This window comes from Nonomuraea turkmeniaca, assembly GCF_005889735.1.
GTDB classification, from domain to species: domain Bacteria; phylum Actinomycetota; class Actinomycetes; order Streptosporangiales; family Streptosporangiaceae; genus Nonomuraea; species Nonomuraea turkmeniaca.
In genome coordinates this window covers 1-44,584 of record NZ_VCKY01000066.1, presented here as the reverse complement: position 1 = coordinate 44,584, position 44,584 = coordinate 1, and the positions used below count along the sequence as shown (strand labels likewise).

General features: G+C 69.4%; 41 protein-coding genes. 8 read left to right on the top strand and 33 right to left on the bottom strand.

The genetic code is table 11. From position 1 onward, the window contains the following. The 8 genes from ETD86_RS20740 to ETD86_RS20705 all read right to left on the bottom strand — a co-directional run. Positions 1 to 374 (bottom strand): hypothetical protein (locus ETD86_RS20740; protein ID WP_211370197.1); only part of this gene is annotated, 374 nt, incomplete at its 3' end. Between the two features lie 3 nt (positions 375 to 377). Continuing rightward, a complete protein-coding gene (locus ETD86_RS20735) occupies positions 378 to 1,736 on the bottom strand; it encodes a GH1 family beta-glucosidase (protein ID WP_138667802.1) in 1,359 nt (452 codons plus the stop codon). Continuing rightward, positions 1,733 to 2,563, bottom strand: coding sequence for a carbohydrate ABC transporter permease (locus tag ETD86_RS20730; protein ID WP_170223179.1), 831 nt, complete (start codon positions 2,561 to 2,563; stop codon positions 1,733 to 1,735). Before ETD86_RS20730 ends, ETD86_RS20735 begins: the two co-directional genes overlap by 4 nt. Continuing rightward, positions 2,560 to 3,453 (bottom strand): carbohydrate ABC transporter permease, encoded by an 894-nt coding sequence (locus tag ETD86_RS20725; RefSeq protein ID WP_138667801.1) that lies wholly within the window; start codon positions 3,451 to 3,453, stop codon positions 2,560 to 2,562. Before ETD86_RS20725 ends, ETD86_RS20730 begins: the two co-directional genes overlap by 4 nt. A 40-nt stretch (positions 3,454 to 3,493) precedes the next feature. Then, positions 3,494 to 4,885 (bottom strand): ABC transporter substrate-binding protein, encoded by a 1,392-nt coding sequence (locus ETD86_RS20720; RefSeq protein ID WP_138667800.1) that lies wholly within the window; start codon positions 4,883 to 4,885, stop codon positions 3,494 to 3,496. 432 nt (positions 4,886 to 5,317) lie between these two features. Beyond that, positions 5,318 to 6,916, bottom strand: a complete 1,599-nt coding sequence (locus ETD86_RS20715; protein ID WP_138667808.1) for a solute symporter family protein — start codon at positions 6,914 to 6,916, stop codon at positions 5,318 to 5,320. Between the two features lie 17 nt (positions 6,917 to 6,933). Beyond that, complete coding sequence (locus ETD86_RS20710) at positions 6,934 to 7,263, bottom strand: DUF485 domain-containing protein (RefSeq protein WP_138667799.1); 330 nt, start codon at positions 7,261 to 7,263, stop codon at positions 6,934 to 6,936. Positions 7,264 to 7,445: 182 nt separating this feature from the next. After that, positions 7,446 to 10,286 (bottom strand): glycosyl hydrolase family 95 catalytic domain-containing protein, encoded by a 2,841-nt coding sequence (locus ETD86_RS20705; protein WP_138667798.1) that lies wholly within the window; start codon positions 10,284 to 10,286, stop codon positions 7,446 to 7,448. A gap of 227 nt (positions 10,287 to 10,513) precedes the next feature. Here ETD86_RS20705 and ETD86_RS20700 point away from each other — a divergent pair, with 227 nt between their 5' ends. Then, positions 10,514 to 11,155 carry a hypothetical protein gene (locus ETD86_RS20700; protein WP_211370195.1) on the top strand — a complete coding sequence of 214 codons (642 nt, stop codon included), beginning with the start codon at positions 10,514 to 10,516 and terminating at the stop codon, positions 11,153 to 11,155. Here the strand turns inward: ETD86_RS20700 and ETD86_RS20695 are convergent. The 4 genes from ETD86_RS20695 to ETD86_RS20680 are packed head-to-tail and all read right to left on the bottom strand — an operon-like array spanning position 11,145 to position 15,321. Continuing rightward, a complete protein-coding gene (locus ETD86_RS20695) occupies positions 11,145 to 11,969 on the bottom strand; it encodes a carbohydrate ABC transporter permease (RefSeq protein WP_138667797.1) in 825 nt (274 codons plus the stop codon). The two genes, ETD86_RS20700 and ETD86_RS20695, sit on opposite strands and share 11 nt — an antisense overlap. Then, entirely contained in the window at positions 11,966 to 12,850 is an 885-nt protein-coding gene (locus ETD86_RS20690) for a carbohydrate ABC transporter permease (RefSeq protein ID WP_138667796.1), read from the bottom strand. Before ETD86_RS20690 ends, ETD86_RS20695 begins: the two co-directional genes overlap by 4 nt. Next, positions 12,847 to 14,103 carry an ABC transporter substrate-binding protein gene (locus ETD86_RS20685; protein ID WP_138667795.1) on the bottom strand — a complete coding sequence of 419 codons (1,257 nt, stop codon included), beginning with the start codon at positions 14,101 to 14,103 and terminating at the stop codon, positions 12,847 to 12,849. Before ETD86_RS20685 ends, ETD86_RS20690 begins: the two co-directional genes overlap by 4 nt. Before the next feature lie 51 nt (positions 14,104 to 14,154). Beyond that, positions 14,155 to 15,321 carry a trans-sulfuration enzyme family protein gene (locus ETD86_RS20680; RefSeq protein ID WP_138667794.1) on the bottom strand — a complete coding sequence of 389 codons (1,167 nt, stop codon included), beginning with the start codon at positions 15,319 to 15,321 and terminating at the stop codon, positions 14,155 to 14,157. Positions 15,322 to 15,332: 11 nt separating this feature from the next. On the opposite strand from ETD86_RS20680, the gene ETD86_RS20675 reads away from it, so the two are divergent. After that, positions 15,333 to 16,340, top strand: a complete 1,008-nt coding sequence (locus ETD86_RS20675; protein ID WP_138667793.1) for a LacI family DNA-binding transcriptional regulator — start codon at positions 15,333 to 15,335, stop codon at positions 16,338 to 16,340. Between the two features lie 92 nt (positions 16,341 to 16,432). Further along, positions 16,433 to 18,673, top strand: a complete 2,241-nt coding sequence (locus ETD86_RS20670; RefSeq protein WP_138667792.1) for a helicase-associated domain-containing protein — start codon at positions 16,433 to 16,435, stop codon at positions 18,671 to 18,673. A 36-nt stretch (positions 18,674 to 18,709) separates the two neighbouring features. Here the strand turns inward: ETD86_RS20670 and ETD86_RS20665 are convergent, their stop codons facing one another. The 12 genes from ETD86_RS20665 to ETD86_RS20615 are packed head-to-tail and all read right to left on the bottom strand — an operon-like array spanning position 18,710 to position 27,088. Beyond that, on the bottom strand, positions 18,710 to 20,197 hold the full coding sequence (locus ETD86_RS20665; protein WP_138667791.1) for a sodium/solute symporter: 1,488 nt from the start codon (positions 20,195 to 20,197) through the stop codon (positions 18,710 to 18,712). A gap of 34 nt (positions 20,198 to 20,231) precedes the next feature. After that, complete coding sequence (locus ETD86_RS20660; protein ID WP_246148041.1) at positions 20,232 to 20,636, bottom strand: hypothetical protein; 405 nt, start codon at positions 20,634 to 20,636, stop codon at positions 20,232 to 20,234. Continuing rightward, the gene (locus tag ETD86_RS20655; protein ID WP_138667790.1) at positions 20,633 to 21,382 is read right to left on the bottom strand and encodes a LytR/AlgR family response regulator transcription factor; all 750 of its coding nucleotides are present in this window, start codon (positions 21,380 to 21,382) and stop codon (positions 20,633 to 20,635) included. The genes ETD86_RS20660 and ETD86_RS20655 overlap by 4 nt, the downstream gene beginning before the upstream one ends. Positions 21,383 to 21,415: 33 nt before the next feature. Further along, positions 21,416 to 22,594 (bottom strand): sensor histidine kinase, encoded by a 1,179-nt coding sequence (locus ETD86_RS20650; RefSeq protein ID WP_138667789.1) that lies wholly within the window; start codon positions 22,592 to 22,594, stop codon positions 21,416 to 21,418. A 16-nt stretch (positions 22,595 to 22,610) separates the two neighbouring features. Continuing rightward, positions 22,611 to 23,015, bottom strand: a complete 405-nt coding sequence (locus tag ETD86_RS20645; RefSeq protein ID WP_138667788.1) for an HIT family protein — start codon at positions 23,013 to 23,015, stop codon at positions 22,611 to 22,613. Further along, the gene (locus tag ETD86_RS20640; protein WP_138667787.1) at positions 23,012 to 23,719 is read right to left on the bottom strand and encodes a DUF1838 family protein; all 708 of its coding nucleotides are present in this window, start codon (positions 23,717 to 23,719) and stop codon (positions 23,012 to 23,014) included. Before ETD86_RS20640 ends, ETD86_RS20645 begins: the two co-directional genes overlap by 4 nt. A 10-nt stretch (positions 23,720 to 23,729) precedes the next feature. Next, positions 23,730 to 24,152: a protease inhibitor I42 family protein gene (locus ETD86_RS20635; protein WP_138667786.1), complete on the bottom strand. Its 423-nt coding sequence runs from the start codon at positions 24,150 to 24,152 to the stop codon at positions 23,730 to 23,732. After that, positions 24,149 to 25,093, bottom strand: coding sequence for a YihY/virulence factor BrkB family protein (locus ETD86_RS20630; protein ID WP_138667785.1), 945 nt, complete (start codon positions 25,091 to 25,093; stop codon positions 24,149 to 24,151). The genes ETD86_RS20635 and ETD86_RS20630 overlap by 4 nt, the downstream gene beginning before the upstream one ends. Before the next feature lie 4 nt (positions 25,094 to 25,097). Next, positions 25,098 to 25,721 carry a DUF3618 domain-containing protein gene (locus ETD86_RS20625; RefSeq protein ID WP_138667784.1) on the bottom strand — a complete coding sequence of 208 codons (624 nt, stop codon included), beginning with the start codon at positions 25,719 to 25,721 and terminating at the stop codon, positions 25,098 to 25,100. Beyond that, positions 25,718 to 26,098 (bottom strand): phage holin family protein, encoded by a 381-nt coding sequence (locus ETD86_RS20620; RefSeq protein WP_138667783.1) that lies wholly within the window; start codon positions 26,096 to 26,098, stop codon positions 25,718 to 25,720. Before ETD86_RS20620 ends, ETD86_RS20625 begins: the two co-directional genes overlap by 4 nt. Before the next feature lie 60 nt (positions 26,099 to 26,158). Further along, on the bottom strand, positions 26,159 to 26,326 hold the full coding sequence (locus ETD86_RS55275) for a hypothetical protein (protein WP_170223178.1): 168 nt from the start codon (positions 26,324 to 26,326) through the stop codon (positions 26,159 to 26,161). A gap of 9 nt (positions 26,327 to 26,335) precedes the next feature. Further along, entirely contained in the window at positions 26,336 to 27,088 is a 753-nt protein-coding gene (locus ETD86_RS20615; protein WP_211370194.1) for a class I SAM-dependent methyltransferase, read from the bottom strand. A gap of 49 nt (positions 27,089 to 27,137) precedes the next feature. Here ETD86_RS20615 and ETD86_RS20610 point away from each other — a divergent pair, with 49 nt between their 5' ends. After that, on the top strand, positions 27,138 to 30,101 hold the full coding sequence (locus ETD86_RS20610) for a DEAD/DEAH box helicase (protein WP_138667782.1): 2,964 nt from the start codon (positions 27,138 to 27,140) through the stop codon (positions 30,099 to 30,101). 2 nt (positions 30,102 to 30,103) lie between these two features. Next, positions 30,104 to 30,862, top strand: coding sequence for an SWIM zinc finger family protein (locus tag ETD86_RS20605; protein WP_138667781.1), 759 nt, complete (start codon positions 30,104 to 30,106; stop codon positions 30,860 to 30,862). Here the strand turns inward: ETD86_RS20605 and ETD86_RS20600 are convergent. The 8 genes from ETD86_RS20600 to ctaD form a co-directional block, all read right to left on the bottom strand. Beyond that, positions 30,859 to 31,797, bottom strand: coding sequence for a diacylglycerol/lipid kinase family protein (locus ETD86_RS20600; RefSeq protein ID WP_138667780.1), 939 nt, complete (start codon positions 31,795 to 31,797; stop codon positions 30,859 to 30,861). The genes ETD86_RS20605 and ETD86_RS20600 overlap by 4 nt on opposite strands. Positions 31,798 to 31,843: 46 nt before the next feature. Continuing rightward, positions 31,844 to 34,588, bottom strand: a complete 2,745-nt coding sequence (locus ETD86_RS20595; RefSeq protein ID WP_246148040.1) for an immune inhibitor A domain-containing protein — start codon at positions 34,586 to 34,588, stop codon at positions 31,844 to 31,846. 121 nt (positions 34,589 to 34,709) lie between these two features. Further along, positions 34,710 to 35,051 (bottom strand): fumarate reductase subunit FrdD, encoded by a 342-nt coding sequence (gene frdD, locus ETD86_RS20590; protein ID WP_138667778.1) that lies wholly within the window; start codon positions 35,049 to 35,051, stop codon positions 34,710 to 34,712. After that, positions 35,048 to 35,431: a succinate dehydrogenase/fumarate reductase transmembrane subunit gene (locus ETD86_RS20585; protein ID WP_138667777.1), complete on the bottom strand. Its 384-nt coding sequence runs from the start codon at positions 35,429 to 35,431 to the stop codon at positions 35,048 to 35,050. The genes frdD and ETD86_RS20585 overlap by 4 nt, the downstream gene beginning before the upstream one ends. Then, the gene (sdhB, locus tag ETD86_RS20580; protein ID WP_138667776.1) at positions 35,428 to 36,192 is read right to left on the bottom strand and encodes a succinate dehydrogenase iron-sulfur subunit; all 765 of its coding nucleotides are present in this window, start codon (positions 36,190 to 36,192) and stop codon (positions 35,428 to 35,430) included. The genes ETD86_RS20585 and sdhB overlap by 4 nt, the downstream gene beginning before the upstream one ends. Positions 36,193 to 36,268: 76 nt before the next feature. After that, complete coding sequence (gene frdA / locus ETD86_RS20575) at positions 36,269 to 38,002, bottom strand: fumarate reductase (quinol) flavoprotein subunit (protein WP_138667775.1); 1,734 nt, start codon at positions 38,000 to 38,002, stop codon at positions 36,269 to 36,271. Between the two features lie 7 nt (positions 38,003 to 38,009). Beyond that, on the bottom strand, positions 38,010 to 38,243 hold the full coding sequence (locus tag ETD86_RS20570) for a hypothetical protein (protein ID WP_138667774.1): 234 nt from the start codon (positions 38,241 to 38,243) through the stop codon (positions 38,010 to 38,012). Positions 38,244 to 38,309: 66 nt separating this feature from the next. After that, positions 38,310 to 40,040, bottom strand: a complete 1,731-nt coding sequence (ctaD, locus tag ETD86_RS20565) for an aa3-type cytochrome oxidase subunit I (protein ID WP_246148039.1) — start codon at positions 40,038 to 40,040, stop codon at positions 38,310 to 38,312. Positions 40,041 to 40,240: 200 nt separating this feature from the next. Between ctaD and ETD86_RS20560 the strand changes: the two genes are divergently transcribed. Continuing rightward, a complete protein-coding gene (locus ETD86_RS20560) occupies positions 40,241 to 41,446 on the top strand; it encodes an aspartate aminotransferase type Ic (protein WP_138667773.1) in 1,206 nt (401 codons plus the stop codon). Between the two features lie 4 nt (positions 41,447 to 41,450). On the opposite strand, the gene ETD86_RS20555 is transcribed toward ETD86_RS20560, so the two are convergent. Then, positions 41,451 to 42,002, bottom strand: coding sequence for a hypothetical protein (locus ETD86_RS20555; RefSeq protein ID WP_138667772.1), 552 nt, complete (start codon positions 42,000 to 42,002; stop codon positions 41,451 to 41,453). A gap of 70 nt (positions 42,003 to 42,072) precedes the next feature. Here ETD86_RS20555 and ETD86_RS20550 point away from each other — a divergent pair, with 70 nt between their 5' ends. Beyond that, on the top strand, positions 42,073 to 43,434 hold the full coding sequence (locus tag ETD86_RS20550) for an FAD-binding oxidoreductase (protein WP_246148038.1): 1,362 nt from the start codon (positions 42,073 to 42,075) through the stop codon (positions 43,432 to 43,434). A 169-nt stretch (positions 43,435 to 43,603) separates the two neighbouring features. Further along, a partial coding sequence (locus ETD86_RS20545) for a serine/threonine-protein kinase (RefSeq protein ID WP_246148037.1) occupies positions 43,604 to 44,584 on the top strand: 981 nt, incomplete at its 3' end.

The window sequence follows — 44,584 nt, the reverse complement described above, 5'->3', positions numbered from 1 at the left end:
CTGCGGAACATGCCCGCCGCGCGGCTGTTGAGCACGGCCCGCCCGCCCATCAGCGTCACGTCGCCGAGCACGCCGTCGCCCTCGACCCGCACCTCCAGCGCGATCGTCTCGGGCGTGCAGGTCAGCCGGACGGTCTTCGTCTCCCATTGGGTCGTGCGCTGGGGAAAGTCGAAGATCACCCCGTTGCCGTGCCCGGCGAGCACGGCGGGGAACGTCTCGTACGTCTCGTCCCGCCCGCTCGCGGTGCCGACCGACGCGATCAGGCTGAGCGTCATCCAGCCTTCCAGCTCGGCGCTGGGGTCGGTGCGGGAGACGGTCAGCCGGTAGTGCCCGCTGTCCAGGTGGTAGGCCTGGTCGGTGGTGGTGATGCGCATGTGTTAGCCGAAAGCCTCGATCCTGGGCAGGTCGGGGACGGTGCCGCCCCCCGCGATGAGCTGGGCGTAGTATCGCCCAGAATCCTTGATGGTGCGCACACCGGTCGCGTAGTCGACGTGCACGAGCCCGAACCGTGGCCGGTAGCCCAGCGCCCATTCGAAGTTGTCCATCAGCGACCAGTGCAGGTAGCCGCGCACGTCGGCGCCCGCGGCGAGGGCCGCGCGGACGGCCTCGACGTGGTCACGGAGGAAGGCGATCCGCCGGTTGTCGTGGATCAGGCCGTCGTGGGTGGGGGCGTCGCCGAAGACGCCGCCGTTCTCGGTGACCAGCAGCGGCGTGCCGGGGAAACGACGGCTGAGCCCGATCAGCAGGTCGCGCAGCGCGTCCGCGTTGATCTCCCAGCCCTCGTCGGTCCTGGCCACGTCGCCGCTGGGTCCGACCACCCGCCACGGGAACGGGTCGGGCGGCGCGGCGGCCATGACGCGCCGCGTGTAGTAGTTGATGCCCAGGAAGTCGCTGCGGCCCCCGATGGCGGCCTCGTCGCCGTCCCTGATGAAGTCCAGGCCCTGACCATCTCGCCGGCCGAGCGCCCGCTCCCAGTGCTCGTGCGTGTCGGCGGGGTAGCCGTCGCCGAGCAGCGGGTCGAGGTACCAGCGGTTGACGTAGCCGTCGGACCCCGCGGCGGCCGCCCAGTCGGCCTCGCTGTCCGTGGCCGGGTCGCACGGGAAGAGGCTGAGCGCGCAGCCCGCCTGCGCGCCGGGGAAGGTCCGCAGCACGTCCGCCGCCGCGCCGTGGCCGAGCAGCACGTGATGCCCGGCCCTGACGGCTGTGCCGAGGTCGGCCACGCCGGGTGCGTGCAGGCCAAGCTGATAGCCGAGCAGCGCGATGATCCAGGGCTCGTTCTGGGTGATCCACCAGGTGACGCGGTCGGCGAGCCGCCCGGCGACCGCTTCGGCGTAGGCGGCGAAGGCGTGCACGGTCGAGCGCTGCGCCCAGGTCAGTGCCGCGGGCATGTCCCAGTGGTTGAGCGTGAGCACCGGCTCGGTCCCGGCCTCCAGCAGCGCGTCCACGAAGCGTTCGTAGTGGTCGAGCGCCTTGGGGTCGGCGTGTACGCCGTCCGGCATGACCCGCGACCAGCCGGTCGAGAACCGGTAGGCGCCCAGCCCCAGCTCCTTGATCAGCTCGATGTCCTCCTGCCAGCGCAGGAAGGAGTCGCAGGCCCGGGAGCCGTCGCCACCGCCCTCGATCGCGCCGGGCCGCCGGCAGAACTCGTCCCACACGGACTCGCCGCGCCCGTGGTGGCCCTCGATCTGGTACGCGGACGTGCCCGCGCCCCACAGGAATCCGTCGGGAAAACTCATCCTTTGCTTCCTGTCGTCGCGATGCCTTTGACGAAGTGCTTCTGGCCGAGGAAGAACAGGATGATCATCGGGATCGTGGTGATGACGCTGGCCGTCATGACGATCTCCCAGTGCCACTCGCCGCCGAAGCCGAACTGGTCGAGCAGCGCCTTCAGCCCGCGCGGCACCGTGAAGGTGGAGGAGTCGCGCAGGTAGATCAGCGGCCGCATCAGGTCGGTCCACGCCGCCTGGAACTCGAACAGCAGCGTCACCACGACCGCCGGCTTGCACAGCGGCAACGCGATGCGCGTGAAGATCTTCCAGTTGTTCGCGCCGTCGATCTTGGCCGCCTCGAACGGCTCGCGCGGCAGTCCCATGAAGAACTGCCGTAGCAGGAAGATGTAGAAGGCGCTGCCGAACAGGTTCTGTGCCCAGAGCGGGGTGAGCGTGCCGACCATGCCGAGGGAGTTCCAGATGAGGAACACCGGGATCATGGTGACCGCGCCCGGCAACATCATCGTGGCCAGCACGACGCCGAACAACGCTCCCCTGCCGGGGAAGCGGAAGTAGGCGAAGCCCCAGGCCACCATGGCACTCGTGATCGTCACGGCGACCGCCGCCAGCACCGTCACCAGCAGTGTGTTGAACATCCACAACGCCAGCGGCGCCTCCTGCCACACCTTGATGTAGTTGTCGAAGGTGAAGGTCTCGGGCAGGATCCGGTGGTCGAACACCTCGCTACGCGGCTTGAAGGACGCGCTGAGCAGCCAGATGAACGGGTAGATGAACGCGAGGGCGAACGCGCTCAGCGCGGTCCACGTGAGGATCAGCCTGATCCGCCGTTTCACGGCTGCCCTCCCTCGTAGTGCACGAACCGCCGGGTCAGCAGGATCTGCACGACGGTGATCGCCATGATCACGATGAACAGCAGCCAGGCCAGCGCGGAAGCGTACCCCATGTGCAGGAACTCGAAGGCCTGCTGGAACAGGTAGATCGTGTAGAACAGCGCCGCGTCGTTGCTGTAGGTGGTGTTGCCGGAGCCGAAGAACGCGGTGTACGCCTCGGTGAACGACTGCAGCGCGTTGATGCTGTCCACGATGAAGAGGAAGAACAACGTCGGGCTGATCATCGGCACGGTGATGCGCAGCGTGCGCCGCCACCATCCGGCGCCGTCCACCAGCGCGGAGTCGTACAACTCCTGCGGGACGCCGCGGAGCGCGGCCAGGATGATGACCACCGAGGCGCCGACGGTCCACAGGCTCATGAGCACCAGTCCGGGTTTGACCCAGTCCGGGTCGGTGGTCCAGGCGGGCCCGTCGATGCCGAAGATCGCGAGGAAGCTGTTGATCAGGCCGTTCTGGCCGTTGAACAACATCAGCAGCAGGATGCCGATCGCGACCGGCGGCGTCATCTTCGGCAGGAAGAACGCGGTGCGGAAGAAGCCGGAGGCCCTGGTGGCGGCGTTGAGCAGCAACGCGAGCCCCAGCGAGACCACCAGCTGGGCCGGGACCGACATCACCGTGAAGATGAACGTGTTCCGCAGCGCCAGCCCGACCTTGGGGTCCTCGAAGAGCGTCACGTAGTTGTCGAACCCGATGAAGTTCGGGTCGTTGATGACGTCGTAGTCGGTCAGTGAGAGGTACGCGCTGTTGATGACCGGCCATGCGGTGAAGATGAAGAACCCGATGAGCCAGGGGCTGATGAACAGCAGCGCCGCCCGGGTCTCGGTGAACCGCATGGACCGCCACCGCGGGGCCTTGGACTGGGAACGGGACATGTCAGTTGGTGCGCTTCGTCCACCCGGCCCAGGCCTTGTCCAGCGCCTCCTGGGCCTCCTGCTGCGCCTTGTCCAGCGCGGCCTGCGGCTCTTCCTGGCCGTTGAGCACCCGGTTCACCGCGTCCTGCCAGGCCTTCTTGAACTCCGCGTCCGCCGGGTTGGCCGGCAGGCTGAAGGTGTGGTCGTTGGCCTCGTAGAAGGCCTTGACGCCGGAGTCCCAGGGCTCGCCGCCCGTGGTGAGCATCGTCTGGATCTCCTCGTCGGCCTTGACGTTGCCGGTGAGGATTCCGGTGAACGGCTTCTTCTCCTGCCCGCGCTTTTCCAGGCGGGCCTGGGCGGCGGCCTTCCAGGAGTCGACGAGCGTCATGGTCTTGGCGAAGCGGCAGGCGGCCGCGGCGTTCTTGGAGCCCTTCGGGATCGCCCAGGCCGAGCCGGAGGAGTAGGCCAGCGGCTGGCCCTGCGGGGTGCGGAAGGTGTCGAACGCGAGCGGCGCCTTGGGCGAGACGTCGTTGAGCACGTTGACGTACCACTGCTCCATCGGCATGGCGCCCAGCTCGTTCTTGGCGAACTGGTTGCCCTTGCCGAAGAAGTCGGCCGAGTCGCGTACGGCCTTCACCTTGGCGAAGCCGCCCTGCGCGTCGTAGATGCCGACGGCGAACTCCAGCGCCTTCACCACGGCCGGGCTGTTGAGCTGGGCCGTCCTGCCGTCGGCCGACAACAGGTCGGCGCCGTTGGCCTTGGCCCACAGCGGCAGGAACTCCGGCAGCTTGCTGTCGAAGCCGATCACCTGCACCTTGCCGCCCGGCGCTTTGACCAGCTTCTTGGCCGCCGCTGTGACCTTGTCCCAGCTGGAGCCGTTGACGTCCTGGATGGTGAGGCCGGCCTCCTTGAGCAGCCGGGCGTTGGCCATCGTGATCTGCACCTGGTTGAACTCGGGGATGCCCCAGATCTCGTTGCCGAACGTCACCTGGGCGATCGCGTTCTTGTTGAACATCGACGTGTCGATCTGCTCGCCCTGGATGCAGGCCGTTAACGGGACGATCGCGCCACGTGAGGCGAAGGTCCCGATCTGATCGCGGTTGGCATAGATGATGTCCGGCGGACTGCCGGCCGCGACCGACGACAGGAACTGCTGGATGTCGAGGTCGCCCTCGATCAACTTCACGTCCGCGCCGCCGAGTGCCGCCTTGGCCTTGTCGACCCGCGCCGTGCCGACCTCGTCGGTCGCACCGAAGCCCATGACGGAGATCGTGCCCTGGAAGGCGGCGCCGGTGTTGAACTGACCAGGAGACTGCACCGGGGCGGCGCCTCCGCCGGTGCCCTTGGCGCACGCGGTGAGCGCCAGGACGAGCGACGTGGTGAGGACGGACCAACGAGCGAGGGGGGATTTCATTGGGGTTTCGCCTCCACACTGGTCAAGCGGGGCATCTGGCACCTGATGACGGCCACGTGGCGCCAGGCCAGTGTGGCAACGTTCACACATCTGAGAACGTACCCATACCGCCGAAATCCCGTCAACCACTCGTTTCACAGCGTTTCGTGGTCGTTAAGATCAACAATGGTGTGGGACGCCCGCTCCCTCTTCCCAGGCAGAACTCCCTCACACCCCCTCCTGGCCGCCGACATCCGGCGCGCGTCACCCATCCGGCATTACGTGCCGCTCCCCATGAGAGGCACGTCGTCGGGCAGGGCGCGCGCAGGAGAAAGGGCCCGGCCTCGCGAGGAGGCCGGGCCCTCGGCGCGGAAGACGCCCCGGGCGGGGAGTAGGACGCCTTCGGCGGGGAGGCGCCTCAGGGCAGGCGGCGCCTCGATGGGGGCTAGGGACTCAGTGTTGTACGGCCTTCTCCGCACCGACGCCGGTCAGAGAGCGGACCTCGATCTCGGCGTACTTGGCGGCGTTGTACTCCTTGCTCATGATCGTGCCGAGCCAGCCGCACAGGAAGCCGATCGGGATCGACAGGATGCCGGGGTTGCTCAGCGGGAACCAGGCGAAGTCGGCCGTCTTGAACAGCGCCGTCTCCCCGCCGGACACCACCGGCGAGAAGATCACCAGGACCAGGGCGGAGATGAGGCCGCCGTAGATCGCCGACACGGCGCCCGCCGTGTTGAACCGCTTCCAGAACAGGCTGTAGAGGATCGCGGGCAGGTTGCCCGAGGCCGCCACCGCGAACGCCAGCGCCACCAGGAACGCCACGTTCTGGCCCTGGGCGAGGATGCCGAGGCCGATGGCGACGGCGCCGATGACCAGGGCGGAGATGCGGGCCACCACGACCTCCTGGCGCTCCGTCGCGCTGCCGCGCTTGAAGACGTGCGCGTACAGGTCGTGGGAGAAGCTGGAGGAGGAGGCGAGGGTGAGGCCGGCGACCACGGCCAGGATCGTGGCGAAGGCCACGGCCCCGATGAGCGCCAGCAGGATCGTGCCGCCGACCGGGCCGAAGATGTCCTGACCGACGGCCTGGGCAAGCATCGGCGCCGCGGTGTTGCCCGCCTTGTCACCCGCGACGATGGCGTCCTTGCCGACCAACGCCGCCGCGCCGAAGCCGAGGACGAGGGTCAGCAGGTAGAACGTGCCGATGATGCCGATGCCCCACAGGACCGACTTCCGGGCGTCCTTGGCGGTGGGGACCGTGTAGAAGCGGATGAGGATGTGGGGCAGGCCCGCCGTGCCCAGCACCAGCGCCAGACCCAGGCTGATGAGGTCGATCTTGCCGGCCAGCCCCTGGGCGTCAGTGCCGTACTTCAGCCCGGGGATGAGGAAGGAGCCGGGGTTGGCCTTCGGGCCGCTGGTGGTGGCGGCCTGGCCGAGCAGCGACGACAGGTTGAAGCCGAACTTGCCCAGCACCAGCACCGTCACCAGCGCGGCGCCACCCATCAGCAGCACGGCCTTGACGATCTGGACCCAGGTGGTGCCCTTCATGCCGCCGAACACCACGTACACGATCATCAGCGCGCCCACGCCCACGATCGTCCACGCCTTGCCGGCCGGGGAGGTGATGCCGAGCAGCAGGCCGACCAGCGCGCCCGCGCCGACCATCTGCGCCAGCAGGTAGAAGATGCTGACCACGATCGTGGACACGCCGGCGGCCGTGCGGACCGGGCGCGGGCTCATCCTGAACGCCAGCACGTCGGCCATGGTGAACTTGCCGGAGTTCCGCATCAGCTCGGCCACCAGCAGCAACGCCACGAGCCATGCGACGAGGAACCCGATCGAGTACAGGAACCCGTCGTAGCCGGACAGCGCGATGATGCCCGCGATGCCCAGGAAGGAGGCGGCGGACATGTAGTCGCCGCCGATGGCCAGACCGTTCTGCACGCCGGTGAACGACCGGCCGCCCGCGTAGTAGTCGGCGGCTGTCTTGGTCTGGCGACTCGCCCAGAACGTGATCCCCAGCGTCCCGGCGACGAAGGCGAGGAAGAGGATCATCCCCAGCGTGGTCGAGCTCACTTGGCCCTCTCCTCAACCTCGTGACGCAGTTTGTCGGCGATCGGGTCGAGCTTCTTCTCGGCGTGCCTGGCGTACGCCCACGCGATCAGGAACGTGGACACGAACTGCAGCAGCCCGAAGATCAGCCCAACGTTGATCTCCCCGAGCAGCTTGATCGCCATGAAGTCGCGTGCCCATCCGGACATCACCACGTACAGCAGGTACCACGCGAGGAACGCCACGGTCATGGGGAATGTCCAGGCGCGGAAACGTTTCTTCAGTTCTTGGAACTCGGTGCTCTCCTGGACTTGTTCATAGACCGATGAGTCATGTTCTCTTGTCGTCACGGGACCTCCACTGTGATGCGGATCACGCTCAACGTAAGAGCGCAACCTACCCGCCGGGGAGATCCGTAGGTGGGTTGTTCGCTGAGGCGACGGCGTGCGTCGATTAGTTGGGCATGGACTGCGGTGAAAGGTCCGTTCAGCACGACGAGCGGTCGGCCATCCCTTTCACCCCATTACGGCCCCTATCGCGGCGCCTCCAGGGAAAGAGCGAAGAGGTGGAGTTGGGGGCGGGTGAGCGTCGGCAGGGTGAGCGAGCGTAGCTCCTTGGCCGGGTCGAGGGCCGCCTGCGTCTCGAACAGGCCGACGCGCAGCGTGTGCGGGCCGTTCTGGCCGTGGCGATGGGTGCACCGCAGCACCTCGGTCGTCCCGGCGCCGGGCTGGCCGCCCCAGTCAGGCAGGACGAACGGGACCTGGGCGGTGGAGCCGTCGGCGTACGTGGCGGTCAGCGCGGCGCTGACGCTGCCGGAGGTGCCGGCCCCGAGCAGGCGGACCTTGGCGTACGCGCCGGGCGGCACGTCGATGGTCTGCCCTTGCCCGGTGACGTTGTTCTTGACCCCGTCACCGTAGGCGGGGAAGACGAAGCTCAGCCCTTCGTGCGTGAGCGGCCCGGCCGGCGGTAGTTCCTCGGCCGGGTAGGTGTAGCCGGACCCGTCCACGTTGCCGTCGGTCATGGCTTCGTGCGTGGACACGCCGTCGTTGTCGACGTGCGCCGACAGGTCCACCGGCGTGGTCACCCCGGGCGGCGGGACGGGCGGCAGGCCCCACGGCTCGCCGGGCTTGGCGAGCTTCACCGGGGCGACGACCGCTTCGGGCCGGCGACCGGTGTAGAGCAGGACCTCTCTCCCCCGGCCCAGAGCGATCTCGACGATTCCCTCTCCCAGGTCCTTCACCTGAGCCGGACGGCCGTCGTCGAGCACGGCGGCAAGCGGGCCGTCGATCCCGTGCTTGATCCTCAGCGGCTCCGCCCCGTCCGATTGCCGAGCTCCGCTCGGAGCGCTCCTGACGCGGACGAAGCTCGTCCGCCCCGCCTTCCTGACCGCCGAGACGAGGAACGCACCCTCGGTCCTGAAGTCGTGCAACGTGACGTCCTGCCAGGCCGCGGGCACGGCGGGGAAGACCCGGACGATCCCGCCCCAGCTCTGGCAGAGCATGTCGTGGATCGACTGCGCGGCCGACAACGGCGTCTCGATGACCGGCCCGCCCTCGGCGTAGTGGGTGTTGGCGCGGCACGGGTAGCGGGCGGCGGGATCGAAGAACCTGTCGAGGTAGGACAGCGCGGTGTCGCCCTGGCCCATCATCGCGTAGAGCGAGGCCGCGCCGGTGAAGCTGTAACCGCGGTGCGCGCTGGTCAGCGACTGCCAGTGCACGACCGACTTCTCGATGAGCTCGCGGTGCTCCGGCTGGTCCCAGTTGATCAGATAGAGCGGGTAGACCATGAGGAGGTGGGAGTAGTGGCGGTGCGACTGCGCATAGGGCGTGTCAGCCCCGATCATGAAGCCGTTGGCGTCGACCGGATAGCCGGTCAGCTTGTCGAGGACCTCCTGCCACTTGGCCTTGAGCGGGTCGTCGATGCGGAGGCGCGCGGCCGAGTCCAGCAGCGTCCGGCAGCCCCACCTGATCAGCGCCAGGTCGTAGTTGGTGTCCCGGGGCGGCGTGACGGGGTACTCGGGTGAGAGCGTGCTGGGCAGATGCAGCTTGCCGTCCACGCCCGGGGCCAGGAAGTGCAGGTAGTAGTTGATCGCGCGCCTGAGCAGCGGGAAGACGGTGTCACGCAGCAGCTTGTCGTCCATGGTGTGCCGGTAGGACAACCAGGCGTTGTGCAGGGCCCAGGTGAGGTCGCCGACCTCCGCCCCCGAGCCGGGCGTGCCGACGCCGCGGTTGGCGAACATGTCGGAGCTGCGGCCCACACCGGCGGAGTCGGCACGGTAGGCCGACGGCACGTTGTCGACGAGTTGCTGCCGGTTGAGGTCGAGCGTGCTGGTAAGCGAGTCGAGCTCCAGGTGGTTGGAGCCGTTGATGAGCCAGTATTCGAGCTGCACGTTGAGGTTCCACCAGACCGCGGGCCACGGGGTGGGTTCCAGCCAGGGACCGGTGGTGGCCATGACCGGGCCGCCTGCCCGGCTGGCCGCGGCGACCTTGTAGAGCTGGATCCAGTAGAAGCTCTGCAGCCGCTGGTCGGGCAGGGAGATGAAGCTCTTGGTGTAGAAGCGGTGCCACCAGTCCCGGTGCCGTTTCCGCAGGGTCCCGTACGGCGCGGCGTTCCGGATCTTGCCGAGCGCGGCCTCCTCGGCGTCCGACGACGGGAAGCTGTGGGCCACGGCAACCAGCAGCGTCCCGTCCTTGACGCGGTAGGCGGTGGCGGTCTGGCCCCCGCCGGTGAGCGGCTGGATCACCTGCTCGACGCCGTCGGCGGTGGCAGTGGTCCAGGGCGGGTTGGGGAGGTAGCCACTCGGCGGCGCCTCCGTGGCCGCGCGGGGGCTGATGGCCGTCTCCGGGTGGAAGACCCAGCGCACCTGCTCCTCACCGGTCGCCTCGGCCTTGGCGACGAGGATCTCGTCGTGCACGAACGCGGTGAACGCGAGTGTGCCCTTGTCGGTGGTGACGGTGCCGGTGACCTCGGCATCCCACAGGCTGAGCCGCCAGTCGACGGCGGTGATCGTGCCGACCGGGTCGAGAGTGACGTGGCCGACGGGCAGGCGGCAGGTGCCCCAGCCGCTGCCGAACTGGGGCCGGTGGTCCTGGACGCGGCCGTGCTGGACGGTGAGGCGGATCTTGTTCTGACCGGGCTCCTGGTAGATCATGCTGCCCAGCAGCCCGTCCCCGAGGAACGGGCCCTCGTGCCAGGCCTTGGGCAGTTTGCCCCAGATCAGGTCCTGGCCCTTCATGAACTCCGGCCAGGGCACGCGCTCCTGCAGGCGCCATCCGGCCGCCGCCTGCGCGGGGGCGGCCGCCATGGGGACGAGGGCGAGGCCCAAGCCGCCGATGACGGTTCGGCGGGTCGGGTCTTCAATGGGGGGTGTCATCAGGATTCTCCAGAAAGAGATCGGATCTTTCGCCTGTATGACACATAGATTCACCGCCGTCAAGGGATCTTGTGCTCGTCCATCAACCTTCAAGAAACCTTCTTGCCCGGTCAACCTGCGGAAATGGCATTCGAGATGTCTTCTGGACGACGATCTCCACCGTTGCGTGGTGGCCGAATCATCGGATGCATCTGGACATCGCGGCGCGGCGCCGGTACAAAACACCCATGCCGTTACCGCGCACGATGGCCGTCGCCGCCATCACGATCCTGCTGGCCGCCAGTCCGGCCCACGCCGCCGAATGGCGGCAGGTGAACTTCACCTACAACATGCAGAAACCCTGGAACCTCAGCCTGAGCCAGCGGTACGCGTACGACTCGGCCACGGGCACCCACCGCATGTGGGTCTACTCGAGCGACGAGCCCATGTCGCAGGGCTCGGAGACGGACCCCCGCACGGAGATGCGCTGGTTGCAGGAGTACGCGACCGGCCGCCACATGTGGGAAGCCGACGTGTACGTCCCCGCGAGCACCGACGGCGCCACCATCATGCAGATCCTGCGGATAAGGCGCCCGTCCGGCACACCCGCCACGGACTTCATGGTCAACGCCTACAACCAGAACGGCGGCACCATCAAGATCTACACCGGGACCGTGCTCAAGACGAACGCCTACAACAAGTGGTGGAACCTGAGGGTCGCGCACGACGCCACCGCAGGGAAGATCGACGTCTACGTCGACGACCAGCACGTGGCCACCGTCTCCGACCGCGGCCCGGCCACCCGCCACTTCAAGAACGGCGTCTACCACCACGGCGAAGGCCGGGCGGAGTCCCGCTTCCGCGACATCCGCTACTGGGTCAGCCCTTGACCGCCCCCGCCGTCAGCCCTTCGACGATGTAGCGGCGGATGGCGGCGAACAGCACGAGCGTGGGCACGACGGACACCACGGTGGCGGCGGCCATGGAGCCCCAGTCGATGTCGTACTGGGTGATGAAGGAGTTCATGGCCACCGGGATCGTCTTGGCGTCCTCGCTGTCGATGAACGTGATCGCCAGGAACAACTCGTTCCAGCACTGCACGAACGCGAAGATGAACGTCGCCGCGATGCCCGGCAACATGACCGGGATCACCACCCGCACCATCGCCACCAGCCGCGACGCCCCGTCCACCTGGGCCGCCTCCTCCAGCGCGACCGGCACCCGCTCGTAGAAGCCGCGCATGATGATCGTGGCGAACGGCACCAGCATGGCGACGTACACGAGCATGAGCCCGGCGAGCCGGTTGAGCAGGTCCAGGTCGGACATCAGCAGGTAGAGCGGGCCGAGCGCGATGAACAGCGGGATCATCTGGGTGACCAGGAACGCCAGCATCAGCACGCCGCGACCGGGGAAGGCGAAACGGGCCAGGGTGTAGCCGCCGAGCACCCCGATGGCCGTCACCGACCCGGCCGCGACGAGGGAGACCATGAGGCTGTTGAGGAGGTACGCGCCGAAGTCGGCGAAAGAGAACAGGTCCGCGTAGTGCTCGAACGTCACCGTGCCCGGCCAGTACTTGAGCGGCACCGAGAAGATCTCGGGCTTGGGCTTGAGCGAGGTGACGACGATCCAGTACAGGGGGAACAGGGTGATCAGCAGCCAAGCGGTCAAGACGACTACCTTGGCGACCGTCGCGACACGTCTCATCGGGCCTTCTCGAATCTCGTGGCGTTGAGGTAGAAGACGCTGAAGGACAGGAGCAGGCCGAGGATCAGCAGGCCGACCGCGCCTGCCCGGCCGTAGTCACCGCCGATGACCTGCTGGATGAGGAAGGTCGTGATGATGTCGGTGCTGCCGGCGGGGCCGCCGCCGGTCATCGAATAGATGAGATCCGGAAAATTCAGGATCCAGATGATCCGCAGCAACACGATCAACGCCAGCGTGGGCCTGATGTGCGGCAACGTCACGTGCCAGAACTGCCGCAGCCGCGAGGCCCCGTCCACGGAAGCCGCCTCGTACAGCTCCTTCGGGACCGACTGCAGCGCGGCCATGATCATGATGGCGAAGAACGTCACGCCGTACCAGACGTTGGCCACGATCACCGACGTCATCGCCCACCCCGGCGTGGCCAGGAAGCCGATGCGCTGGTCGATGATCCCCGTCTTGAGCAGCAGGTCGTTGATCACCCCGAACTGCCCGTTGAACATCCACCGCCACAACAACCCGATGAGGAACCCCGACATGGCCCACGGGAAGAACACCCACGCCTGGTAGAGGCCACGCCCCCGGAAGTGCCGCCGCAGCAGCAGCGCCAGCCCGAACCCCAGGAAGAACTGGAAGAACAGCGACACGGCCACCCACGTGCCGGTGTTCCGCAGCGCCGTCCAGAACCGGTCCTCGCCCAGCACGGCACGGAAGTTCTCCAGGCCGACGAAGGGCGTCGAGGTGAGGTCGAACAGGTTGTACCGCTGGAAGGCCATCACCGCGCCGCGGATCACCGGGTAGTACGTGAACAGCGCCACGAACACCACGCCGGGCAGCAGGCACAGCGCGATGAACCTGGCCCGCCGAACGCTGAACGTCCTCACGACACCTTCTTGGCCTGGTCAATCCAGAAGGCGTCCCACGACTTGAGCACTTCGGCGACGGTCTTCTTGCCGGTGAGCAGGGCCTGCACGTCGCGGTCGGAGTCGACGCCGAACTGGCTCCAGCCCGGGTAGTCCACCGGCCTGATCGTGGTCACCTGCTTGGGGTCCTGCTGCGCCTGCAGGTACGCCTTCCACGCGCCCTGCGAGAACTGCGGGTCGTTCTGCGCCTGCTTGGAGATCGGGATGAGCGAGTTGCCCTTGGCGAAGGCGATGCTCTGCTTGGCCTCCGACAGGAACTGCACCAGCTTCACCGCCTCCTTGGGGTGCTTGGTGAAGGAGGTGGCGCCCCAGCCGGCGTAGCCGACGGGCTGGAAGGCGTACCCGGTGGGGCCCTTGGGGATGGGGGTGGTGGACCAGGCGGTGACGCCGCTGTCCTCGACCGTCTTGATCACTTCCGGGTCCTGGATGAGCATGCCGGTGACGCCCGAGGTGAAGCCCTGGACCATCTCGGGGTAGCCCCAGGACACCGAGTCGGGCGGCGACGCCTCCTTGAAGATCTTGACGTAGAGCTCCATGGCCTGGGCGGCCTCGGGGGTGGAGAAGATCGTGCGCTTGTCCTTCAGATAGAAGGACTTCTCGGGGTTCAGGGCCTCGCCGTTGTACGCGCTGATCATCATCACCGCGTAGTCCGCGCCGCCCTTGCCGCCCCTGAAGGAGTAGCCGTACCGGTCGCCCGAGGTCATCTTCTTGCCGGCCTCGTAGAGCTCCTCCCAGGTCGTCGGGGGCTGGGCCATGCCGAAGTCCGTACGGTAGAACAGCGTGCGTTGGTAGAAGCCGTACGGGATCAGGTACGCCTTGCCCCCGACCTCGACGGCCTTCTTCTGGGCCAGCTCGGTCAGGTCCGACCAGCCGGGCCACTCGGTGGTGGGCAGCTCGGCCAGCCAGCCGTTGTTGGAGAAGGACTTGGCCGTGTGGTCGCGTACTTCCAGCACGTCCAGGTCCTTCTTGGTCTGCAGGATCTGGGTGATCTTCTGGTCGGCGCTGTCGAGCGGCGGCGAGACGAGCTCGACCGTGACGCCCGGGTTGGCCTTCTCGAAGCCGGCGATGAGGGTCTTGATGAGCTTCGTACGTTCGGGGCTGGTCAGGCTCTCGATCATGCGGAGCCGTACCTCTCCCGAGGACGACGAGCCGGAGCCGCAACCCGCGAGCACCAGCGTGGTGGCGACCGCGGCCGCCAGGAGGGGCTTTTTCATGGGGAGCCTCCCGCGTGTTTCAGGCAGCGCCGGTTCGGACAGCGCTGTCAATCACGCTAGGCGACCGACGCCTTCCAGCGCTAGACCGAGGTCCTTGATCAAAGTGTCCGCGGGCTCCAGGCCGACCGAGAGGCGGACGAGGCCGACCGGGATGCCCATGGTGGCCCGCACGCTCTCTTCGGTGGACAGGGCGGGTGCGTTGACCAGGCTCTCGAAGCCACCCCAGGACACGCCGATCCTGAAATGCCGCAATTTATCAAGAAAAATCGCGACCTCTTCCCGTGATTCGGTCGCCAGCTCGATGCTGAACAGGCTGGAGAACCCCGACATCTGCCTTTTCGCGGTCGCATGCCCTGGATGCGACGGCAATCCCGGATGGTTGACCGCCCGCACAGCCGGGTGATCCGCCAGGAAGTCGGCGACCGCCAGCCCCCGCTCCTGATGGGCCGCCATCCGCACGGGCAGCGTGCGCAATCCCTTGATCACCTTGGCCGCGTCGTGCGGCGACATCGCGGCGCCATAGAGCTGATACTCGGTCAGCGCCAACGGCCGGATCAGCCGCGAAGGACCCACGACCACCCCGCCCACGAGATCGCTGTGCCCCCCGATGTACTTCGACAACGAGTGCACGACCAGGTCGACGCCCATCGTCAGCGGCTTCTGGAAGATCGGCGTGGACCAGGTGTTGTCCATCACCGTCACCAGCCCGCGCTCCCGCGCCCACCCGGTCACCTCGGCGATGTCGACGACCGCGTAGGCCATGTAGGAGGGGGACTCGAAGTAGAGTAGGCGCGTGTCCGCCGTGATAGCGCTGTCACCCCCCGCCAGGTCGCCGACGTGCGTATGCGTGACGCCGAACTTCTCCAGGTAACGCAGGAACTGCGTGGTCGGCCCGTACACGGCGCCCAGCACCAGCACATGGTCGCCGGCCGACACGAGCGACGAGATCGTCGCCGAGATGGCGCCCATCCCGGAGCCGAAACATTTGGCGCGCTCTCCCCGCTCCAGCGCGGCCAGCTTACGCTGGGCGAGATCAACCGTCGGGTTGGTCCCCCGCCAGTAGACGTACCTCTCGTCCTCGTTCCTGACCGCCTCGCCCAGCTCCTGCGCGGTCGCGAACGTGAACAGCGAGTTCTCGAACACCGGCGGGTTGACCGCGCCCAGCACCCAAGGCTCGTCCTCGCCCAACCGGCCACAGATCCATTCGTCATCATCCATGGGGGCAGCGTATGACAGCCAACACTCGCAAGCCGACCATGGCGGACGTGGCCCGGCACGCGGGGGTGAGCCTCAAGACCGTCTCCCGGGTCGTCAACCAGGAGCCGCACGTCCGGGCGTCGCTGCAGCAACGGGTCCAGGCGGCCATCAGCGCGCTCGGCTACCGCCGCAACGAGGCCGCCGCCCGCCTGGCCAGGGGCGCGACCATGCTGACGCTGGGCTTGGTGATGGAGAACATCTCCAACGAGTTCTACTCGCGTCTGGCCGCCGCCGTGGAGGCGGCCGCGGCCGAGCACGAGGCGCTGGTCGTGTTCGGCTCGTACGAGGAGAGCCCGGACAAGGAACGCATGCTCATCGAGTCCATGTCCGCACGCGGCGTGGACTCGCTGATCGTCGTCCCCTCGGCGGCCGACCACGCCTGGCTGGCCGAACACGCGAGCCTCCGCATGGTCTTCGTGGACCGTGTGCCCAGGGGGCTGGAGGCGGCTGACGTCGTAGTCCTCGACGACGTGCGGGGCGGCCGCGCCGCCACCGAGCACCTGCTGGCCGGCGGCCACCGGCGTATCGCACTGATCTCCGACGACGACGGGCTGAGCTCGGTGCACGATCGCGCGACCGGCTACCGCACGGCGCTCGCCGCGGCCGGGGTGGCCGCAGATGAGACGCTGGTGGTGCGGGGGGTGTTCGATCCATGGCGGGTGTCCCGCGAGGTCACCAGGCTCCTGGACCTGGCGGATCCGCCTACGGCGTTCTTCGCCACCAACAACCGGGCCGCGATCGGCATCCTGCAGGCAGTGCGAGAGCGGCCGGAGCGACCGGCGTACGTGGGGTTCGACGACTTCGCGCTGGCGGACGTCTTCAGCCCGGGGGTGACGGTCGTGCGCTATGACGTGGCCCGCCTGGCCCGCAGCGCGGTGGACCTCCTGCTGAACCCGTCATCGGCGCCACGCCGGGTGAAGGTGCCGGTGGAGCTGATGGCCAGGGGCTCGGGCGAGCTCACGCCGGCCCGTTCACGGTGAAGACGGGCACCACCCCGCTCGCCCGCCCGTTCGGCGGCCCGGCTGTGGGCGGACCTCCCGCGCGCACCCACCGGCCTCGCTAGGCTCTTGCCGTGCTACGCGCCACCGCCGAACTGACCGCCCTCCTCGGCCGCCGCCCCGAGTTGGCCGCCGCCCCTTCGCTCGAGGTGCTCGAACGCCTGCTGGCCAGGCCCGACCTGGCCGTTCCCGTGCTGCTCGACCTGGACGCCGACTGTCACACCGTCAGCCAGGCCGTGCAGGCGGCCGGCGGCGAGACCACCCGTGCCGAGCTGGCCGGAATGCTCCACGACCCGGACGGACGGCTCGACGGGGTGCTCGGCACGCTGGCCGGCCACGGCCTGATGGCGCTGGACGGCGACACCGTGCGTTCACCGCACCGCCCTGGCCTCTGGGCGCACCCGTTCGGGCTGGGCCGACCGCTGCGTGAGTTCACGAAGAAGATCACGGCCGAGGCGCTCAAGACTATGGTCAAGGCGCTCGGTGGCCAGCCTCAGGGCCGCAAGGCCGACCTGGTGACGCAGGCCGAGGAGCTGCTGCGTGACGGCGCGTCCGTACGGGCCCGGGCCGCCCGTCTGCCCCGCCAGGCCGCCGAGCTGCTCAAGACCATGGCCGCCGGTCCGCCGGTCCTGGAGCAGCTGTACTACGGGTCGTCGGCGCATCCCGTGCAACTCCTGGTCAACGCCGGGTTCGTGGCACGCGACGGCTGGGACTACGAGATGCCCAGGGAGGTGGCGCTGGCGCTGCGCGGCGACGGCTGGCAACCGGCCCTGACCGGTCAGCCCGGCGTGCCGACCGGCCCACGTACCGAGGCCGACGGCGTGGCCGCCGCGCTGGCGGCGATCGACCGCGTCGAGGCCCTGGTGGAGCTGGCCGCGACGGCCCCGATCACGGAGCTGAAGTCCGGCGGCGTGGGCGTCCGCGAGCTCAAGCGCGTCTCCAAGGCGCTCGGCGTGCCCGAGCAGGAGGCCGCCCTGTGGCTGGACGTCGCGTACGGCGCCGACCTGCTCGCCTCGGAGTCGGACGAACGGCTGGTCAGCACCACGTTGGTGGACGACTGGCTGGCGCGCGCCCCTGACGCCAGGTGGCTGGCTCTGGCCGAGGCGTGGCACCGGCTGCCGCAGGCCGCGACGTACCGGGTGGTGGGCTGCTGTGCGGACCACATGGAGCCGCTGGCACCGCCGTATGAGTTCGAGTGCGGGGCGGGCCGCATCCGGCGCGCGGTCCTGGACGTGCTCCGTACGTTGTCACCCGGGCTGGGTACGGACGCCGCAGGGCTGCGGGCGGCGGTGGGCTGGCGCACACGGGCGTTGGCGGACTCGGCACACGCGGCGGACGCATTCGTGGGCGCGGCCCTGCGCGAGGGCGAACTGCTGGGCATCGTCGCGGACGGCGCCCTGACCCGCCTGGGCCGCGCCCTGCCGGCCGAGCCCCAACCGGATACGGCGGAAGCGGACGAGCGCGAGCGAAGCCGGGCCGAAGCGGGCGACGCCGAGGCGCGTGACCGTGGGACCGGCGGCCTCGGCCGGTTGTTCCCCACCCCGTCGACCACCGCGACGCTGCAGAACGACCTGACCGCGATCGTCCCCGGCCTCCCCGCCCCCGAGCTGGCCGCCTTCCTGAACTCCTGCGCCGACCTGGAGTCCCGCGACCGGGCCAGCGTGTGGCGCTTCTCGGAGCGGACCATACGGCGAGCGCTGGACCAGGGCACGGACGCCGGCACCCTGCTCGACGGCCTCGCCCGCTTCTCCGCCAAGACGCTCCCCCAGCCGCTGCGTTACCTCGTCACCGACACGGCACGCAAGCACGGCACGATCAAGGTCGCCGCGACACCGTCCGTGATCATCGCCAGCGATCCCGCCGTCATCGCCGAGTTGTGCGGCGCCAGGGCGCTGCGCAAGTTGAGCCTGCGCCAGGTCGCCCCGACGGTCGCCCTCGGCGCCCTGCCACCCGAGGAGACCCTGCGGCTGCTCCGCCAGTCGGGACACGCGCCGGTCGCCATGTCCGCGGACGGGACGATCAAGGCAGAATCCGCCCGTCGCCGCCGTCTCCCGGTGGACATCGCCGGCCAACGCGGCAACGACCCAGCCGCCGCGGCCGCCGCGATTCTCCAGGGCGGGAAGACGAGCACCGCCGACGAGGCGCTGGCCTTGGCCGCCGTCACCGGCGAAGTGATCGTCATCGAATGGCGGCGCCGCGAGCACTACATGGAGGATCTCCACCTCGCCGACGGCGTGGTGACCGGCTACTGCCACGACTGCGACGCGGGCCACGCCTTCGCGCGCACCGAGATCCAAAAGGCGTACCTGCTCTAGGAGCCCTGCTCCCTAGCCGGCTGAATCGACGCCCCTCTATGACGAGCGCGGGCGCCAGTCGCCGCGGTCGAGGTCGAGGTCCTCCGGGGTGTGCAACCTGACCATCGTCCTGGCCACGCCGGACGGCACCCGGTGCGGGGTCAGGAACGACACCGCCACCATGACCACGAACGCGATCGGCACCGTCCACGCGGCCGGCTGGGCCAGCAGCGCCGTCATGAACCCGCCGTACGGCGCGCCCGTGATCGTGGCCAGCACCGCGGCGCAGGCCAGCCCGCCGCCCACGAAGAGTCCGGCCAGCGCCCCCGTGGTGCTGAGCCGGCGCCACCAGATGCCCAGCACCAGCAGCGGGCAGAACGACGATGCGGCCACCGCGAACGCCAGCCCCACCACGTCCGCCACGGGCAACTGCCGTGCCCACAACGCCAGGCCCAGCGGCACCGCCACCGCCATGAGCGTGGCGATCCTGAACGAGCGCACGCTGCCCTTGAGCAGGTCCTGCGCGATCACTCCGGCCACGGACACGGTCAGCCCCGAGGAGGTGGACAGGAACGCGGCGAACGCACCGGCGGTGACCAGAGCGGTCAGCAGGTCGCCCAGCGTGCCGCCGATCATCTGGGCGGGCAGCGTCAGCACGACCGTGTCCGTGCGGGCCAGGCCGGGCGTGTAGAGGCGGCCGAGCCACCCGTACACGGCAGGCAGCAGGTAGAACGCGCCGAGCAGCGACAACACCACCAGCGTCGTACGCCGGGCGGCCCGCCCGTCCGGGTTGGTGTAGAAGCGCACGAGCACATGCGGCAACCCCATGGTGCCCAGGAACGTGGCCAGGATCAGCGAGTACGTCGAGTACAACCCGTACTCCTTGGCCCCGGCCAGCGGCACCTGCCACGTGGCCGCGTCCTCCGCGCTCACCCCCGGCGCGCCGTCCCCGTGCCAGGCCATCAGCAGGAACACCAGCGGCACGGCCAGCGCCGTCAGCTTGAGCCAGTACTGGAACGCCTGCACGAACGTGATCGACCGCATGCCGCCCGACAACACGTTCACCGCCACGACGACGGCGACCAGCAGCCCGCCGACCCAGACGGGGGCCCCGGTGATCGTCCGCAGCACCAGTCCGGCGCTCTGGAACTGCGGCATCAGGTAGAGCCAGCCGATCAGCACGACGAGCACGCTCGCCGTGCGGCGCACGGTCATCGACTCGAGCCTGGCCTCGGCGAAGTCGGGCAGCGTGTACGCCCCGGAGCGGCGCAGCGGCGCCGACACCAGCACCAGCAGCACCAGGTAGCCGCCGGTCCAGCCAACGGGCAGCCACAACATGTCCACGCCGAAGGACAGGATGAGCCCGGCGATGCCCAGGAAGGAGGCCGCCGACAGATACTCGCCGCCGATGGCCGAAGCGTTCCAGAGCGGGCTGACGGTACGGGAGGCGACGTAGAAGTCGGAGGTGGTGCGGGAGACCCTGATGCCGAACGCCCCGATGAGCACGGCCGCCACCACCACGACCACGACCGCGGTCAAGCTCATGCGACCGGCTCCGCCGGGGTGACGGTTCGCTCGTTCATCGGCGCTCGACCAATTCGGCGAAGTGGCGTTCGTTGCGCTCGGCCTGGCGGACGTACCACCAGGCGCCGATGACGAAGGCGGGGTAGATGAGACCGGCGAGCACAGCCCATGGGAGCGGCAGGCCGAGCAGGTGCACCTCGCGCAGCTCGGGGATGAGCAGGAACAGCAGCGGCAGGCCGCCGACCACGCAGCCCAGCACGGTGCAGACGAACAACGCCAGCCGGAACTGGGTCCGCAGCAGGGACCGCATGTAGACCTCGCCGAGCCGGGTCTGCTCGTCGATCTCCCGGGTGGCGGGGAAGCGTGGGCGGCGGGCGGCTGCGGTGCGGGGGCTCGTCACGGCCACCCGGCGCGGCGCGTCACGCATGCCACGGCGGGCCGGACGCGGTTCGGGGCTCATTCCTGCCTGCCCTTCCGTGCCCGGCGGACCAGCAGGTCGCGCAGCTCGCGCGTGTGCCTGCGGCTGACCGGGATCTCCGTGTCGCCCACCCGCACGGTGCATTTGCCCGAGTCGATGTGCAGCTCCTCGATGTGCTTGACGGCCACCAGGTGGCTGCGGTGCACCCGGACGAAGCCGGCGGAGGCCCAGCGTTCCTCCAGCGTGGCCAGCGGGATGCGGACCAGGTGGCTGCCGGCCGCGGTGTGCAGCCGTGCGTAGTCGCCGTGCGCCTCCACATAGATCACGTCGGCGCTGGAGACGAACCGCGTGACCCCGCCCAGTTCGACCGGGATCGTGTCGGTCTCGCCGCCTTCCACGGGTACGTCGGCCGACACCGCGACTCGCCGGATCGCCTCGGCCAGCCGCTCCGGCCGCACCGGCTTGAGCAGGTAGTCCTCGGCCTTGATCTCGAACGCGTCCACGGCGTGCTCTTCGTACGCCGTCACGAACACCACCCGCGGCGGGTTGGCGAACTGCGACAGCAGCCGCCCGAGCACCACCCCGTCGAGCCCGCGCATCCTGATGTCGAGGAACACCGCGTCGATGGGCCGGCCGTCGGCGATGGCCCGGTCGAGCAGCCGCAGCGCCGCGGCGCCATCCCTCGCCGTCGCCACTTCGCCGATGCGGGGGTCGGCGCGCAGCAAGTACGACAGGTCTTCGAGCGCGGGTAGCTCGTCATCGACCGCGAGGACCCGGAGTTGTGCCATAGATAGTGATAAAACCGACAACAAAGATCGAGGTCAACGGGTAGAGACGCCCGGGTGATATTTCGGCAATCTGATGTTGACCTTGGTGCCCGCGCCGGTGCCGGTTTCGACGACCAGGCCGTACTCGTCGCCGTACACCTGGCGGAGCCGCTCGTCCACGTTCGCGAGCCCGACGCCGCCCGCGGAGGCGATGTCACCTGCCAGGATGCGGCGCAGCCGCTCGGGGTCCATGCCGAGCCCGTCGTCCTCGACGCTGATGCGGCACTCGGCTCCGGCGTCCTCGGCGACGATCGTGATGCGGCCGACGCCGTTGCGGCTCTCCAGGCCGTGCCGGACGGCGTTCTCGACCAGTGGCTGCAGGCACAGGAACGGCACCGCGACCGGCAGCACCTCGGGCGCGATGCGGAGCGTGACCTGCAGCTGGTCGCCGAACCTGGCCCGCTCCAAGATCAGGTAGCGGTCGATGGAGCGCAGCTCCTCGGCCAGCGTGGTGTACTCGCCGTGCCTGCGGAAGGAGTAGCGGGTGAAGTCGGCGAACTCCAGCAGCAGCTCCCTGGCCCTTTCCGGGTCGGTGCGCACGAAGGAGGCGATCGTGGTGAGCGAGTTGTAGATGAAGTGCGGCGAGATCTGCGCCCGCAGCGCCCGCACCTCGGCCTCCATGAGCAGCGTGCGCGAGCGGTCCAGCTCGGCCAGCTCCAGCTGCGAGTCCACCCATCCGGCCACCTCCTGGGCGGCCCTGACCAGCCCGGCCGAGGCGTCCTGGCCGTAGGCGGCCAGCGCGCCGACGACCCGGTCGTCGGTGGTGAGCGGCACCACCACGGCATGCCTGATCGGGCATTCGAGCAGGTCGCAGTCGATGGTCAGGACCTGCGTGCGGCCGTCCTTCAAGGTGGCCGCGGCATGGTCGAATGCCTGGTCGGCGTGGTGGTCGCCGGCGCCGTCGTAGACGAGCAGCCGTTCGCCGTCGGTGATCGCCAGCGCGGCCGAGCCCAGCAGGGCACGCAGGTGCCGCGAGGCCCGCTCGGCGCCGTCGGCGGTCAGCCCGGCCCGCAGCGGCGGGCCCGCCATCGAGGCGGTGTGCAGGGTCTCGAACGTGGCCCGCTCGGCCGGGCTCGTGCCCAGCTCGCGGCGGCCCCGCATGACCCGCCACAACACGATCGCGGGCACGCCGACGAGAACCGCGACCACGGCTACCCCGACCAGGTACTCCACGCCGACAGAGCCTAACTCAGAGGGCTTTCGCGATCACATCCCGGTACGACTCGGCCTCCTCGGCGGAGTCGTACTTCGTGCGCGGCCAGAAGAACCCGCGCAGCCCGTCCTTCTTGTTGCGCGGCACCACGTGGACGTGCAGGTGGGCCACGCTCTGGCTGACGCGGTTGTTCATGGCCACGAACGTGCCGCCCGCCTCGAGCCCCGTCTCCACCGCCCTGGCCATGGCCTGGACCCGCTCGAAGAACGGCCCGACGTCGGCGAGGTCGGCCAGCGTCTCCACGTGGACGCGGGGAACGACGAGCACGTGCCCCTTGAAGACCGGCCGAGCGTCGAGGAAGGAGACCGCCACCTCGTCGGAGCTCACCACATAAGCGGACCGCTCTCCGGCGATGATCTCGCAGAACAGGTCGTTGCTCACCGTCTGACCCTATCGGCGAAGGCCGTCCAGCTCGTCATGTTGGGCCCGGACCATTCGTCGGGGGCGTGCAGGAACCGCTCACCCACGCGCTCGCGCAGCCGCTCCGGCACCTCGGGCACCTTGGCGCCCCGGCAGTGGTAGACCAGTCCGCCGCCGCGCTGCCCCATCGCCATCCACGGCAACCACGGCGACACCCGGCACCAGGAGAACACGCACGGCACGTCGGCCACGCCCGAGTCCAGATCCTTCGCGGCGACGAAGAACTGGAACAACTCCAGCGCGCGGTACGTGTCACTGGCGGAGTTCGCCGGGTAGTCGGCCACCTTGAGCGGCGAGGGGTAGGCCAGCCGCACGTCGATATTGTAGACCACCTGCTCGCCCAGGCGCGTCTCCGGCACGGGGTAGGCGCCGAGCCGCTGGTTGACCGGGTCGTTGAAGACATGCTGCACCTCGACCGCCCGGCCCGTGAACGGGTTGTCCCACGTGTCGAGGACCTCACGCGTGCGCGGGTCGAGGTAGAGCGCGGCCTCCCTGGTCAGCAACTGCCATCCACCGTCGGCCTCGACGGCCCTGGCCACGTTGATCCCTTCGAACCCGAACAGGTGGTGCGGGCCGTCGTCGTCCTGCCAGCCGTACACGTCGCCGGTCCAGTACGAGATCGTCTCCGCCCCGTCGGCGGAGGCGCGTACCCGAATGAAGTCCATGATCCGCAGGTTACTTCACGGTCACCGCGAAGATCGCCTCGCCGGACTGCCGTCTGCTCTCCTCGGTGGTCGGTGTCCGGTCCTGGCCGCAACGCCAGCAGTTGAACAACCTGACCTCGGTCGTGCCCGGCCGCTTGGCGTTGAAGACGAAGTAGGTCGTGCCGCCGGATCCGGGGCCGCCGCCCTCGCTCTCGCGCTCCTCGCTGATGTACGACGCCACCTTCGTGTCCGGCACCTCCACCAGCGACCAGTCGTCACCCACGGACGGGTTGTCGGCGACGGCCAGCGAGAACCGCTGCCCTGGCCGCAGCTCGACCTGCACGGTCGTGCCCTTGGCGCCCTTGACCACCGTGCCGTAGTCGCTCACCGCCGTCCCACCCCCGCATCCCGCGACGGCCAGCAGGGCGAGCCAGGCGGCCGCTCGAAGACTCATTCCGGCAGGCTATCGGCCCCCGGCGGATCGCGGGGCACCGCGTACGGCTCCTTTCCGGCCTGGCCGGCGGCGATGCGGCGCTCCCTCATCAACTCGGCGTCCAGCTCCGCGCCGAACAACAACGCCATGTTCGACAACCACAGCCAGATGAGGAACACCACCACCGCGGCGAGGGCGCCGTACGTGCGGCTGTAGTTGCCGAAGGAGGTCACATACAGGGCGAACCCGGCGGAGACCACCACCCACAACACGACCGCGAGCACGCTCCCCGGCGTGATCCAGCGCACGCCGGGCTGGCGCACGTTGGGCGCCGCCCAGTACAGCAGCATGATCAGCCCGGCGGCGACGAGCACCATCAACGGCCACTTGAGCACGTTCCAGGTGACCACCACCGCGTCGCCCAGGCCCAGGGCGTCGCCCACCGCGTGGGCCAGGTCGCCGGTGAGCGTCACCGCGATCGCGCCGACCGCCAGCAGGACGGTGGCCAGCACGGTGAGGCCTATCCGCAGCGGGGTCACCTTCCAGAACGGGCGGCCCTCCTCGATGTCGTAGATCGCGTTGCCGGCCCTGATGAAGGCCGCGACATAACCGGAGGCCGACCAGAGGGCCAGCAACAGCCCGGCGACCGCCACGACGCTCGCCACGCGGCCGCCGCCCTGAGCCGCGGCCGCGCCGCGCACGATCAGGTCCCGCACCTCGGGCGGCACCAGCACCACGAGGTTGCCGACCAGCGCGGCCGCGTCTTCCCTGCCGAGCAGCCCGAACACCGCCACCAGCACGATCAGCGCCGGGAAGACGGACAACACCGCGTAATAGGTGAGGCCGGCCGCCAAGTCCTGGATACGGTCGTCCCTGAACTCGGCGACCGTCCGCTTCAGCACGTTCCACCAGGCGCGGCGGGGCAGCTCGGCCGGTCCTTCGGGGACTGCTCGGGGGGACAACGCCTTACTTGCCCTTGCGGCGCCTCACGAGGCGGCGCAGGACGAAAGCGGCCACTGCGCCGGCGGCGGCGATGAGCAGCACGGGCCGCTTCTTCGCCTCCTCGGCGGCGTCGCCGGCCGTGCTCTTCACGGTCTCGGCGGCATCGGCCGCCTTGGTCTTCACGGTCTCGGCCGCATCGGCCGCCTTGCCCTTGGCGGTCTCGGCCGCCTCGGTCGCCTTGCCCTTGGCGGTCTCGGCCGCGTTGCTCGCCCGGCCTTTCAGGTCGGCCTTGTCGGCCAGCGCGCTGACCGTCTCGCCTAGTTCCTGCCGCGTTTCCTTGATGTCCTTACGCACGTCGCCCTCTTCCTCATCGTCGTCGGGGTCCCCGTGCGTCCGCTGCAGCGACTCCTCCTCGGTACGCAGGCTTTCCGTTGCCTCGGATCGTTCGTCGCGGATGGGGGATTCCGGGATGAATGTCTCGTGTTCCTCGCGGGCGGCCTCCGCCCGCCGTGCGTTCTCGGCCGCGCCGGGCCTCGTCGGGGGCACGTTGATGGACTCGCGCTCGGTCGGCGTGCCTACCCTCGCTCTGCGGGCGCCGACGTCACCTGCGTGATGCTCGCTGTCGTATCCGGGGTCGGTCTCGCTCATCGCCGTGCCCTCTCCTTGACCATGTCGATATCGGCCTTGACGCTCGCGATGGTCTCTTCTGGGACCAGCGGCGCGGCGCGTTTCACCTGGTTCTTACCGATCAGGCCGAGCACGGCGGCGACGACGAACAGAGCGCCCGCCACGATCGCGGCAGCCGCCCACCCGGGCATGACCAGAGCGAGGAGCAAGACGGCGGCGGCCACGAGTGTGGCGCCGCCGAGGAACGCGACCGTGCCGGCCGCGCCGAACAGGCCCGCGCCGAAGCCCGCGCGCTTGCCTTTCTCCGTGAGTTCCATCCTGGCCAGGCGGAACTCGTCCTTGACGAGCCTGGAGACCTGCTCGGAGAGATCGTTGACCAGCTTGTGGGTGTCGTTCACGACGCACGCCTCCTCTCCTGAGGAAGGCGACTACCCAGCCGCATGGCCTTCTATCACGCGCTATCTGCGCTTGGCGCCCTTGAGCAGGAAACCGAGAACCGAAAGCACGGGGTCCTTCGGCACGTCGCACCAGCTGTCCGGCTGCCGCGGCTTGCTCCACGGGGACGGGAGCTCGCACGGCGGCGCCTGCGGCTTCGGCCGTTCACACCACGATCCGGGAGGGTTCATACCTTCATGCTAACTCTCGGATTTCTCGCAGAGGAGGTGGATGAGCGGGGCAACTCCTCGGTAGGGGTCGGTCCTGCCCGCCCGGTCCTCGGCCGTCAGCAGGTCGTCGAGGGTGTCGGGGATGGGAGCGTCGTCCGGAACGGCGTCGCTGAGCACGCGCACGCCGTACCACTCCCGCCTCTCCAGTCCCAGTTCGGCGAGCCGCCCGGTGAGCTCCTCCAGCCGGTCGGCCCTGGCCGCGACGCCGAGCCTGTTGACGTACCGCGTGTCGTCGAACGCCAGCCGCGCCTCGCGCCAGTCGCCCATCAGCGCAGGCCGCAGGGCCAGGGCGTCGCCGTTGCGGACGAGCAGTGAGAGCAGGCCGCCGGGGGCGAGCACGCGGGCCATGGCGGCGATGAGCGGGCCGGGGTCGTCGAAGTACATCAGCACGCCGTGGCACAGGACCACGTCGAAGCTCGCCGGCTCGGACAGCTCCCCCAGCCTCTCGGCCTTGGCCTGGATGGCCCGGACCCGCATGCCCGGCTCGATCCGGGACTCGAGGAGGTCCAGCAGCTCGCGGGAGGCGTCGAGGGCGGTCACCTCGTCTCCTCTGGCGGCCAGCCTGAGTGCCTGCGTGCCCTGACCGCAGCCGACGTCGAGGACCCGTCGCGGTGGCGGCGGGAGGTGCTCGGCGAGCTGTCTGGTGACGAGCTCCTGTCTGACCACGTCACGCAGCGTCCCCAGCCGCGCCCGCCACTTGCTCTCCGCCCCCGAGAACCCCATGTGAGGATCCTAGCCGGGCCTGATCTTCGGTCGTCGGAGGTAACCTGCCGTGGTGCTGGTACACGGGGTTTGGGCGGCCGACGGGCTCGCCTTCTGGGCGGAGAACGGCGACGACGCCTCTGCGGCGCCCGCCCCGGACCCGGCCCGCGCGCGGCGGGGCGGTGAGCCGCGCCCGCATCCGTTCGCCGTGCCCGCCTCGGGCGTCGCGGCCGTGCTCGGGCTCGACGACGTGCCGGAGCGGACGCTGGAGTTGTTGCTGCCCGGCTCGGTCAAGGAGCCGCTGCCGTCACCGGAGACCGGCCGGCTGTCTGAGGTCGCCCGGCCGCGGCTGCGTCTGTGGCAGGTCCCGGCGGTCGTGCCGCCGGCCGCGGTGGCGCTGCGCGTGCCGGCCGGCCACACCGGCACCGCCACCATGCGCCACTGGGCCGCCGTCGCCGACTTCGCCCGCGACCTGGTACGCCGCGGCCGCGTCATCCCCCAGCTCATACCTCCCGCGACCGGTCATGCCGGCGGTTCCAGGGACATGTGGGCGGCTCCCGAGGCCGATGCGCGAGCCGTCTGGCGGCCCGTGGTCACCGGAGCGGACGCCGGATACTTCCGGGAGCTGGCGCTGGCCATGCCGCCCGTGTGCCGTACGTCCCGCACCGAGCGCCCCTCCGCCGGCGTGCTCCGCGAAGCACTCGACGCCTTCACCGACGCGCTCGTCCGCCAGACCCTCACCGACCCCCTCGTCGCCCGCCCCAGAACCCTCCAGGACCGCTGGCTCGCGGCGCTGACCGGCGACGACCCCGCCTGCCCCGACGTGCCCGAGCTGCGCGGGGAGCTGGAGAAGTGGCACGACGCCGCGACGGCGGCCGAGGGCGCGGCGCGGGTGTGCTTCCGGCTGCTGGAGCCGGAGGACACCGACGACTGGCGGGTGGAGCTGGCGCTGCAGGCCGCCGACGACCCGAGCCTCTACGTCCCCGCCGCGGAGGTGTGGAGCGGCGCCCGGGTGCCCGGCCTGCCCCCGGTCCCGGAACGCGAGCTCCTGACCGGGCTGGGCCGCGCGGTCCGGCTCTACCCGGAGCTGGACCGCGCCCTGCGCGTGCCGGAGCCGAGCGAGCTGGCGCTGGACACGGCGGGGGCGTTCGGGTTCCTGCGGCAGGCTGCGCCGTTGTTGCAGGCGGCCGGGTTCGGGGTGCAGCTGCCCCGCTGGGCCGGACGCACCAAGCTCGGCCTCAAGCTGACCACCAGGACCAAGGCGCAGACCGCGGCCGTGAGCCAGGGGTTCGGGATGCGGCAGCTGGTCGACTTCCGCATCGACCTGGCGGTGGGCGACGAGACGATCAGCGAGGCGGAGCTGGCCGAGCTGGCCAGGCTCAAGGTGCCGCTGGTCCGGGTGCGCGGCCAGTGGGTGGAGCTGGACGACAGGCAGCTGAAGGCGGCGCTCAGGGCCGTGGAGGGCGACCGCGCGGGGGAGGCGACGGCGGCCGACATTCTCCGGCACGTCGTGGAAGGCGACGACGAGCTGCCGCTGCTGGAGATCGACGCCGACGGCGTGCTCGGCGACCTGCTGTCCGGCCAGGCCGAGCGGCGGCTCGAACCGCTGAAGACCCCGGCCGGCCTGGACGCCATGCTCCGGCCGTACCAGGAACGCGGCCTGGCGTGGCTGAGCTTCCTGTCGGAGCTGGGCCTCGGCGGGGTGCTGGCCGACGACATGGGGCTGGGCAAGACGATCACCACGCTGGCCCTGCTCGTCCACGAGCGGTCGGACGTGCCGACGCTGCTGGTGTGCCCGATGTCGCTGGTGGGGAACTGGCAGCGGGAGGCGGCCAGGTTCGCGCCGGGGCTGCGGGTTTACGTGCACCACGGCAGCGGCCGCGACGCCGCCGAGATCGAGCGCGCCGACCTGGTGATCACCACGTACGGCACCGCGCAACGCGACCTGGAGATACTCAAACAGCACGAATGGCGCAGGGTCGTGTGCGACGAGGCCCAAGCGATCAAGAACAGCGGGACGCTGCAGGCCCAGGCCGTGCGGTCGATCCCGGCGCCGTCCAGGCTGGCCCTGACGGGCACCCCGGTCGAGAACCACCTCGCCGAGCTCTGGTCGATCATGGAGTTCGCCAACCCGGGGCTGCTGGGATCGCGATCGCGGTTCAGGACCAGGTTCCAGGAGCCGATCGAGGCGCGCCAGGACGAGCAGGCCGCCCGGGCGCTCAAACGGGCGACGGGCCCGTTCATCCTCCGCCGCCTCAAGACCGACAAATCCATCATCTCGGATCTGCCGGAGAAGCTGGAGGTCAAGGAGTGGTGCCCGCTCACGCCCGAGCAGGCCTCGCTCTACCAGGCGGTCGTGGACGACATGCTGGCCAAGATCGACGACAGCGAGGGCATCGAGCGGCGCGGCCTGGTGCTGGCGACCATGGCCAAGCTCAAGCAGGTCTGCAACCATCCAGCCCACCTGCTCAAGGACGGCTCCCGGCTGGCGGGGCGGTCGGGCAAGCTCGCCCGGCTCGAGCAGCTGGCCGAGGAGATCCTGGCGGAGGGCGAGAAGGCGCTGCTCTTCACGCAGTACGCCGAGTTCGGGACGATGCTGCAGCCGTACCTGGCCCAACGGCTGGACCGTCCGGTCCTGTGGCTGCACGGCGGGCTGCCGAAGAAGACCCGCGACCGGCTGGTCGAGCGGTTCCAGCAGGACCCGGAGCCGATGTTGTTCGTGTTGTCGCTCAAGGCGGCCGGCGTCGGGCTCAACCTGACGGCCGCCAACCACGTCGTGCACGTGGACCGCTGGTGGAACCCGGCCGTCGAGGACCAGGCCACCGACCGCGCCTTCCGCATCGGGCAGCGCAAGAACGTCCAGGTACGCAAGCTGATCTGCGCGGGCACCCTGGAGGAACGCGTGGACGAGATGATCGAGCGCAAGAAGGCGCTGGCCGAGCGGGTCGTCGGCACCGGCGAGGAGTGGCTCACGGACCTGTCGACCGACGAGTTGCGCGAGGTGTTCCGCCTGACCGCGGAGGGGGTGAGCTGACCATGGCGTGGTTCGACGGCGGCAAGCCGATCAAGGTGGACGGCGGCATCAGGGCCCGCACGCAACGCGGCACGATCGGCTCGACCTGGTGGTCCAGGCGGTTCATCGACATCCTGGAGCGCATCTGCGACAAGGGGCGGCTCTCGCGCGGCCGGGCCTACGCCCGCCAGGGCCAGGTCGTGTCGATCGATCTGTCCGCGGGCGAGGTCAGGGCGGCCGTGCAGGGCTCGCGGCGCACCCCGTACGAGATCGTGATCAGGATCGAGGCGTACGCCGAGAGCCGGTGGGCCGCGCTCGAGGAGGCCATCGCGGCGCAGGCCGTCTACCGCGCCAAGCTGCTGGCCGGGGAGATGCCGGTCGAGATCGAGGAGCTGTTCGCCGCGATGGGGGTCGATCTGTTCCCGCGCGACCTGGACATGGACTGCTCGTGCCCGGACTGGGGATTCCCGTGCAAGCACCTGTCGGCGGTGCTCTACCTGCTGGCCGAGTCGTTCGACGACGACCCGTTCCTGGTGCTGGCCTGGCGGGGGCGTACCCGCGAGCAGTTGCTCGGGTCCCTGGCCGGCGAGACCGTGGAGGAGTTGCGGGTGGAGGACGTGCCGTTCGCCGACCGGCTGGCCGACTTCTACGCCCCTGGGGCCACGGCGCGCCGCCCGGAGCGCCGCCCCGCGGCCGCCGCCCCTGACCTGCTGCTCCGAGTCTTCCCGCCGCCCGGTGATCTGGCGCGAGTGCTCGGACCGGCGTACCGGGAGCTGGGTTAGCGGTCCTCGAACGAGGCGGGCACCATGACGCGCACGCCGTTGGGGACCACGCGGAGCCGGATCGGGGTGCGCAGCCGCACCTCGCCGTCCACGTCGGCGGCCATCGGCGGGTCCGTCTCCAGGTACATCTCCCGCCCGACCACGAACGGCCCTCCCGCCAGGCTGCGCCAGCGGCCGGTGGTCGCCCTGATCAGGGTCTCGCCGAGCAGCCGCAGCTTCTTGCCCGAGCCGAGCTGGTAGGCCACCAGCAGGCCGTTGTCGATGCTGATGTCCTTGGCCACCTGCCAGCCGCCGTGGAAGCGGCCGTTGGCGATGTTGAGCTGGTGGGTGAGCAGCTCGTGGCGCTGCCCCTCCACCGTGATGTACGCCCGGAACGGCTTGTGGTTGGGCAGGATCGTCAGCGCCGTCAGCGGGTAGGCGGGCCGGCCCACGATGCGCTTGAGCCACGGCTTGACCTTGCCCGCCACCTCCACCGACACGCCGAAGCTGGCCAGGTTGGCGAACTCCCGGTCGCCTGCCATGCCCAAGTCGATGTCGGCCACCTTGCCGGTGGCGAACACCCTGATCGCCCCGGCCAGGTCGAGCGGCAGACCGAGGCTGCGGGCGAAGTTGTTGGTGGTGCCGAGCGGCAGCACGCCGAGCGCCACGTCGCGGTGCGCCACGTGGCGCACGGCCGAGGAGAGCGTGCCGTCGCCGCCGCCCACGATGAGCAGGTCGGGCTTGGTCGCCAGGGCGGTGTCGAGCAGGTCGCGCAGCTTCTTGGGGTTGTAGACCGACAGCTCGGCCAGCGGCTCGAACCCGAGGTTGTGGATCTGCTCGATCACCTCGAAGTAGTGGCGGCGGCCCCGGCGCGAGCGAGTGTTCACCACCACGGCCACCCGGCGATCCCTCAAGATCGCCTCGGTGTGCTCGGTCTTGGTGCGCAGTTCGCTCATGGTCATCAATCGTAGGGCCGCCGGGAACCCCCGGCGGCCCGTTGATTTACTTCTTAGGCGGTACAACCTGAACAATGGCGCCCAGGTTGCCAGGAAGGGGGCTCAGCAGCTTGAACTGCACCCCCAGCGCCTTGCCCTCGTCGCCGGGGTTGCCGGTGCCGAGCACGGATCCGGCGGCCACCTGGCCGTACAGCTCCGTGGCGGGGGTGCCGTCCGCGTGCACCACGCGGGTGGTGTACGTCTGGTCACCCTTGGACGGCACGACCACCGAGGCGTCGAAGTCCCGGTAGGCGAGCGCGCCGTTGAGCACCTCGAGGCCCGGGTACCAGGTCTTGGCGTCGGTGAAGTGCGAGACACCCTTCTGCGCGGGGAAGTCCGTGCAGTACTCGCTGAACGGCTCAGCCGGCGCCTCCAGGCACTCCTTGAACGGGTACGTCTTGCCGAACCCGAACGCGGCGTTGGACGTCTGCACCCGCCCCTGGAGGTTCTTGTTGGCCGTCGGGTCCTTCTCGGCCGCGGTCCCGGTGCGGCGCAGCGGCTCGTAGTGCGAGTCCACGACCAGCAGGCTGCCCTTGGGACCGAGGCTCGGCGGGAGCCTCAGGGTGCTGCCGAGGTTGTTGTTGATGAACGTCGAGTCGCGGTACCACACCAGCAGTCCGGGCGCGTTGTACTTCAGCTTCTGCACCTTCCACGCCCCGTCGCGGAGGTAGTCGGTGTCGTAGGTGTACTGCAACCCCTTGTCGAAGCCGTCGAAGTTGCGCCATTCGGCTAGGTAGAACCGGGAGATCTCGCGCTCGCCGTTGTTGCGGGTCCAGCCCTGGCCGCTGGTGTTGGTGAACGTGCCGCCGACGGCCTTCCACCCGTTGTCGCCGCCCTCGACGTCGTCGCTCCACACGGCGGTGCCGCCGTTGGTGAGCTGGAAGTCGTCGGCGTGCCAGCCGCGCTCCTGGAAGGCGGCGTCGGTGTTGAAGGCCAGCCGCAGCTTGATCGTCTGCCCGGCGAACGGCGTGAGGTTCACGTAGTCGTGCCGCCAGCCGCCGCTGTCACCGGTGAGGCCGTACTTCTTGTTGCCGAAGGCCTTGAGGTTCTTGTTGGGGTCCGGGTAGTCGTCAGGCGTGCTGACCTCGTTGCCGGCCTCGTCGTAGATCTTCTGCTGGGCCCACGTCTCGCCGCCGTCGGTGGAGACCTCGACGAAGCCGAAGTCCCAGTCCTGCTCGATCACATAGTTGTTCCACATCCACAACTTGAGATCGGTGCCGGCGGGGACGGGCAGGTCGCGGGTCAGCGTGAGGTTGGCCCAGTCTTGGTCCAGGCCGCTCCACCAGGCGTTCGAGCCGCTGTGGACGTCGATCATCTTCTGTGGCGCGGAGGCCAGGTTCACGCGGACGCCGTCCTCGGTGAGCCTGGGTGTGCGCGAGGACTGGCCGACCGTGACGAGCCTGGAGGCGTCACCGGGGTTGAACGTCTTCGGGTTCGCCCAGCCGAGCACCCACTTGTCCCACAGGCCCATGTGGGTCGGCATGGACTGGAAGATCGGGCCGGAGTGGGAGCCGCTGGACATCAGGTCCCAGAAGTCCACCGCGGAGCTGGCCTGGCCCGAGGTGTCGTACAGGTCGGGCAGGCCCAGGTCGTGACCGTACTCGTGGGCGAAGACGCCGACGCCGGAGTCCTCGGGCTGCACGATGTAGTTGGAGATCTTCTTGTCGGTGCCGGGGACCTTGTAGCCGCCGGCGACCGCGCTGGAGTGGGCCCAGATGGCGTAGGTGCCCTCGGCGCCGCCGTCGGAGGACTTGTCCTTGCCGGCGTGCACGAGCACCAGGTGGTCGATGACGCCGTCGGGCTCCTGGTGGTTGCCGTCGCCGTCGGCGTCGGAGATGTCCTCGACGTCGTAGTCGGCCCACGGGAAGTCCGGCTGGGTCTGGGCGAGCGTGGTCACCGAGTCGATGGCCAGCTGCTGGGCGCCGAGCGGGTTGTCGGGGTGGCCCGACATGTCCTGGGGCGCGCCGCCGCAGGCCGCGGCGCCGTACCAGGCCTCGGAGTGCGGGACCTTGATCCAGCCGACCGCCGAGCCGGTGACGGAGTAGGCGCCCTTCGACATCTCCTCGTACATCTTCTTCATCGTGAAGCCGGAGATGTCGATGCCGGGCTTGCCGTCGCGCGGGTCCTTCAGGTCGGGGCGGACCCGCTCGGTGATGCCCTTGTCGGTGTAGAGCATCTTGTTGAAGTGCTCGGGGCTGAAGTCCTTGACCCAGAAGGAGTTGTTGTCCTTCTGCGGGAGCGTCGCCGGGTCAGGGATGTTGTTGTGCAGGGGGCCGTTCATGAGCGTGCCCGGGGGCTCGACCAGGCAGTCGTCCGGCCCGCTGTTGACCGTACGCAGCCGGTTGAAGCCGGAGAAGTCGTCGTTGGCCTGCTCGTTGAACTCGACCAGGAGGGTCAGGAGCTTGGCGGTGCGGGTCTGCTTGGAGTTCTTGAAGATCCAGTCAGCCGGGTTGCGGCCGGTCCTGATGGCCTCGTTCTCGCGGGCGGCGAGAATGCGGCCGGCGGCCGGGTTGCCGCTGGAGAACTTCCTGTCGAACTTCTGCGCCGGGGTGAGCGAACGCGCGTTCACCCCGGTCGGACGCGGCTCCTCCGGGTCGTCCCCGACCGCGGGCGGCGCGTAGTTGATGTAGAAGTCCGAGACCGCGGGCTCGTAATGCGCGACGGACGCCGCTTGAGCGCTGGGCACGGACAGGGCGGCGCCAAGGAGGGCGATCGCCGGGAAGGCTGCTAATAAGCGCTTCGTGCTGGGCACCAGGAACCCTCTCTGCCCGGGATCGCCGGGCGCATGGCCATAGGGTGTGCAATGCCGGACGCTAGAGCGTCAATCAACCGATCGTAAAGTACGTTGTTGAAACGTGATCAAACTACGACAATCAGCTCATCAATCGCGCGGCCATCACGCCGCCCGCGATCGCGCCGCCGTAGCAGATCACCGCGATCACCAGGTCGAACCTGGCGATGCCGAGCAGCTCCTCACTGGTGAACCTGATCCGGTGCGCCGCGTGGAACAGGCACAACACCACGACCACCAGCAGCGCGAGTCGCACGAGCGCGTGATCCACCAGCGCGCGCAGGTGCTCGGCGGTGGGCCAGTCCACCACGCCGAGCGGCATGAGCACCCCGAACAGCAGCACGAGCACGGGCAGCACGAGCGCGGCCACCACTCCCCCGCCGCTGAACAACAACCACAGGTACGGCTCCGGCGTGCGCTTCATGGCGACCTCAGGACGAAGTAGGCGATCACTGCGGAGACCAGCACCCAGAGCGAATGATTGCCGCCCTGGATCATCCAGGCGGGCACCCGCCAGCCGTCCAGCCTGACGACGGTGGCCTTGGGCGCGAGGTTGAGGAACGTGATGGCGTGGAAGCAGGTCGCGGCGAGGGCGACCACGTTGATCGCGATCATCCACGGCTGCCCGGCCAGCGCGGCGAACTCCGGCAGGCGCCCGCCGAGGACCGCGTCGAGGAACATCAGCAGGAAGACGATCGTCCAGGCCACGAAGACGCTGGTCAGCTCGCGCAGGACGAAGATCGTGTAGCTGCGGGTGCGGGCGAACCACAGATTGTCGCGGCGCGGCCGGTACGTGGCCGTCATCGCCTGCTCCAGGGCAGCACCGAACGCATGGCGGCGGTCAGCTTGTAACGCTGGATGGCCTCGGCCGGGTCCACGTGCTTGGGGCAGACCTTGGTGCACTCGCCGACGAACGTGCACCCCCACACGGCCTCGTCCTGATTGAGCACGTCGAACCGGTCGTCCATGTCCCGCGAGTCCAGGTTGTAGCGCTGGGCGAGCGCGATGGCGGCCGGGCCGAGGAAGTCGGGGTCGAGCACGTAGACCGGGCACGCCGAGTAACACAGCAGGCAGTTGATGCACATGCTGTACTGCTTGTACGCCTCCAGCTGCGCGGGCGTCTGGGCGTACTCGGTGCTCAGCGGCAGCTCCTCGCCCTCCCTGACCAGCCAGGGCCGCACGGACGACAGCTTGGCCAGGAAGTCGTCGATGTCCACGACCAGGTCCTTGATCACTGGGAAGCCCTTGAGCGGTTCGATCCGCACGGGCCCCCCGCCGAACTCGGACAGGAAGGTGCCGCAGGTCAGGCGCGGCTCGCCGTTGACGTTCATGCCGCAGGAGCCGCACACGCCCATCCGGCACGACCAGCGGTAGGTGAGGCTGCCGTCGAGGTGGTCCTTGACGTAGTTGAGCCCGTCCAGCACGGCCCAGTCGGCCATGAGCGGCACGTCGTACGGCTGGAAGGCCGGCGCATCGTCCTCACCGGGCCGGTAACGCGCGACCTCCAGCCGGATGGTCGTCGACGCCGCCCGCTCGATGGCTTCCTTCGTCTCAGGCGCGCTCATTGGTTCCTCCACCCTCCTCATTCGCTCCGCAGGTCGCTTGCTTCACGGCACCCCCACTCCGCTCACTACGTCGGGTTCAGTCACGGCCGTAGACCCTTTCTCCCGGCGGCCAGCGGGTGATCGTCACGGGGAGCAGGGTGACCGACGGGGTGCCGTCGGGGGCGCGGTGCACCAGCGAGTGCGCCAGGTAGTTCGCGTCGTCCCTGGCCGCGAAGTCGGTGCGCTGGTGCGCACCGCGCGACTCCTGCCTGTTCAGCGCGCAGGCCACGATCGTCTGCGCGACGTCCAGCATGGTGTGCAGCTCCTGCAGGTTGATCAGCTCGGTGTTGAAGGCGGCCCCGGTGTCGTCGAAACACACCTCGTCGGCGCGTTGGCGCAGCTCCGCGAGCGTGTCGACGGCCTTGGCCAGCACGTCGCCGTTGCGGTAGATGCCGGCCGCGCCCTCCAGCGTGTGCTGCATCTGCTCACGCAGGTCGGCGACGTGCTCGCCGGTCCTCCTGCCCTCCCGCGCGCGCTCCAAGCGCCGCCGCTCGTCGTCGCCCTGGCTGCGGACGGCCGCCGCCTCGCCGTCCCGGTGGGACAGGGCGAACTCGGCGGCGGCGGTCCCGGCGCGGCGGCCGAAGACCAGGCACTCGGGCAGCGAGTTCGAGCCCAGCCGGTTGGCGCCGTTGATGCTCACGCAGGCGGTCTCGCCGGCCGCGTACAGGCCGGCGACGGGGGTGGCGCCGTCGATGTCGGTGTGGACGCCGCCCATCATGTAGTGCACGACCGGGCGCACCGGGATGAGGTCGGTGGCCGGGTCGAGGTTCTGGTAGCTCCTGCACAGCTCGCGCACGAACGGGATCCGGGTGTCGATCTTGCCTTCGCCGAGGTGGCGCAGGTCCAGGTAGACGACCGGTCCGTACGGGGTGTCGACGGTGCGGCCCTTCTCCTGCTCGTGCACGAACGCCTGGGAGAGCCGGTCGCGCGGGCCGAGCTCCATGCTGCGCAGCTTGGGCGTGGGCGTGGGTTTGCCGAGGTCGTAGTCCTGCAGGTAGCGGTAGCCGTCCTTGTTGATCAGCCAGCCGCCCTCCGCCCTGGCCGCCTCGGTGATGAGGATGCCGGTGAAGGGCAGGCCGGTCGGGTGGTACTGGACGAACTCCATGTCCTTCAGCGGCGCGCCGGCGTGGTAGGCCAGGGCCATGCCGTCGCCGGTCTTGATGGCGGCGTTCGTGGTGAAGGGGAAGACCCGGCCGCAGCCGCCGGTGGCCAGGATGACGGTCCTGGCGGGGATGGTCTCGATGCGGCCGGTTCTGATCTCCACTGCCACGACGCCGTGGACGCGGCCGTCGTCGACGACGAGCTTGGTGACGAACCACTCGTCGTACCTGATGATGTCCTGATATTTCAGGGTTGTTTGGAACAGGGTGTGCAGCAGGTGGAAGCCGGTCTTGTCGGCGGCGTACCACGTGCGCATCTTCTTCATGCCGCCGAACGGCCGGACGGCCACGCGGCCGTCCGGCTCGCGGCTCCACGGGCAGCCCCAGTGCTCGAGCTGCATCAGCTCGCGCGGCGCCTCGTACACGAACGCCTCGACCGCGTCCTGGTCGGGCAGCCAGTCGCCGCCGGAGATCGTGTCGTAGCAGTGCTCATCGAGGGTGTCGTCGAGGCCGATCACCCCCGCCGCGCCGCCCTCGGCGGAGACGGTGTGGCTGCGCATCGGGTAGACCTTCGACACGACCGCCACCTTCAGCGACGGGTCCAGCTCGGCGACCGCGATGGCCGCGCGCAGGCCCGCCCCGCCTCCCCCGACGATCAGCACGTCGATCATTGATGCCTCAGCTCCCGTGGTCGGGTTGGATCGGGTCCTTCACCCGCTTGCCGTCGTGGCGGATGGCGGACAGATGGATGCTTCCGTCGTGGTACTCGTGGCGGATCCGGCGGCAGCCGCAGTCGAAGAACTGGTCACGGATCAGCAGGCCGTAGCCGTCGTCGTCGACGAGGCGCTGACCTCCGGACTTCTTTCCGCAGGGGGCCGTCTCGGGGTCGAAGGGGATCTTCGTGCCTGTCATCGCCGATCTCCTTAGATAGGCGAAACGTCATCTCCACACAAGCACCGCGATCTGGTTCGGGAAAGGTCAGTCGGATGTGTCCTGGCGACGCGGGACCTCAGGATTTTCGCGCCCCTCGACCTCATCGACCGCCTCGCCCTCCTCCACCGCCGAGGGCCGCTCCTCCAATTCCCGCGGGTAGTGCAGGTCGAAGGCGGGCCGCTCGGAGCGGATGGGCGGAATGCTGGTGAAGTTGTGCCGGGGCGGCGGGCAGGAGGTGGCCCACTCCAGGGAGTTGCCGTACCCCCACGGGTCGTCCAGCGTGACCTTGGGAGCGCGCCTGGTGGTCTTGAACACGTTGTAGAGGAACGGCAGCGTGGAGGCGCCGAGCAGGAACGCGCCGACGGACGAGACCTGGTTGAGCCAGGTGAAACCGTCGGCCGCGCCGTAGTCGGCGTAACGCCTGGGCATGCCGAGCTGCCCCAGCCAGTGCTGCACCAGGAACGTGGTGTGGAAGCCGATGAACAACGTCCAGAAGTGCACCTTGCCGAGCCGGTCGTCGAGCATCCTGCCGGTCATCTTCGGCCACCAGAAGTAGAACCCGGCGAACATGGCGAACACGACCGTCCCGAACACCACGTAGTGGAAGTGGGCGACCACGAAGTAGGTGTCGCTGATGTGGAAGTCGAGCGGCGGCGAGGCCAGGATGACGCCTGTCAGCCCGCCGAGCAGGAACGTCACGAGGAAACCCACGGCGAACAACATCGGCGACTCGAACGACAGATGCCCGCGCCACATGGTGCCGATCCAGTTGAAGAACTTCACCCCGGTCGGCACCGCGATGAGGAACGTCATGAACGAGAAGAACGGCAACAGCACCTGGCCGGTCGGGAACATGTGGTGCGCCCACACCGTCATCGACAGCCCGGCGATCGCGATCGTGGCGCCGACCAGCCCCATGTAGCCGAAGATCGGCTTACGGCTGAACACCGGGATCACCTCGGTGATGATCCCGAAGAACGGCAGCGCGATGATGTACACCTCGGGATGGCCGAAGAACCAGAACAGGTGCTGCCAGAGCAGCGGCCCGCCGTTGTCGCTCACGAAGACCTGCGTGCCCAGCTTGCGGTCCGACTCGAGCACCAGCAGCGCCGCCGCCAGCACCGGGAACGCCATCAGCACGAGCATGCTGGTGAGCAGCACGTTCCAGGTGAACAGCGGCATGCGGAACATGGTCATCCCCGGCGCCCGCATGCCGATGATCGTGGTGATGAAGTTGACCGCGCCGAGGATCGTGCCGAGCCCCGACAGCGCCAGCCCCATGATCCACAGGTCGGCGCCGATCTGCGGCGAGAAGACCGCCGACGACAGCGGCGTGTACGCGAACCACCCGAAGTCGGCCGCCCCGCCCGGCGTGAAGAACCCGGCCACCACCATCAGCCCGCCGAACAGGAACAACCAGTACGCCACCGCGTTCAGCCGGGGGAAGGCGACGTCCGGCGCGCCGATCTGCAGCGGCATCACCACGTTGGCGAACCCGGCGAACAGCGGCGTGGCGAACAGCAGCAACATCACCGTTCCGTGAATGGTGAAGAGCTGGTTGTACTGCAGCTGGCTGACGAGCTGCATGCCGGGCGCGACCAGCTCGGCCCGGATGATCATCGCCATGATCCCGGCCACGAGGAAGAACCCGAACGAGGTGATCAGATAGAGGTATCCGATGACCTTGTGGTCGGTCGTCGACAACCAGGAGGCGATGACGGTCCCGGTACGGCGGCGCCGGACCTGCTCGATCGAGGGCTCGCGAACGGTCGTCACGGCTGCTCCCTCCAGTGCGGAGTTGGGCCTGCCCCGATCTACCCATTCCACGCCAACCGCAGCCGCTCGGGAAGTCGTTCTTTGACATTGACCGCCCATGTTTTTGCTCGTCGCTTGTCCCACATCCCGGATGAGGGCCGGAGCGTCCGGTGGGTTCTTCTATCCTGGCGGTCTGGGACCGATTCCGAGGAGAGATCTCTGTGACCGCTCAGCGTGACTACGCCGCCCTCGTCCAGCGAGGGCTCTCGCTCGACCTCACCAGGGGCAAGCCGTCGCCGCGCCAGCTCGACCTCTCCAACGACATGCTCAAACTGCCGTCGTCCTACAAGGCGGCCGACGGCACCGACGGCCGCAACTACGGCAACCTGCAGGGCCTCACCGAGCTGCGCGCCCTGTTCGCGCCGCTGATCCAGGTGCCCGCCGAGCAGCTCGTCGTGGGCGGCAACGCCAGCCTGGCACTCATGCACGACACGGTGGTGCACGCGCTGCTGTCCAAGGTCCCCGGGGCCGAGCGGCGCTGGATCGAGGAGCCGGAGATCACGTTCCTGTGCCCGGTGCCCGGCTATGACCGGCATTTCACGATCTGCGAGCGGTTCGGGATCACGATGGTCCCCGTCCCGATGAACGCCGGCGGCCCCGACATGGACGTCGTCGAGCGCCTCGTGGCCACCGACGCGAGCGTCAAGGGCATGTGGTGCGTGCCGAAGTACAGCAACCCGTCCGGCATCGTCTACAGCGACGAGACCGTCCGCAGGCTGGCCACCATGCCCACCGCCGCCTCCGATTTCCGGATTTTCTGGGACAACGCCTACGCGGTGCACCACCTCACCGACACCCCGGCCGAGCTGGCCGACCTGCTGGCGCTCGCCACCGCGCACGGCAACGCCGACCGGGTGTTCGTCTACGCCTCCACGTCCAAGGTGACGCTGGCCGGGGCCGGCGTGTCGTTCTTCGGCTCCTCACCGGCGAACGTCGAGTGGTTCCTGCACAACACCGCCAAGCAGTCCATCGGCCCCGACAAGATCAACCAGCTGCGCCACGTGGAGTTCCTGCGCGACCCTGCGGGCGTTGCTCTCCACATGCTCCGCCACGCCGACCTGATCGGGCCGAAGTTCGAGCTGGTGGACAAGGTGCTGACCGAGCAGCTCGGCGGCCTGGCGAGCTGGACGAGCCCCAAGGGCGGCTACTTCATCAGCCTGGAGGTGCCGCACGCGGCCGAGGTGGTGGCCAAGGCCAAGGCCGCGGGCATCGCGCTGACGCCCGCCGGCGCCACGCACCCCTACGGCAAGGACCCGGACGACCGCACGATCAGGATCGCGCCGACGTACCCGGATCTTGACGAGCTCGAGCAGGCCATCAACGGCCTGGCCGTGTGCGTGCGCCTGGTCGCCGAGGAGCGCGGCTGACCGCCTAGCGGCCCGTTCTGAAGCCGAAGATGTAGTCGCGCGTCTCGCTCGGGTGGAACGAGACGCCGACCTCCGGCTCGAAGACGACGTTGTCGCGGGCGCAGTAGTAAAGGCCCTCCCAGACGGCCAGGGCCTTCTCCCTGGCCGGGGCCTCGACGTTGTCGCGTCTGCGCGCGCCGTACGAGCCGAGCACGTTCAGCAGCCCGAACCCCCAGAACAGGCCCGTCAGGCAGAACGGCGCGAGCAGCACCTCGCCCCACTGCGAGTCCTGCCCCATCGCGATCACCAGTGACACGACCAGGTGGACCAGTGCCGCCGCGCACAACATGATGTAGCCCTGGTTCCTGGCCCACGGGGTGTAGTGGCGGCTGGGGAACGACATCCAGACCGCGAGCTGCGTGCGGCTCATCACGTGCTTGGACGCGCCAAGCGTCGCGGCGGTGGGCAGGTCGGCGACCTCCCGCGTGCCCGGCAACCTGACCCGCCCGATCTTGTACGTGGTCCCCGCGGCGACCGCTCCGGGGACCGCGACGACCTGGTCAGTCCTCGAACACACCGGGCACCTGACTTCCACCTGGGCAGTTTGTCCCTAAGGAGCACTCTGCGCAAACCATAAGCTGCATCATGTGAGACCGATTGATGCCTTGGTGAACGCCTTGCCCGATGGCCGCGTGCTGACCGACCCCGACGTGATCGACTCCTATGCCCGTGACCGGACGTTCCTGGAGCCCGGCAAACCGCTCGGTGCGGTGCTGGCGACCTCCCGCGACGACGTGGTGACGACGATGAAGTGGGCGAGCGAGCACCAGGTGCCGGTGGTGCCGCGCGGCGGGGGCACCGGCCTGGCGGGCGCGTCCGTCGCCGGAGACGGCGCGATCATCCTGTCGCTGGCCAAGATGACCGCGATCAGAGAGCTCTCCCCCGCCGACGAGATCGCCGTCGTCGAGCCCGGCGTCATCACCGCCGACCTGGACAGGGCCGCCAGGGAACACGGCCTCATGTACGCGCCGGACCCGTCCTCGTACCAGATCTCCACGATCGGCGGGAACCTGGCGACCAACGCCGGCGGGCTGCGGTGCGTGAAGTACGGCGTGACCCGCGACTCGGCGCTCGGCCTCGAGGTCGTGCTGGCCGACGGCCGCGTGCTGAACACCGGCCGCCGCACCATGAAGGGCGTCACCGGCTACGACCTGACCGGCCTGTTCGTCGGCTCGGAAGGCACGCTGGGCGTGATCACCGCCGCCACGGTGCGGCTGCGGCGGGCCCCGGCCGGGCCGCCGGCGACGTTCGCGGCCGAGTTCGGCTCGCTCAGGGACGCGGGCGCCGCCGTGTCGGCGATCATGGCGGCCGGTTGCCAGCCGTCGCTCATGGAGCTCCTCGACCGGGCCACCCTCGAGGCCATCAACGACCTGCGGAACTTCGGGCTGGAGGCCGGCACGACGGCCATGCTCATCGGCCAGTCCGACGCGTCCGACGGGCAGGCGGTGGCCGAGCGCATGGAGCGGATCTGCATGGAGAACGGCGCCTCGTTCGTGGCCGTCTCCTCCAGCCCGCAGGAGACCGAGGAGCTGATCGGGCTGCGCAGGATGGCGTACGACGCCAAGGAGCGGCTCGGGGCGTGCCTGGTGGAGGACGTCTGCGTGCCGCGGTCGGTGTTGCCCGACATGATCACCGCGATCGAGGCGGCGGCGGCCCGGCACGGGGTCCGGATCTGCACGGTCGCGCACGCCGGGGACGGCAACCTGCACCCGGTCTTCATCTTCGACCGCGGATCGGCGGAGCCGCCCGCCGAGGTGTGGGCGGCGGCGGACGACATCTTCACGCACGCGCTGGAGCTGGGCGGCACGCTCACCGGGGAGCACGGCGTGGGGCTGCTCAAGCAGCGCTGGCTGGCGATGGAGGCGGGCCCGGTGGCCGCCGAGGTCCAGCGCGGAATCAAGGCCGTCTTCGACCCCCTGGGCATCCTCAACCCCGGTAAGGCCATCTGAGCCGCCCTTGACCAAGCCGTGACCTTGGGCGTCGCCACGCACCCCGACCTGCGACGAAACGCTGACGTGCGACGTCAGAACATGAACCTTCTGACACATCCGGCAGACGTCCCAATGGTCACGCTGGTAGCGTTTTGCCTCATCTATTGGGTTGTGATGGGGGTCCGACGTGAATCAGTTCCAGCCGTTGGCGGCGGACGACCCGCGACGGCTGGGGGCGTTCGACATCGTCGCCCGGCTCGGCGAGGGCGGCCAAGGGGTTGTCTACCTGGGCAAGAACGACTCCGGGGAACAGGTCGCGGTCAAGCTGCTGCACCACGCCCTGGTGGCCGATGCCGACGCCAGGACCCGGTTCCTGCGCGAGGTGGCGGTGGCGCAGCGGGTGGCCAGGTTCTGCACCGCCCCCGTGCTCCACGCCGACCTGGACGGCAGCCGACCGTACATCGTGAGCGAGTACGTCCCCGGCCCCTCCCTGCGTGAGCTGGTCATCAACGAGGGGCCGCGGCGGGGCGCGGCGCTGGAACGGCTCGCGATCAGCACGGCCACCGCGCTCGCCGCCATCCACCGCGCGGGGATCCTGCATCGCGACTTCAAGCCCGCCAACGTGCTCATGGGGCCCGAGGGGCCCGTCGTGATCGACTTCGGTATCGCGCGTGCCCTGGACTCTCCCGGCGCCACGGCCACGGGGATGGCGATGGGGACGCCGTCGTACCTGGCGCCGGAGCAGCTGAGCGGCGCCGCCGTGTCGGAGGCGGCCGACGTGTTCGCCTGGGGCGTCACGATGGTGTACGCCGCGACCGGCAAGCCCGCGTTCGGCGCGGACTCCATTCCGGTGGTGATGAACCGGATCCTGAACGAGGAGCCGGAGATCGGGGGGATGGAGGGCGAGCTGGGCGACCTGGTGGCCGCCTGTCTCTCCAAGGACCCCACCCAACGGCCCAGCGCCGACGGTCTCATCCTCCGCCTCACCGGCCAGCCGGTGCCGACGTCGGCGATCGAGCCGGTGACGGGACAGCAGCTCGGCGCCGCGACCGCCGCGCAGACTGGCGGCACCTCTCAGCCCGGCTCCGGGTCACAGACCGGTGCCGCCCAGCCTGGCCCCGGCCAGGACGCTTACCCCGGCCCCTGGACGCAGCCCACAGGCCCTCAG

What these genes read in the sequence shown, in the direction of transcription:
- ETD86_RS20680 (WP_138667794.1), bottom strand. Translation starts at nt 15,321, where the DNA reads ATGGATGATGACGAATGGATCTGTGGCCGGTTGGGCGAGGACGAGCCT.
- frdA (WP_138667775.1), bottom strand. Translation starts at nt 38,002, where the DNA reads ATGATCGACGTGCTGATCGTCGGGGGAGGCGGGGCGGGCCTGCGCGCG.
- ETD86_RS20700 (WP_211370195.1), top strand. Translation starts at nt 10,514, where the DNA reads ATGCCGTTACCGCGCACGATGGCCGTCGCCGCCATCACGATCCTGCTG.
- ETD86_RS20625 (WP_138667784.1), bottom strand. Translation starts at nt 25,721, where the DNA reads ATGAGCGAGACCGACCCCGGATACGACAGCGAGCATCACGCAGGTGAC.
- ETD86_RS20735 (WP_138667802.1), bottom strand. Translation starts at nt 1,736, where the DNA reads ATGAGTTTTCCCGACGGATTCCTGTGGGGCGCGGGCACGTCCGCGTAC.
- frdD (WP_138667778.1), bottom strand. Translation starts at nt 35,051, where the DNA reads ATGAAGCGCACGCCGGAGCCGTACCTGTGGTTGTTGTTCAGCGGCGGG.
- ETD86_RS20605 (WP_138667781.1), top strand. Translation starts at nt 30,104, where the DNA reads ATGGCGTGGTTCGACGGCGGCAAGCCGATCAAGGTGGACGGCGGCATC.
- ETD86_RS20655 (WP_138667790.1), bottom strand. Translation starts at nt 21,382, where the DNA reads ATGGCACAACTCCGGGTCCTCGCGGTCGATGACGAGCTACCCGCGCTC.
- ETD86_RS20715 (WP_138667808.1), bottom strand. Translation starts at nt 6,916, where the DNA reads ATGATCCTCTTCCTCGCCTTCGTCGCCGGGACGCTGGGGATCACGTTC.
- ETD86_RS20720 (WP_138667800.1), bottom strand. Translation starts at nt 4,885, where the DNA reads ATGAAATCCCCCCTCGCTCGTTGGTCCGTCCTCACCACGTCGCTCGTC.
- ETD86_RS20685 (WP_138667795.1), bottom strand. Translation starts at nt 14,103, where the DNA reads ATGAAAAAGCCCCTCCTGGCGGCCGCGGTCGCCACCACGCTGGTGCTC.
- ETD86_RS55275 (WP_170223178.1), bottom strand. Translation starts at nt 26,326, where the DNA reads ATGAACCCTCCCGGATCGTGGTGTGAACGGCCGAAGCCGCAGGCGCCG.
- ETD86_RS20585 (WP_138667777.1), bottom strand. Translation starts at nt 35,431, where the DNA reads ATGACGGCCACGTACCGGCCGCGCCGCGACAATCTGTGGTTCGCCCGC.
- ETD86_RS20705 (WP_138667798.1), bottom strand. Translation starts at nt 10,286, where the DNA reads ATGACACCCCCCATTGAAGACCCGACCCGCCGAACCGTCATCGGCGGC.
- ETD86_RS20725 (WP_138667801.1), bottom strand. Translation starts at nt 3,453, where the DNA reads ATGCGGTTCACCGAGACCCGGGCGGCGCTGCTGTTCATCAGCCCCTGG.
- ETD86_RS20570 (WP_138667774.1), bottom strand. Translation starts at nt 38,243, where the DNA reads ATGACAGGCACGAAGATCCCCTTCGACCCCGAGACGGCCCCCTGCGGA.
- ETD86_RS20640 (WP_138667787.1), bottom strand. Translation starts at nt 23,719, where the DNA reads ATGGACTTCATTCGGGTACGCGCCTCCGCCGACGGGGCGGAGACGATC.
- ETD86_RS20695 (WP_138667797.1), bottom strand. Translation starts at nt 11,969, where the DNA reads ATGAGACGTGTCGCGACGGTCGCCAAGGTAGTCGTCTTGACCGCTTGG.
- ETD86_RS20660 (WP_246148041.1), bottom strand. Translation starts at nt 20,636, where the DNA reads ATGAGCCCCGAACCGCGTCCGGCCCGCCGTGGCATGCGTGACGCGCCG.
- ETD86_RS20635 (WP_138667786.1), bottom strand. Translation starts at nt 24,152, where the DNA reads ATGAGTCTTCGAGCGGCCGCCTGGCTCGCCCTGCTGGCCGTCGCGGGA.
- ETD86_RS20600 (WP_138667780.1), bottom strand. Translation starts at nt 31,797, where the DNA reads ATGAGCGAACTGCGCACCAAGACCGAGCACACCGAGGCGATCTTGAGG.
- ETD86_RS20665 (WP_138667791.1), bottom strand. Translation starts at nt 20,197, where the DNA reads ATGAGCTTGACCGCGGTCGTGGTCGTGGTGGTGGCGGCCGTGCTCATC.
- ETD86_RS20675 (WP_138667793.1), top strand. Translation starts at nt 15,333, where the DNA reads ATGACAGCCAACACTCGCAAGCCGACCATGGCGGACGTGGCCCGGCAC.
- ETD86_RS20615 (WP_211370194.1), bottom strand. Translation starts at nt 27,088, where the DNA reads ATGGGGTTCTCGGGGGCGGAGAGCAAGTGGCGGGCGCGGCTGGGGACG.
- sdhB (WP_138667776.1), bottom strand. Translation starts at nt 36,192, where the DNA reads ATGAGCGCGCCTGAGACGAAGGAAGCCATCGAGCGGGCGGCGTCGACG.